Source organism: Brevundimonas sp. (genome assembly GCF_030682035.1).
Taxonomy (GTDB): domain Bacteria; phylum Pseudomonadota; class Alphaproteobacteria; order Caulobacterales; family Caulobacteraceae; genus Brevundimonas.
On the sequence record NZ_JAUXQZ010000047.1, the window covers coordinates 1 to 54,898 of the forward strand.

Annotated in this window: 59 protein-coding genes, 2 tRNA genes and 1 pseudogene (1 of these 62 cut by a window edge); 21 read left to right on the forward strand and 41 right to left on the reverse strand. The window is 68.0% G+C overall.

Features of this window, described 5'->3' with window-relative positions; all coding sequences use genetic code 11:
• Both Q8K49_RS14315 and Q8K49_RS14320 read left to right on the forward strand, forming a co-directional pair.
• A pseudogene (locus Q8K49_RS14315) lies at window positions 1-458 on the forward strand (NAD regulator); the annotation flags it as partial.
• Window positions 459-543: 85 nt separating this feature from the next.
• A tRNA-Ser gene (locus tag Q8K49_RS14320) sits at window positions 544-633 on the forward strand.
• Between the two features lie 42 nt (window positions 634-675).
• Here the strand turns inward: Q8K49_RS14320 and Q8K49_RS14325 are convergent.
• A complete protein-coding gene (locus Q8K49_RS14325) occupies window positions 676-2,118 on the reverse strand; it encodes an aldehyde dehydrogenase family protein (protein WP_305306771.1) in 1,443 nt (480 codons plus the stop codon).
• Between the two features lie 123 nt (window positions 2,119-2,241).
• On the opposite strand from Q8K49_RS14325, the gene Q8K49_RS14330 reads away from it, so the two are divergent.
• The 5 genes from Q8K49_RS14330 to Q8K49_RS14350 all read left to right on the forward strand — a co-directional run bounded on the left by Q8K49_RS14330 (window position 2,242) and on the right by Q8K49_RS14350 (window position 8,762).
• Window positions 2,242-5,883 carry a hydantoinase B/oxoprolinase family protein gene (locus tag Q8K49_RS14330; protein ID WP_305306772.1) on the forward strand — a complete coding sequence of 1,214 codons (3,642 nt, stop codon included), beginning with the start codon at window positions 2,242-2,244 and terminating at the stop codon, window positions 5,881-5,883.
• Window positions 5,884-5,925: 42 nt separating this feature from the next.
• Window positions 5,926-6,651, forward strand: a complete 726-nt coding sequence (locus tag Q8K49_RS14335; protein WP_305306773.1) for a DUF969 domain-containing protein — start codon at window positions 5,926-5,928, stop codon at window positions 6,649-6,651.
• The gene (locus Q8K49_RS14340) at window positions 6,648-7,613 is read left to right on the forward strand and encodes a DUF979 domain-containing protein (RefSeq protein ID WP_305306774.1); all 966 of its coding nucleotides are present in this window, start codon (window positions 6,648-6,650) and stop codon (window positions 7,611-7,613) included. Before Q8K49_RS14335 ends, Q8K49_RS14340 begins: the two co-directional genes overlap by 4 nt.
• A 2-nt stretch (window positions 7,614-7,615) precedes the next feature.
• Complete coding sequence (locus tag Q8K49_RS14345; RefSeq protein WP_305306775.1) at window positions 7,616-8,647, forward strand: DUF2891 domain-containing protein; 1,032 nt, start codon at window positions 7,616-7,618, stop codon at window positions 8,645-8,647.
• Between the two features lie 39 nt (window positions 8,648-8,686).
• Window positions 8,687-8,762, forward strand: a tRNA-Thr gene (locus Q8K49_RS14350).
• A 93-nt stretch (window positions 8,763-8,855) separates the two neighbouring features.
• On the opposite strand, the gene Q8K49_RS14355 is transcribed toward Q8K49_RS14350, so the two are convergent.
• Complete coding sequence (locus tag Q8K49_RS14355) at window positions 8,856-10,727, reverse strand: ferrous iron transporter B (RefSeq protein WP_305306776.1); 1,872 nt, start codon at window positions 10,725-10,727, stop codon at window positions 8,856-8,858.
• A complete protein-coding gene (locus Q8K49_RS14360; RefSeq protein ID WP_305306777.1) occupies window positions 10,727-11,002 on the reverse strand; it encodes a FeoA family protein in 276 nt (91 codons plus the stop codon). The genes Q8K49_RS14355 and Q8K49_RS14360 overlap by 1 nt, the downstream gene beginning before the upstream one ends.
• A gap of 150 nt (window positions 11,003-11,152) precedes the next feature.
• Between Q8K49_RS14360 and Q8K49_RS14365 the strand changes: the two genes are divergently transcribed.
• Window positions 11,153-11,644, forward strand: coding sequence for a cytochrome c family protein (locus Q8K49_RS14365; protein ID WP_305306778.1), 492 nt, complete (start codon window positions 11,153-11,155; stop codon window positions 11,642-11,644).
• Window positions 11,645-11,647: 3 nt separating this feature from the next.
• On the opposite strand, the gene Q8K49_RS14370 is transcribed toward Q8K49_RS14365, so the two are convergent.
• The 4 genes from Q8K49_RS14370 to Q8K49_RS14385 all read right to left on the reverse strand — a co-directional run bounded on the left by Q8K49_RS14370 (window position 11,648) and on the right by Q8K49_RS14385 (window position 17,692).
• On the reverse strand, window positions 11,648-14,863 hold the full coding sequence (locus Q8K49_RS14370) for an efflux RND transporter permease subunit (RefSeq protein WP_305306840.1): 3,216 nt from the start codon (window positions 14,861-14,863) through the stop codon (window positions 11,648-11,650).
• A complete protein-coding gene (locus Q8K49_RS14375; protein ID WP_305306779.1) occupies window positions 14,863-16,017 on the reverse strand; it encodes an efflux RND transporter periplasmic adaptor subunit in 1,155 nt (384 codons plus the stop codon). The genes Q8K49_RS14370 and Q8K49_RS14375 overlap by 1 nt, the downstream gene beginning before the upstream one ends.
• A 122-nt stretch (window positions 16,018-16,139) precedes the next feature.
• Window positions 16,140-16,931 carry a hypothetical protein gene (locus Q8K49_RS14380; protein ID WP_305306780.1) on the reverse strand — a complete coding sequence of 264 codons (792 nt, stop codon included), beginning with the start codon at window positions 16,929-16,931 and terminating at the stop codon, window positions 16,140-16,142.
• Window positions 16,928-17,692: a class II aldolase/adducin family protein gene (locus tag Q8K49_RS14385; protein WP_305306781.1), complete on the reverse strand. Its 765-nt coding sequence runs from the start codon at window positions 17,690-17,692 to the stop codon at window positions 16,928-16,930. The genes Q8K49_RS14380 and Q8K49_RS14385 overlap by 4 nt, the downstream gene beginning before the upstream one ends.
• Window positions 17,693-17,835: 143 nt before the next feature.
• On the opposite strand from Q8K49_RS14385, the gene Q8K49_RS14390 reads away from it, so the two are divergent.
• The 3 genes from Q8K49_RS14390 to Q8K49_RS14400 all read left to right on the forward strand — a co-directional run bounded on the left by Q8K49_RS14390 (window position 17,836) and on the right by Q8K49_RS14400 (window position 20,336).
• The gene (locus Q8K49_RS14390) at window positions 17,836-18,978 is read left to right on the forward strand and encodes a DUF2336 domain-containing protein (RefSeq protein ID WP_305306782.1); all 1,143 of its coding nucleotides are present in this window, start codon (window positions 17,836-17,838) and stop codon (window positions 18,976-18,978) included.
• A 31-nt stretch (window positions 18,979-19,009) separates the two neighbouring features.
• Entirely contained in the window at window positions 19,010-19,792 is a 783-nt protein-coding gene (locus Q8K49_RS14395) for an NAD kinase (protein WP_305306783.1), read from the forward strand.
• Between the two features lie 67 nt (window positions 19,793-19,859).
• A complete protein-coding gene (locus tag Q8K49_RS14400) occupies window positions 19,860-20,336 on the forward strand; it encodes an Hpt domain-containing protein (RefSeq protein ID WP_305306784.1) in 477 nt (158 codons plus the stop codon).
• 55 nt (window positions 20,337-20,391) lie between these two features.
• On the opposite strand, the gene Q8K49_RS14405 is transcribed toward Q8K49_RS14400, so the two are convergent.
• A complete protein-coding gene (locus tag Q8K49_RS14405) occupies window positions 20,392-21,534 on the reverse strand; it encodes a DUF2336 domain-containing protein (RefSeq protein WP_305306785.1) in 1,143 nt (380 codons plus the stop codon).
• 75 nt (window positions 21,535-21,609) lie between these two features.
• Complete coding sequence (locus tag Q8K49_RS14410; protein WP_305306786.1) at window positions 21,610-22,404, reverse strand: transglycosylase SLT domain-containing protein; 795 nt, start codon at window positions 22,402-22,404, stop codon at window positions 21,610-21,612.
• 197 nt (window positions 22,405-22,601) lie between these two features.
• Between Q8K49_RS14410 and Q8K49_RS14415 the strand changes: the two genes are divergently transcribed.
• Window positions 22,602-23,333, forward strand: a complete 732-nt coding sequence (locus Q8K49_RS14415; RefSeq protein WP_305306787.1) for a TonB family protein — start codon at window positions 22,602-22,604, stop codon at window positions 23,331-23,333.
• Here Q8K49_RS14415 and Q8K49_RS14420 read toward each other — a convergent pair whose 3' ends face one another.
• Both Q8K49_RS14420 and Q8K49_RS14425 read right to left on the reverse strand, forming a co-directional pair.
• Window positions 23,334-24,344 (reverse strand): FAD-binding oxidoreductase, encoded by a 1,011-nt coding sequence (locus Q8K49_RS14420; RefSeq protein ID WP_305306788.1) that lies wholly within the window; start codon window positions 24,342-24,344, stop codon window positions 23,334-23,336.
• A 95-nt stretch (window positions 24,345-24,439) separates the two neighbouring features.
• Window positions 24,440-26,293, reverse strand: coding sequence for a phosphoenolpyruvate carboxykinase (GTP) (locus Q8K49_RS14425; RefSeq protein WP_370867787.1), 1,854 nt, complete (start codon window positions 26,291-26,293; stop codon window positions 24,440-24,442).
• A gap of 217 nt (window positions 26,294-26,510) precedes the next feature.
• On the opposite strand from Q8K49_RS14425, the gene Q8K49_RS14430 reads away from it, so the two are divergent.
• From Q8K49_RS14430 to Q8K49_RS14445, 4 genes are all read left to right on the forward strand, one after another.
• On the forward strand, window positions 26,511-27,125 hold the full coding sequence (locus Q8K49_RS14430) for a DUF938 domain-containing protein (protein ID WP_305306790.1): 615 nt from the start codon (window positions 26,511-26,513) through the stop codon (window positions 27,123-27,125).
• Window positions 27,126-27,201: 76 nt separating this feature from the next.
• Window positions 27,202-27,705, forward strand: a complete 504-nt coding sequence (locus Q8K49_RS14435; RefSeq protein WP_305306791.1) for a heme-binding protein — start codon at window positions 27,202-27,204, stop codon at window positions 27,703-27,705.
• 31 nt (window positions 27,706-27,736) lie between these two features.
• Window positions 27,737-28,492, forward strand: a complete 756-nt coding sequence (locus Q8K49_RS14440) for a pseudouridine synthase (RefSeq protein WP_305306792.1) — start codon at window positions 27,737-27,739, stop codon at window positions 28,490-28,492.
• A gap of 367 nt (window positions 28,493-28,859) precedes the next feature.
• Window positions 28,860-29,852, forward strand: a complete 993-nt coding sequence (locus Q8K49_RS14445) for a PAS domain-containing sensor histidine kinase (protein ID WP_305306793.1) — start codon at window positions 28,860-28,862, stop codon at window positions 29,850-29,852.
• Between the two features lie 6 nt (window positions 29,853-29,858).
• Here Q8K49_RS14445 and Q8K49_RS14450 read toward each other — a convergent pair whose 3' ends face one another.
• The gene (locus Q8K49_RS14450; protein ID WP_305306794.1) at window positions 29,859-30,602 is read right to left on the reverse strand and encodes a MauE/DoxX family redox-associated membrane protein; all 744 of its coding nucleotides are present in this window, start codon (window positions 30,600-30,602) and stop codon (window positions 29,859-29,861) included.
• A 70-nt stretch (window positions 30,603-30,672) separates the two neighbouring features.
• Between Q8K49_RS14450 and Q8K49_RS14455 the strand changes: the two genes are divergently transcribed.
• A complete protein-coding gene (locus tag Q8K49_RS14455; RefSeq protein ID WP_305306795.1) occupies window positions 30,673-31,089 on the forward strand; it encodes a MerR family DNA-binding protein in 417 nt (138 codons plus the stop codon).
• 53 nt (window positions 31,090-31,142) lie between these two features.
• Here the strand turns inward: Q8K49_RS14455 and Q8K49_RS14460 are convergent, their stop codons facing one another.
• From Q8K49_RS14460 to crcB, 11 genes are all read right to left on the reverse strand, one after another.
• A complete protein-coding gene (locus Q8K49_RS14460; protein WP_305306796.1) occupies window positions 31,143-31,457 on the reverse strand; it encodes a GIY-YIG nuclease family protein in 315 nt (104 codons plus the stop codon).
• 321 nt (window positions 31,458-31,778) lie between these two features.
• The gene (locus tag Q8K49_RS14465; protein ID WP_305306797.1) at window positions 31,779-32,039 is read right to left on the reverse strand and encodes a low molecular weight protein tyrosine phosphatase family protein; all 261 of its coding nucleotides are present in this window, start codon (window positions 32,037-32,039) and stop codon (window positions 31,779-31,781) included.
• A gap of 66 nt (window positions 32,040-32,105) precedes the next feature.
• Window positions 32,106-32,885, reverse strand: a complete 780-nt coding sequence (locus Q8K49_RS14470) for an abortive infection family protein (RefSeq protein WP_305306841.1) — start codon at window positions 32,883-32,885, stop codon at window positions 32,106-32,108.
• A gap of 5 nt (window positions 32,886-32,890) precedes the next feature.
• Window positions 32,891-33,250, reverse strand: coding sequence for a hypothetical protein (locus Q8K49_RS14475; RefSeq protein WP_305306798.1), 360 nt, complete (start codon window positions 33,248-33,250; stop codon window positions 32,891-32,893).
• A 33-nt stretch (window positions 33,251-33,283) separates the two neighbouring features.
• Window positions 33,284-34,816 (reverse strand): acyl-CoA carboxylase subunit beta, encoded by a 1,533-nt coding sequence (locus tag Q8K49_RS14480; protein WP_305306799.1) that lies wholly within the window; start codon window positions 34,814-34,816, stop codon window positions 33,284-33,286.
• A gap of 164 nt (window positions 34,817-34,980) precedes the next feature.
• Window positions 34,981-35,307 carry a transcriptional regulator gene (locus Q8K49_RS14485; protein WP_305306800.1) on the reverse strand — a complete coding sequence of 109 codons (327 nt, stop codon included), beginning with the start codon at window positions 35,305-35,307 and terminating at the stop codon, window positions 34,981-34,983.
• On the reverse strand, window positions 35,304-35,762 hold the full coding sequence (locus Q8K49_RS14490; protein WP_305306801.1) for a hypothetical protein: 459 nt from the start codon (window positions 35,760-35,762) through the stop codon (window positions 35,304-35,306). The genes Q8K49_RS14485 and Q8K49_RS14490 overlap by 4 nt, the downstream gene beginning before the upstream one ends.
• 78 nt (window positions 35,763-35,840) lie before the next feature.
• Entirely contained in the window at window positions 35,841-36,605 is a 765-nt protein-coding gene (locus Q8K49_RS14495) for an ATP12 family chaperone protein (RefSeq protein ID WP_305306842.1), read from the reverse strand.
• A complete protein-coding gene (locus Q8K49_RS14500) occupies window positions 36,602-37,288 on the reverse strand; it encodes an HAD-IA family hydrolase (RefSeq protein WP_305306802.1) in 687 nt (228 codons plus the stop codon). The genes Q8K49_RS14495 and Q8K49_RS14500 overlap by 4 nt, the downstream gene beginning before the upstream one ends.
• 55 nt (window positions 37,289-37,343) lie before the next feature.
• Entirely contained in the window at window positions 37,344-38,378 is a 1,035-nt protein-coding gene (locus Q8K49_RS14505; RefSeq protein WP_305306803.1) for an RluA family pseudouridine synthase, read from the reverse strand.
• The gene (crcB, locus tag Q8K49_RS14510; protein ID WP_305306804.1) at window positions 38,375-38,758 is read right to left on the reverse strand and encodes a fluoride efflux transporter CrcB; all 384 of its coding nucleotides are present in this window, start codon (window positions 38,756-38,758) and stop codon (window positions 38,375-38,377) included. Before crcB ends, Q8K49_RS14505 begins: the two co-directional genes overlap by 4 nt.
• Window positions 38,759-38,956: 198 nt before the next feature.
• On the opposite strand from crcB, the gene Q8K49_RS14515 reads away from it, so the two are divergent.
• The gene (locus tag Q8K49_RS14515; RefSeq protein ID WP_305306805.1) at window positions 38,957-40,156 is read left to right on the forward strand and encodes a hypothetical protein; all 1,200 of its coding nucleotides are present in this window, start codon (window positions 38,957-38,959) and stop codon (window positions 40,154-40,156) included.
• Window positions 40,157-40,158: 2 nt separating this feature from the next.
• Here the strand turns inward: Q8K49_RS14515 and Q8K49_RS14520 are convergent, their stop codons facing one another.
• The 8 genes from Q8K49_RS14520 to Q8K49_RS14555 form a co-directional block, all read right to left on the reverse strand.
• Window positions 40,159-40,650 (reverse strand): GNAT family N-acetyltransferase, encoded by a 492-nt coding sequence (locus Q8K49_RS14520; protein ID WP_305306806.1) that lies wholly within the window; start codon window positions 40,648-40,650, stop codon window positions 40,159-40,161.
• A complete protein-coding gene (locus Q8K49_RS14525) occupies window positions 40,647-40,928 on the reverse strand; it encodes a DUF1778 domain-containing protein (RefSeq protein ID WP_305306807.1) in 282 nt (93 codons plus the stop codon). The genes Q8K49_RS14520 and Q8K49_RS14525 overlap by 4 nt, the downstream gene beginning before the upstream one ends.
• A gap of 59 nt (window positions 40,929-40,987) precedes the next feature.
• Window positions 40,988-41,488, reverse strand: coding sequence for a hypothetical protein (locus Q8K49_RS14530; protein ID WP_305306808.1), 501 nt, complete (start codon window positions 41,486-41,488; stop codon window positions 40,988-40,990).
• A gap of 73 nt (window positions 41,489-41,561) precedes the next feature.
• Window positions 41,562-41,960: an endonuclease domain-containing protein gene (locus Q8K49_RS14535; protein WP_305306809.1), complete on the reverse strand. Its 399-nt coding sequence runs from the start codon at window positions 41,958-41,960 to the stop codon at window positions 41,562-41,564.
• An 86-nt stretch (window positions 41,961-42,046) separates the two neighbouring features.
• A complete protein-coding gene (locus Q8K49_RS14540) occupies window positions 42,047-42,772 on the reverse strand; it encodes an RluA family pseudouridine synthase (RefSeq protein ID WP_305306810.1) in 726 nt (241 codons plus the stop codon).
• Window positions 42,773-42,818: 46 nt separating this feature from the next.
• Complete coding sequence (locus Q8K49_RS14545; protein WP_305306811.1) at window positions 42,819-43,259, reverse strand: hypothetical protein; 441 nt, start codon at window positions 43,257-43,259, stop codon at window positions 42,819-42,821.
• 58 nt (window positions 43,260-43,317) lie between these two features.
• Complete coding sequence (locus Q8K49_RS14550; protein WP_305306812.1) at window positions 43,318-43,692, reverse strand: VOC family protein; 375 nt, start codon at window positions 43,690-43,692, stop codon at window positions 43,318-43,320.
• Entirely contained in the window at window positions 43,689-45,011 is a 1,323-nt protein-coding gene (locus Q8K49_RS14555) for a replication-associated recombination protein A (RefSeq protein ID WP_305306813.1), read from the reverse strand. The genes Q8K49_RS14550 and Q8K49_RS14555 overlap by 4 nt, the downstream gene beginning before the upstream one ends.
• 73 nt (window positions 45,012-45,084) lie before the next feature.
• On the opposite strand from Q8K49_RS14555, the gene Q8K49_RS14560 reads away from it, so the two are divergent.
• The gene (locus Q8K49_RS14560) at window positions 45,085-45,501 is read left to right on the forward strand and encodes a VOC family protein (RefSeq protein ID WP_305306814.1); all 417 of its coding nucleotides are present in this window, start codon (window positions 45,085-45,087) and stop codon (window positions 45,499-45,501) included.
• Between the two features lie 4 nt (window positions 45,502-45,505).
• Here the strand turns inward: Q8K49_RS14560 and Q8K49_RS14565 are convergent, their stop codons facing one another.
• Window positions 45,506-46,894 carry a trypsin-like peptidase domain-containing protein gene (locus Q8K49_RS14565; protein ID WP_370867788.1) on the reverse strand — a complete coding sequence of 463 codons (1,389 nt, stop codon included), beginning with the start codon at window positions 46,892-46,894 and terminating at the stop codon, window positions 45,506-45,508.
• A gap of 115 nt (window positions 46,895-47,009) precedes the next feature.
• Window positions 47,010-48,242 carry an ectonucleotide pyrophosphatase/phosphodiesterase gene (locus Q8K49_RS14570; RefSeq protein ID WP_305306816.1) on the reverse strand — a complete coding sequence of 411 codons (1,233 nt, stop codon included), beginning with the start codon at window positions 48,240-48,242 and terminating at the stop codon, window positions 47,010-47,012.
• A 95-nt stretch (window positions 48,243-48,337) separates the two neighbouring features.
• Between Q8K49_RS14570 and Q8K49_RS14575 the strand changes: the two genes are divergently transcribed.
• Window positions 48,338-49,249, forward strand: coding sequence for an ABC transporter ATP-binding protein (locus tag Q8K49_RS14575; RefSeq protein WP_305306817.1), 912 nt, complete (start codon window positions 48,338-48,340; stop codon window positions 49,247-49,249).
• A complete protein-coding gene (locus Q8K49_RS14580; protein WP_305306818.1) occupies window positions 49,239-50,105 on the forward strand; it encodes a hypothetical protein in 867 nt (288 codons plus the stop codon). Before Q8K49_RS14575 ends, Q8K49_RS14580 begins: the two co-directional genes overlap by 11 nt.
• Before the next feature lie 3 nt (window positions 50,106-50,108).
• Here the strand turns inward: Q8K49_RS14580 and Q8K49_RS14585 are convergent, their stop codons facing one another.
• The 8 genes from Q8K49_RS14585 to secY form a co-directional block, all read right to left on the reverse strand.
• Entirely contained in the window at window positions 50,109-50,570 is a 462-nt protein-coding gene (locus Q8K49_RS14585) for a GNAT family N-acetyltransferase (protein ID WP_305306819.1), read from the reverse strand.
• Between the two features lie 195 nt (window positions 50,571-50,765).
• Window positions 50,766-51,185, reverse strand: coding sequence for a 50S ribosomal protein L17 (rplQ, locus tag Q8K49_RS14590; RefSeq protein ID WP_305306820.1), 420 nt, complete (start codon window positions 51,183-51,185; stop codon window positions 50,766-50,768).
• Between the two features lie 132 nt (window positions 51,186-51,317).
• Complete coding sequence (locus Q8K49_RS14595; RefSeq protein ID WP_284223072.1) at window positions 51,318-52,337, reverse strand: DNA-directed RNA polymerase subunit alpha; 1,020 nt, start codon at window positions 52,335-52,337, stop codon at window positions 51,318-51,320.
• A gap of 104 nt (window positions 52,338-52,441) precedes the next feature.
• A complete protein-coding gene (gene rpsK, locus Q8K49_RS14600; protein WP_013268944.1) occupies window positions 52,442-52,831 on the reverse strand; it encodes a 30S ribosomal protein S11 in 390 nt (129 codons plus the stop codon).
• Window positions 52,832-52,840: 9 nt separating this feature from the next.
• On the reverse strand, window positions 52,841-53,209 hold the full coding sequence (rpsM, locus tag Q8K49_RS14605) for a 30S ribosomal protein S13 (protein WP_305306821.1): 369 nt from the start codon (window positions 53,207-53,209) through the stop codon (window positions 52,841-52,843).
• Window positions 53,210-53,348: 139 nt separating this feature from the next.
• Complete coding sequence (locus Q8K49_RS14610) at window positions 53,349-54,080, reverse strand: energy transducer TonB (protein ID WP_305306822.1); 732 nt, start codon at window positions 54,078-54,080, stop codon at window positions 53,349-53,351.
• A 58-nt stretch (window positions 54,081-54,138) separates the two neighbouring features.
• Window positions 54,139-54,711, reverse strand: coding sequence for an adenylate kinase (locus Q8K49_RS14615; protein ID WP_305306823.1), 573 nt, complete (start codon window positions 54,709-54,711; stop codon window positions 54,139-54,141).
• A 21-nt stretch (window positions 54,712-54,732) separates the two neighbouring features.
• A protein-coding gene (gene secY, locus Q8K49_RS14620) for a preprotein translocase subunit SecY (RefSeq protein WP_305306824.1) crosses the window boundary here: on the reverse strand, window positions 54,733-54,898 show its end. 1,223 nt of this gene lie beyond the right edge of the window; only the last 166 of its 1,389 coding nucleotides appear in the window; its start codon lies beyond the right edge, outside the window; the stop codon is at window positions 54,733-54,735.

Below are 54,898 nucleotides of genomic sequence, written 5' to 3' on the forward strand. Positions count from 1 at the left end.
TGTTCGCCTCGGCCCCTTCCCATCGCTGGAATGAAGGCCGCGTCCTCGACCGCTATGAGTTGCTCTACGAGGCCGGACTGGTCGCGGAGGCCGCTCGCGACCAGGACCGACCGCCGCTCCGAACGGCACCCGGCCGCGCCATGGCCTCGGACCACCGCCGCATCCTTGCCACCGGCCTCGGCCGGTTGCGCAGCAAGCTGAAATATCGCCCGGTACTCTTCGACCTGATGCCCGCGACCTTCACCCTGTCCGACCTCCAGATCGCCGCCGAGGCCGTGACGGGCCTGTCGCTGCACAAACAGAATTTCCGCCGCGGCGTCGAACGCACCGGCCTGGTCGAGCCGACGGGCCGTCTCTCCGCCGCCACCGGTGGCCGCCCTGCCGAGCTTTTCCGCGTCATCGACGGCGACCTGGCGACCGGCGAGGCCCTTGGACTTCCCCTGCCCGCGCAGCGTTGAAGCGATTTCTGGACAGGCCGCTTGCGGCGCAGGCCGTCGCCCATTAGAGAAGCCGCTCGCTCGACCAAGCGTCCTACGGCACCGCGGAGAGGTGGCAGAGTGGTCGAATGTACCGCACTCGAAATGCGGCGTGCCTTTGCGGGCACCGTGGGTTCGAATCCCACCCTCTCCGCCATCGTCCTGCTGGGCAAGTACGGCCCGGCAAGCTCGTCTTTCCTCAGCCGGCAGAATAACTCGTCTTCGTCTGGGTGAAGAATTCCACCGCCGCGAATCCCTGCTCGCGGGCGCCGTAGCTGGACGATTTCGATCCGCCGAACGGGACATGATAGTCGACGCCGGCGGTCGGCAGATTGACCATGGTCATCCCCGCCCTGGCGCGACGCTGGAAATCGCGGGCGTATTTCAGCGAACTGGTGACGATGCCCGCCGACAGGCCGAACTCGACGCCGTTGGCGATCTCCAGGGCCTGTTCGTAGTCCTTGACGCGGATGGTCGAGGCGACGGGGCCGAACACTTCCTCATTGTTGATCCGCATTCCGGCGTTGGTGTCGGCGATCAGGGTCGGCTGGACGTACCAGCCCGGCTTCTCCATTTGCAATCTCTCGCCACCGGTGACCACCCGACCGCCCTCGCCCCGCGCCACCTCGATGTAGCGGTAGGAGGTCTCCATCTGATCCTCGGACACGGCGGGCCCCATCTGGGTGTCCGGGTCCAGCGCATCGCCGACACGCAGCGCGGCGACGCGTTCGGCCAGAACCGCGACGAAGCGGTCGTGGATCCCGTCCTGCACGATCAGCCGGCTGGAGGCCGTGCAGCGTTGGCCGGTGGCGAAGAAAGAGCCGTCGAGAGCAATCTGGACCGCCCGGTCAAGATCGGCGTCGTCGAGCACGATCAGGGGATTCTTGCCGCCCATCTCCAGCTGGACCCGGGCCTGACGCCGCACGGCGCCCGCCGCCACGCCCGCGCCGACGCCTTGCGAACCCGTGAAGCTCAGGCCGTCCACGTCGGGATGGTCGACAATCGCCTGTCCCACCCGACCGCGCCCGATGACGAGGTTCAGCACGCCCTTGGGCAGGCCCGCCTCATGCAGGATGGCGACCAGCGCCTCGGCCGTCGCGGGCGTCGGGCCGGCGGGTTTCATCACCACCGTATTGCCGAACGCAAGGGCCGGGGCGGCCTTCCAGGCCGGAATGGCGATGGGGAAATTCCACGGCGTGATCAGGCCATAGACGCCGACCGCCTGACGATAGGTCTGGATCTCCACGCCAGGCCGGACCGAGGCGAGGTTCTGGCCGTGAACCCTCAGGGCCTCGCCCGCGAAATATTTCAGCACCCGCCCGGCGCGGACGGTCTCGCCTATCCCCTCGGCCAGGGTCTTGCCCTCTTCGCGCGACAGCAGCCGGCCCAGCGCCTCGCGCCGCTCCATCACCAGTGTTCCGGCGCGATCGAGAATGTCCGAGCGCAGTTCGGGCGAGGCCTCGGACCACGCCGGGAAGGCCGCCTTGGCCGCCGCCACCGCCGCATTGACCTCAGCCTCGCCGCCGTCAGGGGTGCGGGCGACCACCTCGCGGGTATCCGATGGATTGAGGCTCTCGCCCGGACGCTCGGCCGCGACCGCTTCACCGTTGATCCAGTGGTTCAGTGCGATCGTGTCGGTCATTGTGCGTCCCCGGTCTGGTACGGTCGATCTAGCAACCGAAGACGCCTCGCGACAGGCCTCAGGTCCAACAGAGGCGGCGAAGTCTGCGATAAGCAGACGGGAATGAGCGAGTCGGAGCGGATCATGAGTGGCGCACAGACCGGAACGGCGGCGGGCTGGCGCTTCTGGATCGACCGGGGCGGCACCTTCACCGACATCGTCGCCCGCGCGCCGGACGGGTCTCTGCAGACCCGCAAGCTGCTGTCAGACAATCCGGAACAGTATGCCGACGCAGCGGTCGAAGGCGTTCGGCGAGTTCTGGACGTCCGAGGCGGCCCCCTCCCCATCGGGCTGGTCGCCGAAGTCCGCATGGGCACAACCGTGGCGACCAACGCCCTGCTGGAACGCAAGGGCGAGCCGGTAGCCTTGGCCATCACCCGCGGCTTCGGCGACGCCCTGCGCATCGGCTGGCAGAGCCGGCCCGACCTCTTCGCCCGCCATATCGTGCTGAACGACCAGCTCTATGACCGGGTCATCGAGATCGACGAACGGGTGCGGGCTGATGGCGGCGTCGACCGGACGCTGAATGAGCGCAAGGCGCGGTCGGATCTGACAGCGGCTCGCGCGGCCGGGTTCCGGGCCGTCGCCATCGTGCTGGTGCACGGCTGGCGCTTCAGCGACCACGAGCGGCGGCTGGCGGAGATCGCCCGCGAGATCGGCTTCGAGCAGATCTCGGTCAGCCACGAGGTGGGGGCGTTGATCAAGCTGATCGGGCGCGGCGACACCACGGTGGCGGACGCCTATCTGTCGCCGATCCTCAGGGCCTATGTGGACCGCGTCAGCGCCGATCTCGGTTCCTCAACCCGGCTGCTATTCATGCAGTCCAGCGGCGGACTGACGGCGGCCGAGGCTTTTCGCGGCAAGGACGCCATCCTCTCCGGACCGGCGGGCGGGGTGGTCGGCATGGCCGAGACCGCGCGGGCGGCGGCCTTCGACCGGGTCATCGGCTTCGACATGGGCGGCACCTCGACCGACGTTTCGCATTTCGCCGGCGACTATGAGCGGACCTCCGACGCCGTGGTGGCCGGGGTGCGACTGCGCGCGCCTATGCTCAGTATCCATACGGTGGCGGCCGGCGGCGGCTCGATCTGCCGGTTCGACGGATCGCGACTGAGGGTCGGGCCGCAGTCGGCGGGCGCCGTGCCCGGACCGGCGGCCTACCGCCGCGGCGGGCCGCTGACGGTCACCGACTGCAATGTCATGCTGGGCAAGCTGCGGCCCGACCAGTTCCCGGCGGTGTTCGGCCTCGACGGCGACGAGCCGCTCGACGCAGAGGCGGTGCGCGGCCGGTTCGAAGCGCTGGCTGCCGAGGTCACGCGCGCCACCGGCCGGACTGCCACGCCCGAGACCCTCGCCGAGGGCTTCATCACCATTGCGGTGCAGAACATGGCCGAGGCGATCAAGTCGGTCTCAATCCAGCGGGGCTATGACGTCACCCGCTATGTGCTCAACTGTTTCGGCGGGGCCGGCGGACAGCACGCCTGCCTCGTCGCCGACGCCCTCGGCATGACCCGCGTCATGCTGCATCCATTCGCAGGCGTCCTGTCAGCCTTCGGCATGGGTCTGGCCGAGGTCCGCGCCATCCGCCAGACCACCGTGGCGGCCCCGCTGGAGGCGGTCGGCGACACGGCCCTCGTCGCCCTGGTCGCCGATCTCGAGGCCCGGGCGCGCGGCGACCTGACGGCCCAGGGCTTCCCCGACTCCGCCCAGACCGCCCTGGTCCGTGCCGAGATCAAATTCGCCGGGTCGGACACGCCGCTTTCCGTGCCCTTTGACTCCGCAGACCGGATGCGCGCCGCCTTCGAGGCCCTGCACCGGCTGCGCTTCGGGTTCTTCGCCGAGGACAGGGCCCTGATGGTCGAAACGCTGGAGGTCGAGGCGGTCGCCGCCTCGGGCCAGACCCCGGCGACGGTCGTCGGCGGCCCATCGGGTCGGGTCCCGACCGCCGTCACGCGAGTCCCGGTACGCATGGCGGGCGCAGGCCATGATGCGCCCGTCTATCGCCGCAGCGACTTCGGACCCGAGGCCGCCGTCGATGGGCCAGCCATCATTCTGGAGGACACCGGCACCACCGTCGTCGAGCCGGGCTGGCGCGCCTCGGCTGACGCCGCCCTGAACCTGATCCTGGAGCGCACCACCCCCCTGCCCGCCCGGACCGCGATCGGAACGGACGACGATCCGATCATGCTCGAGGTTTTCAACAGCCGCTTCATGGCCTGCGCCGAACAGATGGGCGAGGCGCTGCGGGCCACGGCCTATTCGGTCAACATCAAGGAGCGGCTGGACTTCTCTTGCGCCATCTTCGACGCGACCGGCGCCCTGATCGCCAACGCCCCGCATATCCCCGTCCACCTCGGCTCGATGGGCGAGAGCATCCGCACCGTCATCGGCTCACGCGGCAGCGGCGCGGACGGCCGGGGCATGATCCGTGGCGACGTCTATATGCTGAACGCGCCCTACAATGGCGGCACCCACCTGCCCGACATCACCGTCATCATGCCGGTCTTCCTCGAAGACGACGAAACCCCCGGCTTCTTCGTCGCGGCGCGGGGCCACCACGCCGACGTTGGCGGGATCACCCCGGGATCAATGCCGCCCTCGTCGCGATCGGTCGAGGAGGAGGGCGTCCTGATCGATGACTTCCTGCTGATCGACGCGGGCCGGCTGAGGGATGCCGAAACCCGCGCCCTGTTCGCCTCTGGCCGGTATCCGTCGCGCAATGTCGATCAGAACATGGCCGACCTGAAGGCCCAGGTCGCCTCCTGCGCCCGCGGCGGCGGCGAACTGACACGCATGGTCGCCGAGTTCGGACGGCCGGTGGTCGCCGCCTATATGGGCCACGTCCAGGACAATGCCGAAGAAGCCGTGCGGCGGGCCATCGCGGCGCTGAAGCCGGGCTCGTTCGCGCTGGAGATGGACGACGGGGCGGTCATCCGTGTGCGGATCGACGTAGACCCGGCCGCCCGCAGCGCTGTGGTCGACTTCACCGGGACCAGCGGCCAGCGGCTCAACAACTTCAACGCCCCGCTGTCGATCACGCGGGCAGCAACCCTTTATGTCTTCCGCACGCTTGTGGACGACGCCATTCCGCTGAACGAGGGCTGTCTGAAGCCGATCCGGCTGATCGTGCCCGAACACTCGATGCTCAACCCCCGCTATCCCGCCGCGGTGGTGGCGGGCAATGTCGAGACCAGCCAGGCGGTGGTCGATTGCCTCTACGGAGCCCTTGGCGTGCTGGCCGCCAGCCAGGGAACCATGAACAATTTCACCTTCGGCGACGACGCCCGCCAGTACTATGAAACCATCGCCGGCGGCTCCGGCGCGGGACCCGGCTTCGGCGGCGCCTCTGCGGTTCAGACACACATGACCAACAGCCGGCTGACCGACCCGGAGGTCCTGGAGACCCGCTTTCCCGTCCTGCTGGAGGAATTCTCCATCCGCCGGGGCTCGGGCGGCGACGGCGCGAACCGGGGCGGAGACGGCGCCGTCCGGCGGGTGCGCTTTCTTGAACCCTTGACCGCGGCCATCCTGTCCAATCACAGGCGCACAGCGCCTTTCGGGGCGGCAGGCGGCAACGACGGGGCGATCGGCGTGAACCGGGTCGAACGGGCCGATGGCTCGGTCGAACAGTTGGGCGCAACGGCCGAGGTCGGTATGGCCGCGGGCGATGTCTTCGTCATCGAAACCCCCGGCGGCGGCGGCTTCGGCGCCAAAAAGGCTTCCTGAACCGGCCGTTCGGGGCAACCATCCGTGCAAGGGGAGAATCCGATGCTGGTGCTTCTGGGAATAGCGGTCGTGGTCGGGGGCTTCGTCGCCCGGATCAATCCGCTGCTGGTCATACTGATTGCCGCCATCGTCACCGGGGTGACGGCCGCGGTGGCGCCCGGCGTCGACCTCCGGGCGCTGGCGAAGGCCGGGGTCGATACGCTGGCGGCCTTCGGGGAGGCCTTCAACGACAACCGCTATTTCCACATCACATGGCTGATCCTGCCGGTCATTGGCCTGCTCGAGCGGGCCGGCCTGCAGGAGCGGGCGCGGATGCTGGTCGCCAAGGTCAAGGCGGCCACCGCCGGGCGGCTGCTGCTTACCTATCTGCTGGTGCGCCAGGCGACTTCGGCGCTGGGCCTGACCTCTCTGGGCGGACATCCGCAGATGGTCCGGCCGCTGGTCGCGCCGATGGCCGAAGGCGCAGCGGAGATCCAGGCGGGCGGCGACCTGCCCGACAAGGTCCGCTTCCGCATCCGCGGCATGGCCGCCGCCACCGACAACATCGGCCTGTTCTTCGGCGAGGACATCTTCATCGCCATCGGCTCGATCGTCCTGATGGTCGGCTTCCTCGAACAGGCGGGGATCATCGTCGAGCCGCTGCAGATGTCGGTCTGGGCCATTCCAACGGCCATCGCGGCCTTCGCCGTCCACGGGGTCCGGCTGCTGCTGTTCGACCGCGAGATAAGCCGCGACCTCGCCGCGCGTGACGCGGAGGCGGGCCAATGATCACACTTGAGCACGCCTATATCCTCGTCGGGCTGATGTTCCTGGCCTTCGCCATCCTGACCCTGCGCGACGCTGAACACCCGACCCGTATCCGCAGCGCCGTCTTCTGGGGCCTGATCGCCGTCTCGATGTTGTTCGGCTCGTGGCTGGGCGGTCTCGGCAATGGTCTACTGGTGCTGGCGCTCGTCGCCGTCGGCGGGTTGAAGAAGCTGGGGGTCGGTCATCCGTCCGGGACCACGCTGGAGGAACGGCGCGAGAGCGCGGCCCGCCGGCGCGACGCCCTGTTCATTCCGGCCCTGATCGTGCCCCTGATCGCCGTCGGCGGCACGCTGGCGGCCAAGCACACCAGCTTCGGCGCCTGGCTGATCTCCCCGACCCAGACCACCTTGATCGCCCTCGGCCTCGGCTGTGTCGTCGCCCTCGCCGTCGCCATGGTCTGGCTGCGTCCGCCAGTCATGGCCCCGGTACAGGAAGGGCGGCGGTTGATGGATTCGATCGGCTGGGCGGCCCTGCTGCCGCAGATGCTGGCCTCGCTGGGCGCCGTCTTTCTCGCCGCGGATGTCGGCGGCGTGGTCGGAGAACTCGTCACCCAAGCTGTGCCGATGAGTTCGCCGCTCCTGGCCGTGGCGGCCTACTGTCTGGGCATGGCCCTGTTCACCATCATCATGGGCAACGCCTTCGCCGCCTTCCCCGTGATGACCGCCGCCATTGGCCTGCCCTTCGTGGTCGGCCAGTTCGGGGGTGATCCCGCCATCGTCTGCGCCATCGGCATGCTGGCCGGCTTCTGCGGCACGCTGATGACGCCGATGGCGGCCAATTTCAACGTGGTGCCGGCCAATCTTCTGGAACTTCCGGATCGCAACCTGCCCCTGAACGGCGTCATTCGCGCCCAGCTCCCCACGGCCCTGATCCTGCTCGGCGTCAATATGGCGCTGATGTACTTCCTGGCCTTCCGGTTCTGAGTATGACCCACCGCCTGGACGCCGCCACCGCCTCTCGCTTCGCCGCCGCCGCCCTCGGCCATGTGACCCGCGAATATCCGAACAAGATGGACCACGTCCTCGCAGGGCCAGCGGATGTCCAGGGCCCGCGCGCCCTGCACCCGATCTTCTTCGGCAGCTTCGACTGGCATTCATGCGTGCACGGCTGGTGGACGCTGTTCACCCTCCTGCGGCTTTATCCGGACATGCCCGAGGCCGGGCGCATCCGGACGCTTGCGGACGAGATGTTCACGCCGCAGAACGTCACTGCCGAAACCGTCTATCTGGACCGCCCCGGCAGCAGGGGCTTCGAGCGGCCCTACGGCTGGGCATGGCTGTTGATGCTGGCGGCGGAGCTGGAGCGGCACGGCGACGGCCACGCCGGGACCTTGCGCCCCCTGACGCTGGCCTTCGCCAAACGGTTCACCGACTTCCTGCCGCTGGCGGATTATCCGGTCCGGGTCGGCACCCACTACAACACCGCATTCGCCCTGAGGCTGGCGCTCGACTACGCCGAGGCTGTGGGAGACGCCGACCTCGCGGCCCTGTGCCGGGACCGCGCACTGTGCTGGCATTCGACCGATCGCGACTGTCAGGCTTGGGAACCGTCGCAGGATGAGTTCCTGTCGCCGGCCCTGATGGAGGCCGTGCTGATGCGGCGGGTGATGGCTCCGTCAGCGTTCGCCGAATGGTTCGACGCATTCCTGCCACGCCTCGAACGACCCGAACCCGCGACCCTGTTCCTGCCGGTCGACGTCAGCGACCGGTCCGACGGCAAGATCGCGCATCTGGACGGGCTGAACCTGAGCCGGGCCTGGTGTTGGCGGGAAATCGCTTCAGCGCTGGCCGCCGACGATCCTGGACAGACCATCGCCCTCCAGGCGGCGGAGCGTCACCTCGACGCCGCCCTGCCCCACGTCACTGGCGACTATATGGGCGAGCACTGGCTGGCCAGTTTCGCCCTGTTGGCCCTGCTCGCGGCGAATGACCGTGTCCAGACCACGACTTGCGCCTGAGGCTCCGCGCCAGCATAAGGGCCGCCCGTCGAGACGGCGGCCGGCTTAGCTCAGTTGGTAGAGCGCCAGTTTTGTAAACTGGATGTCGCGGGTTCGATTCCTGCAGCCGGCACCATCCTGTCTTCGCCCCAAGGGGCTTCGCAGGATAATTCCGAGCGGATGGGGCGAAGCAGGATGCCCTGCGAAGCTTCAGCGAAGCAGGGCGCTCCTACCCCCCGCCCAGCGCCACCGCGATCCGATAGGTCACGAAGGCCGCCAGATACGCCAGGCCGAACATGTAGGCGACCATGACCCACATCCATTTCCACGAGTTCAGCTCACGCTTGACCACACCCAGAGTGGCCACGCATTGGGGGGCAAAGACGTACCAGGCGAGGAAGGCCAAGCCCGTCGCCAGCGACCACTGTGCCGCCAGGGTCGCGCCCAGCAGGCTGGTGGCGCTTTCCGGATCGGCGACCGCATAGACCGTGCCGAGGGCCGCGACGGCGACCTCGCGGGCGGCCATGCCCGGCACAAGGGCGATGACCATCTGCCAGTTGAAGCCGATGGGGGCGAAGATCGGCTCCAGCGAATGGCCGATCATACCGGCGAAGCTGTAGTCGATCGCCGGCTGGGTCGCGCCGTCGGGGGGATAGGGGAAGGTCGCCAGCGCCCAGACGATGACCATCAGCGGCAGGATGATCCGCCCGGCTCGCTCCAGGAAGATGCGGGCCCGGAGCCAGAGATTGAACAACACGCTCTTCAAATCCGGAGTCTTGTAGGCCGGAAGCTCCATCATGAAGGGCTCGACCGCGCCCCTCCAGAACACCTTGCGGATGACGAAGGACACGGCAAGGGCGCTGATGATGCCGGCGGCGTAGAGGCCGAACATCACCAGACCCTGCAGGTTGGCGAAGCCCCAGACGGTCTGGTTCGGAATGAAGGCGGCGATGATCAGGGTGTAGACCGGGATGCGCGCCGAACAGGTCATCAGCGGAGCCACCATGATGGTGGTCAGCCGGTCCCGTTTGCTGTCGATCACCCGCGCCGCCATCACGCCGGGAATGGCGCAGGCGAAACTGCTGAGCAGGGGAATGAAAGCCCGCCCGTGCAGGCCGGCGCCGCCCATGATCCGGTCCATCAGGAAGGCGGCCCGGGCCATGTAGCCGAAGTCCTCAAGCATGATGATGAACAGGAACAGGATCAGGATCTGCGGCAGGAAGACCAGCACGCTGCCGACGCCGGAGATCACGCCATCGACGATCAGGCTCTGCCAGATGCCATTGGGCATGACCGCCGCCACCCAGCCGCCCAGCATGGCCAGGGTCGCTTCGATGCCGTCCATCAGCGGCGTGGCCCAGGTGAAGACGGCCTGGAACATCACGAACAGCAGCGCTCCCAGGATCAGCAGCCCGGCGACCGGATGCAACAAGACGGAATCGATCCTGCCGGTCAGGGTGTCGGGCCGTTCCGGCGGATGGACGCAGGCCTTCATGATCCGCTCCGCCTCACGCGCCGCGCCGCGCAGGGCGTCGGCGTCCGGCACCGTCCAGGCGCTTTCCGTCGAGGGCGGCAGAGCGTTGGCGGCGACTACGATCGCGGCGATCAGCTCGTCGATGCCGCGCTTTCGCGTCGCTGTCGTCGGCATGACCGGCAGTCCCAGCTCGGACGACAGCCGTTCGAGGTCGATGCGCAGGCCCTGACGCTGGGCGATGTCATACATGTTGAGCGCCAGCACCATCGGCCGCCCCACCGCCTTGAGCTCGAGCACCAGGCGCAGCACCAGCCGCAGGTTGGTCGCATCGGCCACCGCGACGATCACGTCCGGCGTCTCCTCCCCGGCCAGCCGGCCCAGCACCGCGTCGCGGGTGACCTCCTCGTCAGGGCTGCGGGCGCGCAGGGAATAGGTGCCGGGCAAGTCCAGCACCGCCATGGTCCACCCGTCCTGCGAGCGGATCAGGCCTTCCTTCCGCTCCACGGTGACGCCCGCATAGTTGGCGACCTTCTGGTGGGCGCCGGTGAGGGCGTTGAACAGAGCCGTCTTGCCACTGTTCGGATTGCCGACGAGCGCGACCCGCGCGCTGCGTACCGCCCTGTCCATCAAGCCGCCGCCGAATCGAGGCGAACGGTCAGGCTGCCAGCTTCGTGACGGCGCAGCGCCACGCGCATGTCATCGACCTTGAGTGCGATGGGGTCACGACCGAACAGGCCCTCGTACAGAAGCTCGATGCGCGCGCCCTCGACAAAACCCAATTCCAGAAGGCGACGCTCCAGCTCGAGCGCATGGCCGTCGTCATGATGGCAGTGATCCCCGACCTTGACGATGACGCCGCGCGCGCCCTTGCGGGCCTGGCTGAGTTTCAGGGTGTCGGACATCGGACTCATGGATCATCGGCGCGGTTGTCCGCGTCTGTTGACACTGATTATCAGGTGCGACTGGCTTTCGTCCAGCCCGTCCTCTCGCCCTAGCCGGTTGCTCGCCGTCAGGGTTGGGCTATCACGGGCGCACGCCACCGGAGACCGCCGATGCACCGCCCTGCCCTGATCGCCCTCGTCGCGCTCGCGCTGACCGGCTGCGGCCAAGGCCAGGGTGAGGACGCGAGCGCGCCCGCCGCCCCGGTCCGGCCCGCGCCGTCGGCCGCAGAAAAAGCCGCGCTGTTGGCCACCCTGCCGGCGCCCTTTAGCGCGGCCGATCTGGACAACGGCCGCCGCGCCTTCGCCCGCTGCCGCTCGTGCCACACCATCACCGAGGGCGGGCCCAACATGACCGGACCCAATCTCTACGGCGTGTTCGGGCGTCAGGCAGGCGTCCATCCCGGCTTCAACTATTCGGCGGCGATGCAGGAGGCGGACTTCGTCTGGGACGCCGGTCGGCTGGATGACTGGCTTGAGAATCCCCGCACCTTCCTGAAGGGCACGAAGATGAGCTTCGCCGGCATCCCCGACGCCACAGATCGCCGCGACGTCATCGCCTTTCTGAAGATCGAGACCGGCTACACTCCGCCGCCGCAGCCCTGACGCCTATTCCGCCGCTGCAGGGACCGGGTCGTTGGCCGTGGTCTCCTGGGCTTCCCACTCTTTGATCTTGCGAGCGGTGTATTCGGGCGACCTGGTGAAGCGCGCCAGCGCACCATAGATCACCGGCACCACGAACAGGGTCAGCAGGGTCGCGAACATGGCCCCCGAGAAGATCACCACACCGATGGTCTGGCGGCTGCCCGCGCCCGCGCCCTGCCACAGCACCAGCGGCAAGGCACCGAAGGCGGTGGCGATCGAGGTCATGATGATGGGGCGAAGCCGCAGTGTCGCCGATTCGATGATCGCCTCCTGGATCGACCGCCCCTGATCACGCAGCTGGTTGGCGAACTCAACGATCAGGATGCCGTTCTTGGCCGCCACGCCGATCAGGATGATCAGGCCGATCTGGCTGTAGATGTTGAGGCTGGAACCCGCCATGACCAGGCCGAACAGGCCGCCGGCGGCGGCCAGCGGCACAGTCAGCATGATGACTGCGGGCGTGATCCAGCTTTCGAACTGAGCCGCCAGCACCAGGAAGACCAGTAGCAAGGCCAGGCCGAAGGCCGCGGCGACTGCCCCGCCTGCCTCCTGTTGATCCCGCGCCGCGCCGCCCCACTGGGTGGTGACGACACCCTGCGGCTGTTCCCGTGCGATGCGGGTCATGAACTCGGTCGCATCCACCAGGGTCGTGCCGGGGTTGAGGTCCGCCGAGATCGAAATGGCCCGTTGGCGATCCAGTCGCCGGCGGTCCGGCGTATCGCCGGAGGTCTCGGTGGTGACCACCGCCGACAAGGGCACCAGTTGCCCCGAGCCCGTTGCAACGTATAGAGCCTCCAGGTCGGCGACACTGCGGCGCGCGGCGCGTTCGGTCTGCAGGATGACGTCATACTCCTGACCACCGCGCAGATAGGTGGTGGCGCGCCGCGAGCCAAACATCGTCTCCAGTGTCCGGCCGATGGCCTGTGACGAAACACCGAGGGCCGCCGCCTTCTCGGGATCGACTTCCACCAGCAGGCGCGGGGCGTTCGGCTCATAGTTCAGGCGCGGTCGTGAGAATCCGGGGTTCTCCAGCGACGCGGCCAGCACCGGCTGCAGCCAGTTGTAGATGTCCTCGTATTCAGCGCCCGTCACGACCATCTCGATGGAGTTGGAGTTGCCGCCACCGCGCTGGAAGGCGCCTGGGACCGAAGCGTTGACCTGGGCATCGGTCTGGCCGCGCAGCTTGCCGTTCAGTTCCTGGGCGATCTCGTCCGCCGAACGATCGCGTTCAGACCAGTCGCTGAGGATCAGGCTGCCGCTGCCCGAGTTGAAGCCGCTGCCGCCGAAGCCGGGCGCGGAGATCAGGAAACTGTTCGCCTCGCCGCTGGCCTTGTACCCGGCGAGGAGCGGCTCGATCCCCATCATGATGTTGCGGGTGTAGTCGAAGCCCGCGCCTTCCGGCCCCTGGACCCGGATCTGCACCCGGCCGCGATCTTCCGCCGGCACCAGTTCATTGGGCAGGGTCAGGAACATGGCCGCTGCCCCGCCGGCGACGGCGAGGATCAGCACCGATACGCCGACGACGGCGATCCGCTTGCCCAGCAGGGCCTGAAGCGAATTCCGGTACGAGTTGCGCAGCGCCTCCATGGCGCGATCGACCTTGCGGGCGACCCATCCGCTGCTGCTTGCGGGCCGCAGGATGCGCGATGCCAGCATGGGAGAGAGCGTAAGCGCCAGAAAGGCCGAGAACGCCACGGCGGCCGCGATCGCAGCCGCCAGTTCCACAAACAGTCGGCCGACATAGCCAGGCAGGAACAACAGGGGGGCGAACACAGCCAACAGCACCACGGTCGTCGCCACAACGGCGAAGAACACCTGCCGCGCGCCGCGTTCGGCCGCGACCAGCGGCGGTTCGCCGTGATCGAGACGGCGCTGGATGTTCTCGGTCACCACGATGGCGTCATCGACCACCAGACCGATGGCCAGCACCATCGCCAGCAGGGTCAACAGATTCAGGGAGAAGCCCAGAGGGGCCAGAATGATGAAGGTCGACAGAAGGCAGATCGGAGCCACGATCGAGGGAATAAACGCCGCCCGCATACTGCCCAGGAAGATGAAATTCACCAGGGCCACCAGGGCCAGCGAGATGCCTATGGTGATCCAGACTTCATCGATGGCGTGGGCTGTGAAGACGGAGTTGTCCAATCCGACGACCAGTTCGGTCCCCTCCGGCAGGCTGGGCCGCACCTGCTCAAGCATCGCCCCCACGCCTTCAGAGATGGCCAGGTCGTTGGACTGGGCCTGACGGGTGACGGCCAGGCCGATCTGGTCCTGCCCGTTGCCGCGGAACAGCCGGCGGTCCTCAGCCGGCGCCTCGACGACACGCGCGATGTCCCCCAGCCGGGTGACATAGCCGGACTGTCCCTGGATGGCGCTGGACGCGCCGCTGGGCAGAGCGGTGGCGCCGCCAGTCAGGGCGGCGGCGGCTGTTCCCGAGCCGCGGATGCCGATGGGCAGCTGGCGGAAGTCCTCGGCCCTCGCATAGGTGCGCGCGACCCGGACGGTATAGTCCTTCTGTCCCGACTCCAGCTGCCCGGCGGGGAGTTCCACATTCTGCGCGGTCAGCGCGGATTCGACGTCGGTGACGGTCAGACCCCGGGCGGCGAGCGCGGCGGCGTCCAGCCAGATGCGCATGGCGTAGCGCTGCTCGCCGTAGATCTGCACCTGGGCCACGCCCGGCACGGTCGCCAGCCGGTCAATCAGATAGCGGTCGGCGTAGTCGGTCAGCTCCAGCCGGTTCATCGCCGTCGAGCGGAGGAACAGGATCATAATGGGCTGGCTGTCGGAGTCTGCCTTGGACACTTCCGGTGGCTGGGCCTGATCCGGAAGGCGACCGACGACGCGTGACACGCGATCACGCACATCGTTGGCGGCGTCATCGATGTTGCGGTCCAGCGAGAATTCGATGGAGACGTTCGAGCGGCCGTCGCGGCTGGAGGAGCTGATCCGCTCGACGCCCTGGATTCCCGCGATCTGTTGTTCGACCGGCTCGGTGATCCGGCTCTCGATGACTTCGGCCGAAGCCCCGGCGTAGCTGGTGCTGACCGAAACGATCGGCGGGTCTACATCGGGTAGTTCCCGCACCGGCAGGAAGAAGAAGGCGGCCGCGCCGATAACGCAAAGAACGATGGCCGCGACCGCCGCAAATACCGGTCGACGGACAGCGAGATCGGACAGCATCATTGGGCGGCGCCCCGCGCTGGAGCCGCCGCCCCGGCGGGGCGACGTCCGCCCTGCCCCCCGCCCCGCCCGGCCACCCGAACGGGCGCTCCGGGCTGGATGCGGTTCAGGCCCGAACCGACGATGCGATCACCGACGTTCAGTCCGGACAGGATTTCGACGAACCCGCCTTCGACCGAACCGGTCTCGACCTCGACCCGTTGGGCGGTCGAGCCGCGGTCGCCACGCGCGATGCGATAGACGAAGGCCCCGTCGCCCTCATACTGGACGGCCGCTTCCGGGGCCGCGGGCGCGGTACGCTGGCCCTGCTGGACGGCGACCCGCACGGCCATGCCGGGCCGGATGCGGGCGCCCGGGTTCGGAATTTCGGCGCGGGCGGTGACCGCCCGGGTCTGTTCGTTGATGCGGGTGTCGATCAGGGCGATCCGCCCCCCGAAGGCCTCATCGCCATAGGCGTCGATCGTCGCCCGGATCGGCGTCCCCGCGCGCAGCACCCCCAAGTAGCGTTCCGGCACGGGGAAATCGACCCGAACGACGTCGATGTCGTCCAGGGTCGTGATGACGCCGCCCGGATTGACCAGGGTGCCGGCCGTCACGGAGCTGAGCCCCAGGACGCCCGCGAACGGGGCGCGGATCAGGCGGTCGCCCCGCCGGGCCTGGGCTGCCGTCAAGGAGGCCCGCGCCGTCGCCAGCGCCGTTTCAGCGTCCTCGGCGGTCACCCGCGGCGCGATGCCCCGGTCCGCCAGTGTCTTGTAGCGATCAAACTGGCGCTGGGCCTGGGCGACCTGGGCCCGTGCCTCGATGATGCCGGCGTCTTCCTCACGCGCCTGAAGTTCGACCAAAGGCGTTCCCGCCGAGACCCTCTGGCCGTCCGTGAACAGGACGCGGGTGATCAGCTCGCTGGTCGAGGAGGTGATGTTGACCGACCGGCGGCCCCGCGCCACCCCCAGCACCCGAATCTCATCGGTGAAGGACCGTGCGCCGATGACCGCTTCGGAGACCGTCTGACCGCGCCCGCCGCCGGGGCCGCCCCGTCCGCCCGGACCGCCGCCCGCCTTCTCCTCGCCGGCGAAGGCCATTCTCAGGACGACGGCCACGATCATCAGACCCAGCAGGACGGCGGCGGCGACGAGGAAGAAGTGGCGTTTGATCACGCGGAGGCTCTCTGGTGAATGAACGAGCCGGCTGAGCGGCCCACGCCGTCGGCGCAACTAAAGTCCTTGTAACGGAAGCTGTTCCGGTTTCCGTCGCCAAAACGCGCGCCTCAATGCCGCGCTCAGAACCGCCGCCAGAGGGCGATGACCGGGCCGCCGCTTTCGGGGATCTCGCGGCCCGCGACGGCCTGCCGCCAGCCTGCCTGGAGACTCCAGTCGCCGAAGTCGCGAACAACCGATGCCTCGACGGACAGCCAGCGCGGCCCGTCATCGTCGGCTTGCCCGGCGAAAGCCTGGGCCAGCACCATCCAGTCCTCGGTAAGGTGCGCTCCCGCGGTGGCGTCGATCCGGGTCTCGTCCGGCAGCCCCTCCCGCATCCGCCGCGCGGCCTGTAGATCGATGAAGGAGCCGCTGGGACCCCAGCGGCCCAATCCACCGGACGATGGGCCGCCGAACGAGCGACCGAAGGAGGCCCGCACCTCCCAGTCGCTGTCGCCGAGGCCGGGAGCCGCGTAGCCGGCGTTGCGCCCCTCTCCGCCGTCGGCATAGCCGGCGTACAGGCTGGCTGCCGCGCGCCCGTCGCGCCACACCTGCCAGGTCACGCCGATCTCAATCGGTCCCCGCCCCTCGTACTCGACAAAGGCATCCTCGCCCGACTGCCAGTCGCCCTTGAATTGAACGGTCAGCCGGTCGGTCACGCCATACTCAGCGAACACCCCGGCGACCATGTCGCGGCGTTCGGCCGGCAGGTCGGCGAGCAAGCCGTCTGGATCAAAGCCACGGTCGGCCCGCATATCCTCGTATTTGACGATCCATTGCCCTTGCCCCCTCGGCTGGGTCCAGGGGCCGGCGACGGCGGGCCCGGCGACCGCTCCCAAGGCCATCGCGGCCAGAAGTCCGCCGGCCAGTCTCACACGTCGTAGCCCGGTGATTTCCGGTCGAGCATCCGCAGGGCGCCCGGCCAGGCCAGGGAGGAGATAAAGCCGATACCCCTGCCCTGCTCCTTCGTTTCCGCCTGGGCTGTGTCCGGCGCGAACAGCACATGCTCACGCCCTCCCGACAAGGCCGCCACCTGCTGGGCGCATGCCCGCTCAAGGAAGAACATCCCGATCCAGGCCTGGGCCGCGGTCTGACCCACCGCCAGGGTCCCGTGGTTGCGCAGCAGCATCAGCGGCTTGTCGCCCAGATCGGCTACCAGCCGTTCGCGCTCGTCGTGGTTCAGCGCCAGCCCCTCATAGCCGTGATAGGCGACCTGATGCTGAAGCAGGCAGGCGTTCTGGCCGATGGGCAGCAGGCCTTCGGTCTGCGCCGCCACGCCGACACCGGCCACAGTGTGCAGGTGGATGACGAAATGGGCGTCTTCACGCGCAGCGTGGATCGCCGAATGGATGGTAAATCCCGCCGGATTGATGAAGCTGGTCGTCTCCTGGACGACATTTCCCTCCAGATCGACCTTGACGAGGCAGGACGCCGTCATCTCCTCGAAATACCAGCCGTAGGGGTTGATCAGGAAATGATGCTCTGGTCCCGGCACGCGCGCCGAGATGTGGGTGAAGATCATATCGTCCCACCCTTGCAGCGCCACGAGGCGGTACAGCGCCGCCAACTCGACGCGTGCGGTCCATTCCGTCTCGGACACCCTGGATTTCAGGGAAACAGCGGCGCCGTCGGCCATGATCTCAATCCTCATTCTGATCAGCCATACACGCTCGCGCTGTGTGAAGCCGTCGTCAAGATTCAGCTTCCGTTAACCGCGTCTTAGTGGCCCCGGCCTAGCTTCGCCTGAGCTGACCCATTGTCGGCGCGCCGGAGACGCCAGTGGTTCTCGTCCAACTCGTGCCCGCCAGCCGCACCGCCGGCGCCGCTCCGCGGCCCTGTGACCTGGTGGCCTTGGCGCACAATCGCAGCACGGAAGCTCGCCAGCGTCTGTTGCTGGGCGTCGTGGCTCTTTGCGACGCCTGTCCGCCATCAGGAGAACTGTCTCCGGTACTCAGCGAAATATTCCTGACCCTGGCCCGCCAGGCCGAGCGCGAAGTGCGCAAGGCCTTGTCAGAGAAACTGGCCCACGCTGAATGGGCCCCCGCCGCCCTGGTGAATGTCCTGGCGTTGGACGAGATCGAGATCGCTCGGCCGATCCTCGAGTCCAGTCCCATCCTGCAAGACGAAGACCTGTTGCGCGTGCTGATCGAGGCGTCGCTGGAACACCAGATCGCTGTCGCGCGCCGCCCTCAGATCAGCGGACGGGTGGCGGACGCCGTGATAGAACAGGCTGAACCGGCTGTGCTCATGGCCCTCACCACCAACCGCACCGCCGAGATCAGCACCGAGGGCGTGCGGCGGCTGGTCGAACATTCCCGTCGCATCGCCGCGCTCCGGGGCCCGCTCACCCGACATCCGCTGCTGACCGAGGCCTTGGCCGAACAGTTGTACCAGTGGGTCGGAACCGCATTGCGCCAATCGATCGCCGCCCGCTTCACCGTCGATGAACAGGCGTTGGGGGCCGCAGTCCATGACGCGGTGGAAGGTGTCATCCGCCCCTCCAGTCCTGAAGAGAGCCCGCTGGATCAGGGTGACCGCGATGAGATGGAACGGCGACTGATCGACAAGTTGCAGTCCGCCGGGCAGTTGCGCGCGGGTCTGCTGATCCGCGCGATACGCGAAAAGCGGCTGAGCCTGTTCGAGCACGGCCTGTCCGCGCTGGGCGGGTTCACCGTCGGACAGGTGCGCACGGCTCTATCGGCGCCGACGCCGGAAGCCCTCTACTATGCCTGCGCCGCGGTCGGAATCGACCGGGCCGTGTTCCCGTCCCTGCTCGTTGAACTGCGCAAGCTCAACGAAGCCCTGCCCGGCGATCGGGGCGAGGCTGTCTGGCTGAGAGGAGCCCTGTCGCGGGGTTCTGCGGCGCGCGCTTTCAAGGTTCTGATCGGCGCCGATCACGGCGAGCTGCAAACCGCCGTTTGACTTCGCCGCCGGGCTCGGCTTGCGTACATTCGTGACCGAACCAGCGCCGGCCCCCATCCGCATCACCTTCGCCGCCTCGGATCGGCCCGAGGCGCAAGCAGCCCGTGAACGACTGACGGCACGCTACGGCTCGGTCGAACCCGTCGACGCCCAGGTCATTGTCGCGCTCGGCGGCGATGGCTTCATGCTGGAGACGCTCCACACGGTCATGGATCAGCGAACCCCCGTGTTCGGCATGAACCGCGGCTCGGTCGGCTTCCTGATGAACGATTTCGAGGAGGAGGGTTTGCTCGAGCGGCTGGCGGGCGCCGGACGCGCGGTGATCCACCCCCTGCAGATGGACGCCTGGACCGAGGCCGGACAGGCGCACAGCGGCGTTGCCATCAACGAGGTCTCGCTGCTACGCCAGACGCGCCAGAGCGCCAAGCTGCGGATCACCGTCGACGGCCGGGTCCGGCTGGAGGAACTATCGTGCGACGGGTGCATGCTGGCCACGGCCGCAGGATCCACCGCCTATAACCTGTCCGCGCACGGACCCATCATTCCGCTCGACTCGCGGGTGCTGGCGCTGACGCCGATCAGCGCCTTCCGGCCACGGCGCTGGCGCGGAGCCCTGTTGCCGCATCAGTCGAAGGTCTGTTTCGAGGTGCTGGAGCCGGACAAGCGGCCTGTCAGCGCCACGGCTGACGATCTCGAGATTCGGCGGGTAGCCCGCGTCGAGGTCCGTGAACGCCGCGACATCGCGCTGACCATGCTGTTCGATGCCGGCCGGTCGTTCGAGGAGCGGGTTCTGGCCGAGCAATTCGCAACCTGACGAACGTGCACCGCTTTTTAATGACGTGAATGCGAGGTTTGCTTCAGATCGTTCGCAGGAGTCAGCCGTGAGCAACCCGGCCCAGGTCATTCGCCCTCCCAACACCCTTCGCATGAAGGTCGGCGGAGGCTTCGGCGGCATCGACGCCAACGCCATTGCCAAGGCTGAGCAAGCCTTGCAGGCGATGTCGTCGCAGTTTGGACAATGGCTGCAGGATGAGATCGTCAAGCTGGACAAGGCTCAGGCCGACATCCGCGCTTCCGGCTACAACGCCGCGACAGCCGAGGCCCTCTATTTCCGCGCCCACGACCTGAAGGGCCTGGGCACCACCTACCAATATCCGCTGGTGACTCGCCTCGCGGGTTCGCTTTGCAAGATGATGGACGATCCCGCCAAGCGCATGGCGGCGCCGATCGTGCTGCTAGACGCCCATATCGACGCCATCAAGGCCGTCGTCCGCGACGAAATCCAGACCGACGATCATCCGGTCGGCAAGATCCTGGCCGAAACGCTGGAAGCGCGGGTCGCAGACCACCGGAGCTGAGCCGGTCACCGTCACCCATCGACGCTGACGCCCGCCTCCGGCGGGCGTTTTGCTGTCAGGCGGCGGCGCTGACCTGGGCCTTTGCCGGCAGCGGATCGTGATCCAGCCGCTCCATCAGATAGGCCAGATCCTCACGTGGCGCGTTGGGGCGCTGGGTCAGGAAGCGCTCCAGCATCTGCTGGCGGAAGGCGTCGCCGGACGTATCCACGCCCTCGGCCTGAAGCGTGCGCCATGTATCTACTCCAGCGCGATAGGCTTGAAACAGGCGCGGCGGCAGGCCCGCCCGATCATAAATGGCCTTCAACCCCAAAGGCCCGGCGTCATGGATCATCAGCCAGGCTCGCGCGTGCGGCGTCCCGGCCAGTTCAGCCACCCCGTGTTCAAACAGGGCCATCTGTCCCCGCGCCAGCGCCCTCAGCAACAGCGAGGCGGTCAAAACCCGGCGTGCGTTCAGCTTGGCGACGAACTGCGGCAAGTCGGCCTGGCTTGACGCCTGGTCGACCAGATCCACCGTGGCGCGTTCGCGGGCGAAGGCGGCGAGGCGGATCGCGGTCTCCGGGGCCACCGCATGGCGGGTGACCAGATGCTCGCGGACAGCTTCGGAGGCCAGCTCAACCAGCCGCTCCGTCACGGACAACGGCAAAACCTGACGGTAGGCTATGGCGGCGACAATCTCGGGCGAGGTCCCGAAGCGGTCGATGCAGCGGCCCAGCGCCGCCTCGGCGATATCGGCGTTGTCGTTGGCGGACAGGGTGCGCACAGCCTGTTCGCAGCCCACCTCGGCCAGCTCGGTCGCCACGTCCCGGCCGACATCAGGTCGGCCGGCCACGGCGACCTGACGCAGCGGCGATCCAGCCTGAACGATCTCGATCAGATCCTCATCAGTGAAGGCCGGTGAGAAATTGATCAGCGGCAAGGCGACGCTGTCGACATCGGCCGCCAGCTTGCGCGCGACATCCCGGGGAATCAGGTCCGAGGCTTTCAACGTCACCGCCATCGCGCGCCGCACCAGTTCGGCCGCGTCCTGGGCCAGCATGCGCAAGATTTTCCGTGCCGCCTCGCGGTCCTCGTCATGGAGTTCCGCCTTCTCCATGCTGCGGCACAGCTTGTGGGCCGCAGCGGCGCGCTCGTCCTCGTCCGTCGCCTTGATCAGGCGGCGGATGTCGATCTCGGTCAGGCGGGCTCGGTAGGCGGTCATGGGCGGGTCCAGGCTTTGTCGCTCAGCATCGGCCCTGCATCCTTAACGGGCGGTTCACCATCGCCGGATTCGGGATCAGAGGCTCTTGCTTGCTTCCGGAGCGAAAGCGCCGCCGAAGCCGCCGCTCTTGCCATCTCCGTCCTGTCCTATCAGCAAGGCCAGCAGGCTCTGATCCTGTTTCAGCCGGTCCAGCCGGGCCGCCAGCATCCGGTCCCGCTCGGTCAGGTCCGGCGCGGCCGGCGTAGCGCTCGCCGGGGCGGGCGCTCCATCGCCGGCGCTGCGTTGCAGATTGGCGTGCACCTCGGCCACCGTCGCGGGCCGACCGTCGCGGTAGAAGATGGACCGATTGGCGGCGGCTGCTTCGGGGAAGAGCGTCACAGCGCTGGCGCCCGGCCGCCGGTCCACGGCGTCCATCAACTGCGCCGCCCCTGCTGGTCCAAGGAAATGCGCGGCGTAGAGGTCGCCCGCGCCCGGTTCGCGCCCGGACCTGCCTCGCAGATAGGCGGCGTTCGACGCCGTCAGCTCCGCCGCCATGGTCGAGGCCGCCTGCGGGTCGAACCGCAGATCCAGCACGACGTTGCGCGCCGAACCCTCGACCCGCCAGCGTCCGTCCCCGCCGCGATAGATCAGGTCCGCGTACTGGCCGTAGCCGTGCTTGGCCCCATGCGCTTTCACGGTTCCGAGCCAGGTCTGTTCGATGAACTGGAACAGGCCCGCCGCCGATGAGGTTCGAGCCCGAGCCGAGGGGTTCATCGCGCTTTCGCGACGTGCCGTCCGAACGAGGAAATCAGCGTCCACGCCCGTGGCGTTCGAGGCGCGCCGAATGGCTGCCTCAACCCCGCCGACGGATGGAATCGCTCCGATATTCATGAGTCATGACGCTGAGGGTTCGTGGTTAACCAAATCCTAATAACCGCCGGAGCGTCCACAGCCACTTAACTTTCATCCAGCCGCGCCGCCACGGTGGCGCTTTCAAGGCGAAGCTTGCCCCAAACTTGCCGCCAGGTCAGCGCTCACCTTGTCCGTGGGACGCTGTGGGGACGGCGATAGACAGGGATGAGACGGCCATGATGATCGAGACAGCAGGCGGCCCCGGACTGGTGAGCCCCATCGACTTCCACGAACGCAAGACTCCGCGGTTCTCGAAAGCGACCTGGGTCGCGGTCGGTATCGTCGTCGCGGCCCATGTCGGCCTCGGCGCGGCGATGTACTATCAACGGTTCGAGATGCCGCAAGTGGAGGCGCCGCCACAGCAAAATCCGTTCGACGTCACCATGGTCCGGCCGGAGCCCAAACCCCTCCCCGAGCCCAGGCCCATCGACCCCGCTCCGCCCAACACCCGGGTCAACGAACCGACGACCCCGGCGCGCGATGTCGAGACCGTGGTCGTGACCCAAGGCGAGACAGTCGCCGACAGCACCACCATCACCACAACGACCCGGTCGCCCGACCCCGTGGACGACGCCGCGCCGGTCGAGACGGTTCGCCCGACGCCGTCGGCGGTCATCACCAACCCCAGTTGGTCGCGCCAGCCGTCGGCCGATCAGATGATGCGGGCCTATCCGGAACGGGCGATCGCGGCGGGGGTGGCGGGTTCGGCGTCGCTGAACTGCCTGGTGCTGCCCACGGGTGCGGTGACTGACTGTAACGTCACGCGGGAGACGCCCGGCGGCTATGGTTTCGGTAGGGCGGCGCAGAGCCTGTCGCGCCAGTTCCGGGTTAATCCGCGCACCGTTAACGGCGCCGCGGAGGGGTCGCGGGTGAGCGTCAACCTGCGCTTCAACCCGCCGGTGGACTGATCAGGCGAACCTGAGCGGATCGAGGGCGGCGGCGTCCGCCATGGGCGTCCTGCCCTCGATTCCGTCCGCTGTAATCCGGGCGACGAGCGGCCCCATCAGCCAGCCGTTGCGTCGCGGCGCCAAGGCCAGGTGCAGGCCCGGCTCGCCCGAGGGGCCGGCCAGCGGCAGGCCGTCGGCGGTCGCGCCGCGAATGCCGACCCTGGTCGGCCCGGCGTCGCCCGTCACCTCCAGCAAGGCCAGACCGGCCTCGACCTGCCGCACGGCCTCGTCCGGATCGGGCTCGAGATCGCGGCGGCCGGGCTCCATGGTGGCGCCGATGACCACGCCGCCCTCGCAGGGCGCGGCATAGACGCCGGGGTCTCTGACCACCCGGCGCGGGGTCGCTGTGGCGACGAATGTCAGTTGGCCGCGGATCGGCGTGATGGCCGATACACAGGCGGCGACGGAGCTCGGCAGGCCGGGAACAGGCTCCCCGGCGCCGGTAGCCAGCACCACCGTGGCGCTGAACCAGACACGGCCGTCGCCCAATTCGACCCGCCAACGGCGGGCGTCGCCGGCCAGGCGTGCGACCTGGCCCCGCACCATCGCGAGACCCGACGTCCGCGCCAGCGCCTTCAAGGCCGGAGCGACCTCGACGCGCCAGTCTTCGGGGGTGGTCAGGCCGTCTGGGTTCAGTTGGGCGTCAAAGCCGAGCAAGCAGAGGCGGGCAACCGCAGCCTCGGCCTCTGGTCCACGCCAATCCGCGCCCTCGCGCAGCAGCTTCAGCCCTTGGGACTCTGCGAAGACGGGCCAAAGGTCGCGGGCGCGCTTCAGCAGGGCGGCGCGCGAGGCGGTCAAGTCCTCCGACAGACTCTCCAGCGCCGGGGCGATCATGCCGGCGGCGATGGAGGAAGCGTTCGGGCCGCCTGGGTCGATGACGGTCACGGCGTGGCCGCGCGCGGCCAGTTCGGCCGCTGTGCAGAGGCCGAGCACACCGGCGCCGATGACGATCACATCAGGGGAGGAAGCCACGGGCGATCAGATCGACCGCCCGGGCTCGGAATGCAAGGCGCTATCGCGAACGACACGGTCGTTCGCTGCTTGAGCCCGGTTGCAAGGCGCTATCGCTACTCCGCCGCGATGGCTGCCGCGCGGGCGCCCCCGATGCGCGCGACAAGCGCCGCGTGCTGCTCCCACAGCGCCGCGGGCAGGCGATCGCCGAACTGGGCGTAAAAGTCCGGGATCAGCGACGCCTCCTCGGCCCAGACGGCGGCGTCAACGTCCAGCAGGGTCGACAGGTCGGCGTCCGACAGGGTCAGGCCCGACAGGTCCAACGCCCCGCGGGTCGGTACGCGCCCGACCGGCGTGTCGACGGCCTCGGCCTCGCCGTCCAGACGTTCCGAAATCCACTTGAGGACGCGGGCGTTGTCGCCAAAGCCCGGCCAGACGAACTTGCCTTCGTCGTTCTTGCGGAACCAGTTGACGAAATAGAGGCGCGGCAGCCTGGCCGCCTCGGTGCGCCCGTCCATCGACAGCCAGTGGGCGAAATAGTCGCCCATGTTGTAGCCGCAGAAGGGCAGCATGGCGAAGGGATCGCGGCGCAGGGTCCCGATGGCGTTCTCGGCGGCGGCGGTGCCTTCCGAGGCCACGGTCGAACCCATGAACACGCCATGTTCCCAGTCAAAGGCCTCCGTCACCAGCGGCACGGCCGAGGCGCGGCGGCCGCCGAACAGGATGGCGTCGATCGGCACGCCCATCGGATCCTCCCATTCCGGCGCGATGGTCGGGCATTGCGAGGCCGGAGCGGCGAAGCGGGCGTTGGGGTGGGCGGCGGGCTCGCCGGATGCCGGGTCATGGGCGGCGCCCTTCCAGTTGGTCAGGCCTTCGGGGGCCACCTTGGTCAGACCTTCCCACCACACGTCATTGTCGGCGGTCAGGGCCGTGTTGGTGAAAACGGTGTTGGAACCCATCGTGGCCAAGGCGTTCTGGTTGGTGTTGCGGCTCGTGCCCGGGGCGACTCCGAAGAAACCGGCTTCCGGATTGACGGCATACAGGCGGCCGTCGTCGCCGAAGCGCATCCAGGCTATGTCGTCGCCGATGGTCTCGGCGGTCCAGCCGGGAATGGTCGGCTGGAGCATGGCCAGGTTGGTCTTGCCGCAGGCCGAAGGGAAGGCGGCGGCGACGTATTTGGCGCGGCCCTTTGGATCGGTCAGCTTGAGGATCAGCATGTGCTCGGCCAGCCAGCCCTCATCGCGGGCCATGACCGAGGCGATGCGCAGGGCATAGCATTTCTTGCCCAGCAGGGCGTTGCCGCCATAGCCAGAGCCATAGGACCAGATCTCGCGGGTTTCGGGATAGTGGACGATCCACTTGTCCTCGTTGCACGGCCAGGACACATCGGCCTGGCCCTCAGCCAGCGGCGCGCCGAGGGTGTGAACGGCGGGCACGAAGACACCGTCGTCGCCCAGCACGTCCAGCGCGGGCTGGCCCATGCGGGTCATGACGCCCATCGAGACGGCGACATAGCCGCTGTCGGTGATCTCGACGCCGAGGGCGCTGATCTTCGAGCCCAGCGGGCCCATCGAGAACGGCACGACATACATGGTCCGGCCCGCCATGCAGCCGTCGAACAGGCCGTTCAGGCGGGCGCGCATCCCGACCGGATCGGCCCAGTTGTTGGTCGGGCCGGCGTCGATCTCATTGGCCGAACAGATGAAGGTGCGGCTCTCGACGCGGGCGACATCCTTGGGATCCGAGGCGGCGTAGTAGCAGCCGGGCCTTTTCGTCTGGTCCAGTTCGCGCAGCGTGCCCCTGCCGATCAGGTCGGCGACGATGACGGCCTTTTCGGCCTCCGAACCGTCGCACCAGTGGACGCGGGCAGGCTTGGTCAGGTCGGCGATCTGCTCGACCCAGGCGACGAGACCGGCGTGGCTGGTCGGGGCCGGGTGAAGGCCCTGTATGGCGGATGCGGTCACAATCACTCTCCTGAACGTCGCCCGGCGATCTGCGCCGCCATGGCTCTCCCTTGCGTGATATCACGCAATGTTTCAGGGGCGGAATGACATCTAAGGCGACGCGGCGTCAACCAATGCACGTTTCAACCTCTCGCGAGCGGGTCGCCCGGCGGGGCCTGCATATTTCCGGTCGCGGAGAGGGGCGACGCGGGGTATCGGGACGGTCATGCAGACGTTGGACCCGATGACCGCGACTCCCTCGGGCGCCCTCGCCTCGCCCGCCGTGGCGCGGAATACGCGGCCGATCCTCGAGGTGCTCAAGGCCCATATGCCGGGGCGGGGGCGGGTGCTGGAGATCGCCGCCGGCTCGGGCGAGCACGCCGTGGCCTTCGCAGCCGCCCTGCCGGGGCTCGACTGGACGCCCAGCGATCCCGGCGTCGAGGCTCGGGCCAGCATCACGGCCTGGGCGACGGCGGCGAGCCTGCCGAACCTGCGCCCACCGCTGGCCTTGGACGTGCTGGACCCGGCGACCTGGCCCAAGGAGCCGCTGCAGGCCGTGGTCTGCATCAACATGATCCATATCAGCCCGTGGGCGGCGACCGAGGGGCTGATGGCGCTGGCGGGGAGCCGGCTGGCGACCGGCGGCCTGCTGGTCCTGTACGGGCCGTATCGCGAGGCCGACGTTCCGCTGGCGGCCTCCAACGCGGCCTTTGACGAAAGCCTGAAGGCCCGCGATCCGGACTGGGGGCTGAGGGATCTGGACGCCGTGGTGGCGGCGGCGAAGGCCGAGGGGCTGGCGCTGACGCGGCGGGTCGAAATGCCGGCGAACAATCTGATGCTGTTGTTCCGACGGGTCTGACCGGCCCCTTGTGCTTCCGGCGGGGATGTGGCGGCATTCCCGGCGAAGCTGGCTGAACCTTATCGAAAGCGCCGACATGAAACGTCTCCTCCTGGCTCTGGCTGTTCTGGCCGTCGCGGCTCCGGCTTGGGGACAGACGCCACCGACGCCCGCGCCGGTCCCGGCTCCGGCTCCGCCCTATGGCGCGCCGATTGGGCTGGAGGCGGCGCAGGCGCTGATCGACCGGGCCATGGAGGCCGCCCGCGCCCGCGGCTTCCGCCTCGCGGTCGCCGTGGTCGAGCCGTCGGGGGAACTGGTCGCCTTCGGGCGGATGGACGACGTCCAGTATGGCTCGATCAATGTCGCCCAGGCCAAGGCCCGGTCCGCGGCCCGGTTCCGCAGCGCCACCGCCGCGGCGGAAGAGCGGCTGGCGGGCGGTCGCATGGCCCTGCTGGCCATCGACGGGCTGATGCCTGTCGCCGGCGGCGTGCCCATTGTCGTCGACGACCGGGTGGTCGGGGCCATCGGCGTGTCGGGCGCATCGTCGGCGCAGGACGACGAGGTGGCGCGGGCGGCCATCGCGGCAGTGACGGGCGGCTAGACCCGGCTGCGCCTGACCGGTAGGACCCGGCATGGCGTTTTCCCGAACCTATGACGGCGATGAGCCGGTCCGGATCAACAAATGGCTGGGCCAGACCGGCGTCTGTTCGCGGCGCGAGGCGGACGCCCTGATCGCCGACGGCCTGGTCTCGGTCGAGGGCGAGGTGGTGACCGACGCGGGCCGCAAGCTGGAGCCCGGGCAGACCCTGACGCTGAGCGACCGAGCCACGGCGGCGCTGGCCGAGGGCGTGACCATCGTCATGCACAAGCCGCTGGGCTTCGTCTCGGGCCAGCCGGAGCCGGACAAGATCCCGGCGGTGCGGCTGATCACCGAGGCTAACCGGGTCGGACCCGGCGCAGTTCCGGCCGAGGACGCCTCCCTGCCCCCGATCGGGCGGCTGGACGAGGATTCGCGGGGCCTGTTGCTGCTGTCGTCGGACGGGGTGGTGGCCAAGGCGGTGATCGGGCCGCAGTCCGATCTGGACAAGGAGTATCTGGTCCGCGTGAGCGGCGACATCACCGAGAACAAGCTCAAATTGCTGCGTTTCGGCCTGATGCTGGACGGGCGCCAGTTGAAGGCCGCGCGGGTGAGCCGGATGGAGTCCTTCCGGCTGAAATTCATCCTGCGCGAGGGCCGCAACCGCCAGATACGGCGGATGTGCGAGATGGTCGATCTCGAAGTTGTCGATTTGATCCGTGTACGGATCGGGCCGCTGAAGCTCGACAACCTGCCCGAGGGCCGGTGGCGGATGCTGACGCCTGAGGAGCGTACGGCGCTGGTCGGCTGAAGGGGCGAAAGGGTACGATCCTGCTCTGAAAATTGCGGATCGAATTTCAGGAAGCGGACCCCCGGGGGTCGAAGGGCGGGCGCCGGATCCTGCGCGGACGCGGCGGGGGTTTGGAAGACTGTCAAAGACCGGCCCGGCGGGCATTTGACCAGTATGCACACACCTGCGTCAAAATTGGTCGCAGGCGCCTGCGGGCCGTCGTCCGCAGGGTCGGGACGGCGCCTTCGGGGCCGCAAAGGGCGAGATTATACGGGGCGGGAAGACACTGTTTCGGCGGCGGGAAACGGTTTGGCTTGTCCGGCGTTTGGCCCCTGCCCGACGGAAACACCGGCTGGCCCTCCGACCAGCAACCCCGTACAGGCCATCCATGTCCTCCGACGACGAAATCATCGACGCTGCCTTCGTGCGCACGGTGCTGGCCGCCTCCAACGACTGTATCAAGGTGTTGAACCTCGACGGCGACCTGGCTTTCATGAGCGAGGGTGGGCAGCGTGTGATGGAGGTCAGCGACTTCAATCAGTTGCGCGGTTGCCCCTGGCCGTCGTTATGGGAGGGTCAGAGCAACGCCGAGGCGAAGAAGGCCGTCGCAGAGGCGCGGGCGGGGCGCAACTACCGCTTCCAGGGGCCGGCTGACACCCTCGCGGGCAATCCACGATGGTGGGATGTGCAGGTCACGCCCATCCCCGGCCCGGACGGCCAGCCCGCGCGCCTGCTGTCGGTGTCGCGCGACATCACCGGGCTGAAGCGGTCTGAGGATCAGCACCGGCTGCTGGCGCTGGAGCTGAACCACCGGATCAAGAACGTCCTGGCCATGGTGCAGGCGATCGCCAGCCAGACCTTCCGCGCCACCTCGGACCCGACTGAAGCCAAGGCGGCTTTCCTCGACCGGCTGGGGGCGCTGGGGGCGGCCCAGGATCTGCTGACCGAGACGACCCTGACGGGCGCGCGCATGGCCGACATCGTCGCCGACGCCTTCCGCCCGCATGGGCGCGAGGGTCAGGTGACGGCCTCGGGACCGGAGGTCGACCTGTCGCCGCGCTGCGCCCTGGCCATGTCGCTGGCGCTGCACGAGCTGACCACCAATGCGATCAAATACGGCGCCCTGTCGGCCGACGGCGGACGGGTGATGGTCAGCTGGACGGTGACCCCGGGCAAGGACGAGACGGCCTTCGTCCTGACCTGGGCCGAAAGTGGCGGCCCGCCGGTCGCCCGGCCGACCCGCACGGGCTTCGGCTCCGGCATGATCCAGCGGGCCCTGTCCGGCTATGTCGGCGGGGCGACGACGCTGGCCTATAACGCGGCGGGGGTGGTGTTCACGCTGACGACGACGCTGGAGGCTTTGACGGCGGAGGTGAAGTGAGCGGCCCTACATCGCCCACGCCAGCATCCACATCGCCATGCCGACCATCATCACATTCTCCGTCAGGGAGACAAACCCCAGCGGGACGTTCGATGTGCCGCCGACGCAGGCGCATTTGAGCTCGCGCTTGTCGACATAGACAGCCTTGAACACCGAGACCGCGCCTATTCCGCCGATGAACAGGGCGACCGGGGCGGACAGCCAGGTCAGGGCCCCGGCCAGCATCAGCACGCCCGCGCCCAGTTCGGCGAAGGGGTAGACATAGCCGTAAGGCACCCAGCGCCGGGCCAGAAGGTCGTAGTTCAGGAACATGGTCGAGAAGCGCTCGACGTCCTGCAGCTTGAGCATGGCCAGCAGACACATGGACACGGCGATGAAGTTCGGCAGGACCATCGCCGTGATCGTCCGCATCGACAGCCAGTCGATGGCCAGGGCGATCAGGGCGGCGACGGCGAAGACCGCGATCACCGGGGTGTAGCTGGTCGCGCCCGGCTCCGGGACCTTCTGGCCAAAGAAGCGGCGCAGGTCGTCGTAGCCGCCGATGCGGACGCCGTCGATGAAGGTCTGGGGCGTGGTCGGCACGCCGTGCTCGGCCTTGAAGGCGTCGGTCTCGGCGCGGGTCTTCAGGTGATGGTCCTCGATCCTGTAGCCCTTGCGGCTCAGCAGCCAGCGGGCCTTCTGGCCCGAGGGGCAGAGGTGGTCGGGCATGACCATTCGGTAGAGGACGGCGGTCTTTTGTGGTGCGGACATCGGGTTTCTCCAGTTGCCGATAACGGTCCGCGCCCCATGTAGGGTCCGTACCATGGTCCGGAGTCAAGAGATGCCCCCTGCCCGGTCTGCGATGACCATCGCGCGGTTGGCCGCGTCCGCCGGCGTGGGCGTTGAGACGGTGCGTTACTACCAGCGCCGGGGGCTGCTGGAGACACCGCCGCGGCCGGACGGAAGCGGCTCGGGCGGGGGGGCGCGGCGCTACGGGGTCGAGGATGTGCGACGGCTGCGGTTCATTCGCTCGGCCCAGGCGGCGGGCTTCACCCTCGAGCAGATCGGCGAACTGCTGGCGCTGGACGCGGGGACGGACCGGGCCCGGGCGAGGGTGTTGGCGGGGGCGCGGCTGGGGGAGCTGGATGCGAAGATCGCGGAGCTGGAGGCGGCGCGAGCGGCGTTGCGGCGGCTGGCGACGGCGTGCGCGGACGGCGGGACCGGGCCGTGCCCGATCCTGGAGGCGTTTGAGGGGTAGCGCGACCCGCGACTGCGAGTACTCGCCTTGTCATCCCGGAGGCGCCGCGGGCGTCATCGGGGACGGCCCGATGACGCAATCAAATCGCCGTACAGATCGGCCCAGTGAGGATTCGTCTCTTCGATCAGGGCGAATTTCCACGGCCGCAGCCAGCGTTTGATGCGCTTTTCTCGTAGGATCGCCTGATCGACGTAGCGGTGGTGTTCGTACCAGACCAGCCGGTCCGTTCCCCGCTCCCGGCTGTAGCCGTCGATCTGCCCATGCTTGTGCTCGCCGATCCGCCGGATCAGATCGTTGGTCATGCCGACGTACAGCCAGCCACAGGGACCGCTCGCGACGATGTAGACCCAATAGCTGTGGTTGTTCACGGCCGCTCCCTTTGAACAATCTATCCGCGCTCTTGCGAAGGCGTCAAAGTAGAACCGCTCCCTTGTCATCCCGGCCGAAGCGAAGCGGAGAGCCGGGACGGGACCCAGCAAGAAATCCATCCCTTCCGGACAGCCCGATTGGGCTGAGCCGGAAGAAGGGCTGCCGCCGACGGTCTGTTGAAGGGGGGCGCCGCCGGGGGGTCACCCCAACCTGTCTCCCGGCTCAGCCCAAGCGGGCTGTCCGGGAGGGGACAGGGGGGATGGCGCGTCCCGTCCCGGCTCTCCGCTTCGCTGCGGCCGGGATGACAAGGAGGGCCCCGTTCAGAGAAACGGCCCCACCTTCTCCTCCAACAGCGCCACCAGCTCGGGCTGCATGAAGGCGTAGTCGTCAGGGATGTCGAGGCAGATGACGCGGGCGCGCTTCAGCTGTGGCTTGAAGCGGCGCTGGAGTTTGGCGCGGTGGGCGCGCTCCATGACGAAGATGATGTCGGCCCATTCCACCAGCTCGGCGGAGCATTGTTCCTCCGCATCGGGCGCCAGGCCGGCGGAGGCGGTCTCGACGCCGGGCCATGAGGCGAACACCTGCTCGGCCGTGGGGGAACGGAGGCGGTTGCGGGCGCAGAGGAAGAGGAGGTGGGTCAGGGGTACTCACCCACCGGGGCTCTTCCGCGCAACCCACGTCTCAACGATGAAAGTCGCCATTGCTCCAGCCAAGTTGACGGCGAGTTGGGCGTGGCGCGGCGCGGGCTTTATCGGCAGCCTTCCTTGCCCGTGAGAGTCGCTGATGCGGTTTCTGAGGGTGCCGAGACCCTGAACTACGCTGGCACAGCCCCCAAGCACCTGCTTGAAGACCTCTTCCGTGTGTTGGGACGGCGCGATATTGAGCGCCGATGATGCCTTGCTGTAGAGCTTGGGCAGATCGTCCCTGTCGGCATAGGCTACCCCTGCGTCGTCGAGGACGTGCTTGCAGACGGTTTCAAGCAGCGTTCTCGCGGCAGTGATCGCCCCTTCTGGATCGTTCTGCCGACGCGTTAGCGCTTTTTCCCAAACCGCGTGGACCCCTTCAACATCGAACGACGCCAGCACCTCCGACGCACTCGCATCAAGCGGCGCGCTACCTTTGCCTTCAAGGTGATCGAGTAGCGGAACGAAGGCCTCACGAATGATCGTTCTGCGCCCGGCATAGCTGCCCGCCTGCTCGCTAATCCAACCCCAGAAGCCGCTTAGGTCTCGACATGTTCGGACGAAGGAGGGCAGCAAGACTTTCGTCTCAGTCCCTTCCATGAAGTGACGCCGGAGCGCGACGTAGGTGCCATTGTCCGGCGTCGTGCCCGTGGCGCGAGCAATCATCATGTTCTGGAGGAACAGGGCCCGCTCCGCCTCATCAGTCGGGACGTCCTCCGGCAGGTTTGGATCAGCCCATGTCATACCAGTCAAAGGTATCGCTTCTTCGCTTGGTCCGCGACATGACAGGCATGGTGGACGAGGCGGGTGTTTTCCATCGTGTAGCCATCGCAAGCGTTGAAGCGGTCAAGTTCCGCATATTTGTCCGGCAACTCCTCGCCACACAGCGGGCATAGGCCATTCTGCTCGATGCGCTTGGCGGCCTTGATCTTGTTCCGCTCGGCTGGAGTGCTGCGTTCATCATAGCTCAGGCGAACAACTAGCCGCCGCCGAGCCGCAAACAGAAGCTCGCGATCACCGCCAGCGAGATCAGCGAGCTTGCCCCTGATTTCGTCGAGCAATGCGTTGACGTGCGAAAGCTCGTCTGGGGTCAGCCGCCTGTTCGCCATGCTGCTTGAGTTCACCTTCCCTGAGACAGGCCTCTAAAGCGGAATATTATCGTGCTTCTTCCACGGATTGCTCTGCTGCTTGTTCTTCAGCGTCCGTAGCGCCCGGATGAGCCTTCTCCGCGTTCCGTGCGGCATGATTACGTCGTCGATATAGCCGAGCCCCGCCGCCACGAAGGGGTTGGCGAAGCGCTCCTTGTATTCGGCCTCGCGCGCGGCCAGCGCCTCGGGGTCGCCGGCTTCCTTGCGGAAGATGATCTCGACGGCGCCCTTGGCGCCCATCACGGCGATCTCGGCCGAGGGCCAGGCGTAGTTGACGTCGCCGCGCAGGTGTTTGGAGCTCATCACGTCATAGGCGCCGCCATAGGCCTTGCGGGTGATGACGGTCAGCTTGGGCACCGTGGCCTCGGCATAGGCGAACAGCAGCTTGGCGCCGTGTTTGATCAGGCCGCCGTATTCCTGACGCGTGCCGGGCATGAAGCCGGGCACGTCGACGAAGGTCACCAGCGGGATGTCGAAGGCGTCACAGAAGCGCACGAAACGGGCGGCCTTGCGGCTGGAGTCGATGTCGAGCACGCCGGCCAGGACCTGGGGCTGGTTGGCGACGACGCCGACCGTTTGCCCGTCGAGGCGGCCGAAGCCGGTGACGATGTTCCTGGCGAAGTCCGGGCCGATCTCGAAGAATTCGGCCTCGTCGACCGTCTTGAGGATCAGCTCCTTGATGTCATAGGGCTGGTTCGGATTGGCCGGGACCAGGGTGTCCAGGCTGGCCTCGTCGCGCTCGGGGTCGTCATAGCTGTCGCGGACGGGGGGCTTTTCGCGGTTCGACAATGGCAAAAAGCCGATCAGGCGGCGGACCTCGCTGAGGGCCTCCAGATCGTTCTCGAAGGCGCCGTCGGCGACGCCGGATTTCTGGGAGTGGACGCGGGCGCCGCCCAGGTCCTCGTGGGTGACCACCTCATTGGTGACGGTCTTCACCACGTCCGGGCCGGTCACATACATATAGGACGTGTCCTTCACCATGAAGATGAAGTCGGTGATGGCCGGGGAATACACGTCCCCGCCGGCGCAGGGACCCATGATGACGCTGATCTGGGGGATGACGCCGCTGGCAAGCGTGTTCTGGAGGAAGATGTCGGCATAGCCGGCGAGGGATTCCACGCCTTCCTGAATGCGGGCGCCGCCGGCGTCGAACAGGCCGATGATGGGCGCGCCGTTGGTCATGGCCATGGTCTGGATCTTGACGATCTTGGCCGCGTGGGCGCCCGAGAGCGAACCGCCGAAGACGGTGAAATCCTTGGAGAAGACATAGACCAGACGGCCGCCGATGGCGCCGCGGCCGGTGACGACGCCGTCGCCGGGGATGCGCTGGGTCTCCATGCCGAAGTCGTGCGAGCGGTGCTCCACGAACATGTCGGTCTCCTCGAAGGAGCCCTCGTCCAGCAACACCTCGATCCGCTCGCGCGCGGTCAGCTTGCCCTTGGCGTGCTGGCTGGCGATCCGGGCTTCGCCGCCGCCGAGCTTGGCGCCCGCGCGGCGCGCTTCCAGCTGTTCGAGGATGGTGTTCATGCGGCGTCTCCTTGAGCGGGAGGCTTAAGGACGGCCGGGGGCGGAGGCAAGCGCCCCTCCACCATGCTTCGCATGGTCCCCCTCCCCCGTCGGGGGAGGAATGGCGCGCCGTCAAGTCCCCCCCATCGGGGGAGGGGGACCGCCGGAACGGCGGTGGAGGGGCTTTACCCAGAGAACCCCTCCCCCAGCCGGGCTGGTTCGATCATCCCGGCCAGCCGGGTCAGTTCGGCGACATGGGCGGCGAAGGCCTTGCGGCCGACGGCGGTCAGTGCCAACCACGTACGCTGACGCCCGGCGTGGGCCTGTTTGCGCAGCTTGATGTAGCCCGCCTCCTCCAGTTGTTTCAGGTGTTTGGAGAGGACGGAATCCGACACCGCGATCGCGTCGCGCACCATGGCGAACTCGGCTTCGTCGGCGGCCGACAGGATGGCGCAGATCTGCAGTCGGCCGGGGGCGTGGATGACGGGATCGAACTGCGGGACGGCGCTCATACGTCCCCCCGCATTTCGGCGCGATAGACCCGCCGCCACAGGCGCGAGCCGAACAGGGCGATGACGAAGGCCACCGCCATCACCCCCGCCACGACGAGCGGCAACCGGTCCGGATCGACCAGCCGGCGGACCATGACCATGCCCAGCATGGCGCCGGCGAAGACCGCGCCGAGGACGATGGCGACCCAGCGGGCGTTGCGCGGCGAGACGCCGGTCACCTTGACCCCGCTCCGGCGCGCCTCGGCCTGGAACATCAGCACCAGGGCCAGGACGCCGAGGGTCATGCCCGTGACATTGAACGGGCCGTCGAGCGCCTGGGCGCCGACCATCCCGGCCGAAATGGCGGAATAGGCCAAATCATATCGCCAGCCATGGGCGCCGACACGGTCATGCACCGTCTTGCGGGAGGCCGCGATGGCGGCGAGGGCCTCGGCGGGGGTGGGGTCATCGGTCATGGCGTGATCTCACTTTCTGGATTGGAAAGTGACTCTGACTTTCCACTTCGTCAAGTGATTATTTTCCAGACTGGAAAGTTAGACTTCCAACGCCCGGAACCACCGGTCCAGCAGCACGGCCTCGGCACGGCGGGCGGCGGTGCGTTCGGCGGCCTCGGCGTCTTCGCCCCACTGACGTTCCTGAAAGGCTTCGTCGAGCCGGCTGAGGTCGAAGGCGGCCTCGCCCGACAGCACACCGCGCTGGAGCGCCAGCGCCAGAACGGCCGAGCCCAGCAGGGGGGTGGCCATGGCCAGCCCGGTCAGGGCGAAATCATCGAGCCGCAGGGCCAGTTCGCGGACGCGGGCGATGGCGGCGGGGTCTTGGACCCGATGGCGGATGCCCTCGGCCGGTTCCAGGACGACGCCCAGCTCCAGCGCGGCCCAGTCGCGCCAAGGCGTCCACTCGCGGGCCTGTTCGGCGGCCAGCGAAGTCGGATGGTCGGCGAGGTAGCAGAGCAGGTCCGATCCGGCGAAGGCGGCGATCTCGTCGGCCACGGCCTCGCGGACCTGAGAGACCCGGTCGATGGCGGTGGAGGCCAGACGGGTGGCGGGCATGGTCGCCGGGTCGATGAACTCGCCCTGGGCGGCCCATTCCCCGGCCGCCAGACGCGCGGCGGCCGCGGTCGGCAGGCGCAGCGGGGCGTGGGCGGGCGTCTTGGGCGTGCGGCCGTCGAGGGTGACAGCCCAACCGCCCTCGCCTTCCGCCACGTCCACGGCCTTCCAGAAGCGTTTGAGCCGCTCCTCGGACTCGCGAAAGCCCTTGCGGGCGGCGACGTTGGGGTCGAGGGGCGGGATGTGCATCAGGCGGTTTCCCCGGCCATGGCGGCGAAACCGTCCAGGACCACGGCCAGTTCACCGAAGCTGGTCGTGACGTGGCGGGCGCCGGCGGTGCGCTGTTCCTCGATGGTGTGGAAGCCCCAGCTCACGCCGAGGGGCAGGACGCCGGCGTTGACGGCCATGGTGGCGTCGTGGGCCGTGTCGCCGATCATGACCGTCGTGGCCGGACAGGCGTCGCAAGCGGCCATGGCGGCGTGGAGCATGGCCGGATGCGGCTTGCCGGGTCCGTCGTCGACGCAGTGGCTGGACAGGAACAGGTCGGACCAGCCCTCGCGGGCCAGGTTGCGGGTCACGCCGCGGCGCGACTGCCCGGTCGCCAGCGCGAGACGCCAGCCGTCCCGGTGCAGGCGGCGCAGCAGGTCCATCGCACCGTCGTAGAGCGGCTCGTGGAAGTCCGGGTCGGCGTTCATGCGCTGGAAGGCCGCCTTGAAGCCATCGACGTAACGATCCAGCGTCGGCGCGTCGATCCGGGGCGCGATCAGGCGCAGGGCGTCGTGCAGCGGCAGGCCGATGCCGATCCGCACCGTCTCATAGTCCGGCTCGGGCAGGCCGACGTCGCGCGACGCCTCGACGGCCGCGCGCAGGATCGACGCCCGGCTGTCCACCAGGGTGCCGTCGATGTCGAAGACCGCGAGGGGACGGGCCCTCATTCCTCCCCCATCGGGGGAGGGGGACCATCCGAAGGATGGTGGGGGGGGTTGCTCCTCATCGCTGCCGTTTCACCCCTTCGAACGGATCGCTCTCGTTGCCCTCGGCTTCCTCGAAGCCGAAATGAACGAAGCCGGCGCGCATCTCGGGGCTAAGCGGCGCCTCGACCACCAGCATGCCGCCGGACGGGTGTTCCAGCTCGATGCGACGGGCGTGGAGCTGTAGCTTCAGGCCGCTCGACAGCTCCTTCGACGCCTCGTCGCCGTATTTCGGATCACCGAGGATCGGATGGCCGATCCCCGCCATGTGGGCGCGCAGCTGGTGCGTCCGGCCGGTGAAGGGCCGCAGGGCCATCCACGAGGCGCGGTGGGCCGCGCGGCTGATGGTGGCGAAGGCGGTCTCGGCCGGTTCGGCGCGCGGGTCCTTGCGGTCCGCGGGGCGCATCATCTCGAAGTCGTTGATGCCGGTCTTCTTCAGCGGCATGTCGATCTGGCCGGCGGCGGGCTTGGGATTGCCGATGACGATGGCCCAGTAGGTCTTCCTGGCCTGACGCCGGGCGAAGGCGCCCGCCAGCCGCTTGGCCGCCTCGGGACCCTTGCCGAGCAGCAGAACGCCCGAGGTGTCGCGGTCGAGGCGGTGGACCAGACGCGGACGGTCCATACCCTCCCCCCAGGCCGAGAGCAGGCGGTCGACGTGGCGGCTGGTCTTGGTGCCGCCCTGGACGGCGAGGCCGTGGGGCTTGTTGATGGCGATGACCATGTCGTCCTCGTAGAGCACGAGGGATTTGGCGAACTTGATGTCCTGCGGGCTGAGGGTGTGGACGTCGCCGGCCTGACGCGAGGTGTCATCAGGGATCGGCGGCACGCGCACGGCGGCGCCGGCGGTCAGCCGGCCTTCGGGCTTGATACGGGCGCCGTCGACGCGGATCTGGCCGCTGCGGGCCATCTTCTGCACCTGGATGTTGGACAGGTGCGGCCAGCGCCGGCGGAACCAGCGGTCGAGGCGGATGCCGTCCTCGGCCTCGCCGACATAGAGGGTCTGGACCTCGCGTTTGGGGGCGTCAGGGGCTTCCCGGATGGGTTCGTCGGTCAAGAAGCGGCTCCGAAGGCGCGGCGGGCGACCATCAGGCCGATGAACAGGGCGAGCACCGAAAGCGCCACCGAGGCGGCGACGTATCCGCCCGCCATGGCCAATTGACGGCGCTCGATCATCAACGCCGTCTCCATCGAGAAGGCGCTGAAGGTGGTGAAGCCGCCCAGCACGCCGACGGCGGCGAACAGGCGCAGGCTTTCGCCATGCGCCCCGCCTCTGAACGCCAGCCACCCCGCCAGCAACCCCATCAGCAGGCCGCCGACGACATTGACCGTCAGGGTGGCCCACGGCCAGCCCGTCGCGGGCAGCAGGCGGCCGATGCCGTAGCGGGCGACGGCGCCGAGAGCGCCCCCGGCTGCGACGATGAGAAGACGTGTCATGATGCGGGGCTTATACTGGACTTCGCGACAAAGCGAAGGCGAGCGACCCTGACCGAAACTTCACTTGCCCTGCCACGCGGTTAACGCCGATATCTAGCCCAGCGGCGCCGCTTCGCGCCCAGGGGGAACGCCGTCGGCCCGACGGCGTCGATCCGCCATACTGACGGGCTGACGATTTAAGGGACCGCCGCACGCGCCATGTCGCAAGACGATCACAGCCACGGACACGGCGCACCGCTCGACGGGGGCCACGGCGGCCATGGCGAGGACGCCCGGCTGCACGCCGCGCCGAATCCACCCCCGCCCGGGGCCGAGGACAGTCCCCACCGGGCCGTGCCGTCGCCGACGCCGAGCCACGGCCGCGCGCCTCTGCGGGGAGGCGACGGCATCCTGCGTCCGATTTCCGAGAGCGAGTATTTCTCCGCCACGCCCGAGGCCGAGGCGATCGTCGGCTCGCATATCGACGAGTATTTCAACCAGCCGCTCGACATCTTTCCGTTCTGGGAGACCGACGGAAAGCCGGACCGGTTCCACGTCCTGTTCAGCCGCCAGATCGAGGAGCGGTTCCCGGTCGACACCGACATCCGCAGCCGCATCCACGGCTATGGCCGACGGGTGTTCAAGGCGCTGGTGACACACGTCACGGTCAAGCGGCTGAGCCAGGCCGGGGCGCTGGCCGCCTTCGCCGCCCTCGCCATCCTCGGCCCGGGCTGGTTCACGAGCTGGACCGGATCCGCTGCGATGGGCCTGGGACTGGCCGCCGGCGCGATGATCGCGGCGCTCGGCCTCTACTGGGGCCTGCAAGCGGTGCTGTTCATTCAGTACCGGTTCCAGCTGGAGAATGACTCCTACGAGCTGTCGCGCGAGATTGTGCAGCGGACGCGCGAGCTACAGAACCTGTTCACCAGCGCTCGCGCCATGGCCGATCAGGCTGAGACCCAGTTCCAGCAGGACGGCAAGGGCTGGGGCCAGCGGGCGCAGTATCTGACCCGGCTGACCATGTGGCTGGGCGCGCGGATGGAATATCTGGAAAAGCACGTCCAGATGGAGCTGTGGCGCGTGCGCCGCGAGCGCTACTGGATGCGCTGGGCCCAGCGGATCATGACACCGCTGGTGCTGGTCATCGGTCTGGCGGTGTTGGCCCTCGAGCCCGCGCCGGCGACAGGCGAGGCGGGTTTCCGCGCCCTCCAGGGACTTGCCGCCGTGCTGGGGGGTTTGGTCAGCTGGTTATCCTTTTTCCGCTGGCGCACGCCCGTGGCGGCGATCCAGGACAAGCTGGGTGTCGAGGGCTGGGTCCGCTACGCCTCGCTGGACGTCGACAACGCCGTGTCCGATCAGGTCCGGCGCGACAAGGAGCGGCTGGTCGAATACCGGGCGCTGACGCGGGGTGGGCGGTAGCGTCAGGACAACGCGTCCCTCATGTCAGCGAGCGTGATCATCAAGGTTCTCGGCGTGACGGGAGAGGGTTCGAATCCCAGCGCGCGGTAGAAATCGCTCGCTTCGGCCGAGATGGCATGAACGACCATTCCGCGAACACCAACCGTTTCCGCGACGGCGCTCACGCGTTGGGCCGCGTCGCGGAAAAGGGCTCGCCCCCACCCCTGTCCCTGCAGACGCCGGTCCACCGCCAATCGCGCCAGCAGCATCACTGGAACGGGGTCCGGCATGTTGCGACGAAAGCGCCCCAAGGCCTCGACGACCGAGATGGAGCCGGAAGCCAACGCGTACCAGGCAATGACGTCGCCATTGTCAGAGGCCACAAAGGTTCGTGAGCCGCCATGGGCCTGATTATATCTCGCGCGACGCCGCAGCCAGACATCCAAGGCCGGAACGCCGCTGTCGAACGCCTCAAGCCGGTGATGATCCGCAAGAGGCTCAGGCCCCGAGATCAATCGTTCTTATCCCAAGGCGCGGGGGTCTGGAGGGCTCGCCGCAAGCGCTCATTCGGCCGCGGCGGTTCATCGAGACGGGCGATGAACTTGTCGTAGGCGTCGGGCTTAAGCACGAACAGAGTGCGATCCAGAATCGCGTCCTCGGCCGCCCGGCGGGTGGCGTCGAGGATGAAGTCAGTCCGGGTCTTGCCGGTCAGTTCAGCAGCGTGATCAATCAGACCGCGATCGGCGGCCTTGATGCGGATATTCAGGGTTTCGCGCACGGGGGCGGGGGGCATGACAGGGCTCCTATTGGAAATACCCTAGCAGATCGTAACGTCCCTGTCATTACATTGGCTCACCGCCGCAAGCTGTCCTGCACCGCACGGGCATCATAGACGTTCGGCCGGTCGGGTCGCTCGCCGTCGCCCATCAGCACCTCCAGCGTGGTTGAGATCGCGGAGGGGCCGCTGAAGTTCAGGCCGACACCAAGGCCAACTCCGGACGACGAATAGCCGCCGTAGCGACCGCTGGAGCGACTGGAGCCGTAACCGACCCCGATGCTGGGGCGCATGCCCCCGGCGCTGTCGAGCCGGCCGTCTGTCCAGCGCTGGGTGACCTCGAACCAGTCATGGCCCTCGGCCGTGGTCAGCTCGGCCGCGCGGAGCAGGGCCATGTCCATGACCGGACCCGGCGCGCCGACACCGTTGTAGGTGACGCGGAAGCGGTTGGACTCGATCCGTTGCTCGGCATAGCCCTGCCCGCCCGGCCCCATCTGGGCGCCATAGGGCGCGAGGCTGGCGCAGGCCGACAGGACGAGGCCGGCGGCGGCGATCAGGGGCAGGGTCAGGCGGGTCATGGCGGGTCTCCGGGCGTTCATTGAAGAAGCGTAGAGAAACAGCTGCGGTTCCAACCTGCGAAGGCCGGTGAACTCAGTCCTCCCCCACAGGGGGAGGGGGACCATGCGGAGCATGGTGGAGGGGGCCACCCGCGCGCTGGCGGATCACCAAGAGTACGCCATCAAGGTTCTCCAGGACGGCGCGTGCCGAGATCCGGAAGACCTCGACACCCCGCTCGTTCAGCCAATCCGTGCGGCGACGATCATGCCGCAAACTGTCGGGATGCTCGTGCACCCGGCCATCCACCTCAAGGGCAAGACGTAAGGCCGGACAGAAGAAGTCGACAATATAGGGTCCGATCGGATGCTGCCGACGGAACCGGAGCCCGCCGAGCCGGCGGCCCCTGAGCGCGGTCCACAGAACCACCTCCGGCAAGGTCAACCGGCGGCGGAGGTCGCGGGCGCGGCGGATGGTAAGCTTCGGTGCTTCCATGAAGACAACTTATCCGCGATTTACCCGGTTGTCAGCCCCCTCCACCGCCCTACGGGCGGTCCCCCTCCCCCTGTGGGGGAGGAATGCTAAAGCCCCGCCGCGGACTTCAACGCCTCGAAATCCTCGGGCGGCGGCGCTTCGACCGTGCGGTAGCCGCCTTCGGGGTGGGGAAACGTCAGTTTGGCCGCATGCAGCATCAGACGCGGCGCGGCGCGGCCGGCGAAGGTCAGGGCGCCGCCGTAGCGGGCGTCGCCGGCCAGTGGACGCCCGATCGAGGCCATATGGACACGCAGCTGGTGCATCCGCCCGGTGGCGGGGTCCAGCTCGACAAGAGCGCCGTCGTCTGTAGCCGAGAGCGTGCGATAGCGGCTGAGCGCCGCCTGGGCCCCCGGCGTGTCGGCCGTGACGGCGCGCATATAGCTCTCGCGGCCGATCTCCTGCCGCAGCAGCGGGGTTTCGATGGTCCCCGCCCTCGGCTCAGGCGCGGCGGAAAGCAGGGCCAGATAGGTCTTCTTGAACCGCCGCGCCTGCATCGCCTTGCCGAGGAAACCGGCAGCGGGCTTGGTTTTAGCAGCAAGGATCACGCCCGAGGTGTCGCGGTCCAGCCGGTGCACCAGATCGGGCCGCTTGCCGTTCGAACGCGCGAACGCCCACAGCAGATCGTCCAGCGTATGGGCCTGGATGCGGCCGCCCTGGCTGGACAGGCCGGCGGGTTTGTTGAACACGATCACCGACTCGTCTTCGTGGAGGATCCACGAGCGGACGGCCGCGATGTCGGCTTCGGACAGGGAAACGGGGGAACGGTCGGTCACCGCGCCTGCATAGGCGAAAGACCGACCGCCCGTCAGCCCCTCACCATCAGCGAAGCACGCCGCGTCCGGCCATCATCCGGCTGTACCAGAGGAGGAACAGGCAGCCCGCGAGGATGAAGGCATACATGATCATGCTGGACGCTCCCCCGAACTGGGCGCCGTCCGACATCCCGTACTGGTAGATCAGGCTGCCAATCAGGCCGAGGAGCGATACCAGGTAGACGTGAAAGGCCCATTTCATCCGCAACAGCAGCAACACCGATCCCAGCAGGCCGCCCCAGACACCGAATGCCCAGGCCGCGTTCGTCCAGGCCGGCATGGCGTTGACATAGGCAATGTGGGCCTCGGTCATCCCGGCGGCAGCCATAAAGGCGTCGCCCCCGGTATTGGTCATGTAGTAGCCGTAGGCGCCGTAGCCGTTCCACAGCAGGCCCGCCAGGCCGACCACCCACAGATGCCACGGCGTCTTCACTGTCATGTCCGTCATTTGCCCCTCCCAAGGTTGACGCCGGGGAGGCTACGCCGGGAACGATGTTACGGCAACGCTAACCGGCCGGGACCCGCCATGGCGGATTGATGCGGTTCTCGCCGGCGAAATACAGACACAGGCGATTGCCGTCGGGGTCGCGCAGGCGCGCCTCGCGCCAGAGCCAGCGCTGGTTCGCCGGATCGGTGTCAAAGACGACGCCAGCGGCCTTCAGGGCGGCGACCCGGTCATCGACATCGTCGCACTCGAAATAGACCATCGTCCCGCCGGGCGCGGGGGCCTCCGCGAGATGGATCGAGAAGGTCGCGCCGCCCGGGCAGAGGAAGCGGACGTAGTGGTCACTGGAGACGATCAGCTCCAGCCCGAGCCGCTGGTAGAAGGCGCGAGCGCGCGGGATGTCGCAGACGTCGACGGTGACCTGGTTCAGGTTCATTCGCCGTCGCCCTGTGTCTTCGCCCGCAGCGCCGCCCAGCGCTCCAGCCGCTCCTTCACCTTCGCCTCATGCCCCTCGCCCTTCGGGGCGTAGAAGGTGCGGCGCTCCATGCCTTCGGGGAAGAAGTTGGTGCCCGAGAATCCTTCGGGGGTGTCCGGATCGTACTGGTAGCCCTTGCCGTAGCCGAGCGACTTCATCAGCTTGGTGGGGGCGTTGCGGATGTGGGCCGGGGGCATCAGCGAGCCGGTCTCGGCGGCCGCCTTCTTCGCCGCCTTGAAGGCTTCGTACACCCCGACCGACTTGGGGGCGGTGGCGAGGTGGACGACGGCCTGGGCCAGGGCCAGTTCTCCCTCGGGAGAGCCCAGGAAGTCGTACGCATCCTTGGCCGCATTGGCGACCAGCAGGGACAACGGGTCCGCCTCGCCGACGTCCTCGACCGCCATGCGCACGATGCGACGGGCCAGAAACAGTGGATCCTCGCCGCCGTTCAGCATTCGTGCCAACCAGTAGAGGGCCGCGTCCGGGTCAGATCCTCGAACCGATTTATGCAGCGCAGATATAAGGTTATAGTGTTCTTCTCTGCTCTTGTCGTAAGCAGGCGCGCGGCGTTGCAGGGTAGCGGCCAGGCCCTGAACATCGAGGTCGCCGTCGGGCAGGGCGAACAGGGTCTCGGTCATGGTCAGCAGGTAGCGGCCGTCGCCGTCGGCCAGCGCCAGCAGCGCCTGACGGGCCTCGAGCGTCAGCGGCAGGGCCTTTTCCTCCTGCGTCTCGGCTCGGATCAACAGTTGATTCAGAGCCTCGTCATCGAGCCGTTTGAGCACGAACACCTGCGAGCGCGACAGTAGCGCCCCGTTCAGCTCGAATGACGGATTCTCGGTGGTGGCCCCGACGAGGGTGACGATCCCCTCCTCTACGAACGGCAGAAAGCCGTCCTGCTGGGCGCGGTTGAAGCGGTGGATTTCATCGACGAACAGCAGGGTCGACTGGCCGGCGGCGCGGCGCATGCGCGCAGCCTCGAACGCCTTTTTGAGGTCGGCGACGCCGGAAAAGACCGCGCTCAGCGACTGGAACTGATAGCCCGCGGCCTGGGCCAGCAGGCGGGCGATGGTGGTCTTGCCGGTGCCGGGCGGACCCCACAGGATCATCGAGCCCAGTCGCCCGGCCTCGACCATGCGCCGGATCGGCCCGCCCGGCCCCAGCAGATGGTCCTGACCGACCACCTCCTCAAGCGAGCGCGGCCGCAGCCGGTCGGCCAGCGGCGCCCCAACTTGCGATTCTGGGGGAGGATGGATGCCAGAGGCCTCGAACAGGTCAGTCATACGCGGTCATAGATAGGCGTTACGGGCGCGTATTTCACGCGTTAGTGTGGTCGCAAAGCGAGGAGAGCGTGACATGGCTGACGACCACAACGCCCAAGGCCCGACGACGGGCGTCACCCCCCACCTGACCATCCCCTCGCGCGGCGGCCAGGCGGCGATCGAATTCTACACCCGCGCCTTCGGGGCCACGGAAATCCGCCGTGTGCCGGCTGAGGACGGCGAGCGGCTGATGCACGCCCACCTCATGATCAACGGCGCCAGCGTGATGTTGAACGACGAATTCCCCGAGTTCGACGGCGAGCAGGACGTCGAGCCCAAGGGGGTGACGATCCACCTGCAGGTCGACGATGCCGACGAATGGTGGAACCGCGCGCTTCTGGCCGGCGGCGTGCCGCTGTTTCCGCTGGCCGACCAGTTCTGGGGCGACCGCTACGGCCAGCTGCGCGACCCGTTCGGCCACACCTGGTCAATCGGCGCGCCGGTCAAATAGGCGATCAGCGCACCACCAGAACGCCGCGCTGGCCGCGGCGCTCGACCATCAGCTGGGTTCCGCGCGGCAGGTTGGCCAGTTGCTGCGGCGAGGTCACGGTGCGGTCGTTGACGGCCATGATGACGTCGCCCGTCTGCAGACCGACGCCCCGCCGCGCATAGCTGTTGGACGCGACCCCGCCGACGACCACGCCGCTGGCGAAGGGATCGCCGCCGAGGCTGTCGGCGAGGGCAGGATTCAGGGCCAGAACCTGGGCGCCGGTCAGGCCGCCCGACTGGATCACCATCGCCCCCCGTACATCCGCGTCGCCGGGCAAGCGCTGCACACGTGCGTCCACGACCAGCGGCCGACCGTCGCGCAACACGGATACGCGAACGGTCTCATTGGGCTCGCGGGTGCCGATGCGGAAATTCAGGCCGCCCTGGTCATTGACCTCGGCCCCGTCGATGGCTGTGATGACGTCACCGAGGCGCAGGTCAGCGCGGTCTCCCGGACCGCCGGGCCAGATCTCGGTCACCACCAGACCCTGCGGCCGGTCGAGACCGAGGCTGCGGGCGATGTCGGCGCTGACGGAGTCGCCCTTGAGGCCCAGCCACGGACGGATTACGGCGGTGGCGCCGCCGACGGCGGAGTCCACCACCCGGCGCACGGCCGCCGCTGGTACGGCGAAGCCGACCCCCGAGGACGAGCCCGAACGCGAGAAGATGGCGGTGTTGATGCCGATCAGGTCACCGTCCATGTCGACCAGCGCCCCGCCCGAATTGCCCGGATTGATGGCCGCGTCGGTCTGGATGAAGGAGCCGCTGTCGGAAATGCCCGTCTCGGTCCGGTTCAGGGCGGAGATGATGCCGTTGGTCACCGTCTGGCCAACGCCGAAGGGGTTGCCGATGGCCAGCACCAGATCGCCGATCTGCTGTTCCTCGCGGTCGTCGATATTGAGGGTCGGAAGCCGCTCGTTGACGCCGTCAAGCTGCAACACGGCGATGTCGGATCGTTCGTCGGCCAGGATGATCCGGGCGTCGAATTCGCGGCGGTCGTTCAGCACGACCTTGATCTGCTGCATGCCGTTGATGACGTGATAGTTGGTCACCACCACTCCGTCGGCCCGGACGATGACGCCGGAGCCGACCGAGCCGACCTGCTGGGCGCGGGGGCCCTGCCCGAACATTGACCAGAACGGGTCCTGGACCTGCTGGACGCCGCGCGCGGAGACATTGACCACGGCGGGGGCGGCGGTGCGCACCACGGGGGCGAAGCTGGACTTCATCGCCATGGCGTCGCCGGGAACCACGCGGTTGTCGGCGAAGACCCCGTCCTGGGCCTTGGAATCGTTCGACTGGCCGCAGGCGGCGAGGGTCAGGGCGAGGGCTAGGGCGAGCGTGCGGGTCTTCATGGACATCCGGTCGTTCAGAGGGACGATGACAACGCCATTCCGCCCGGAATTCTGGACCGTATCAAGGCGCGCCCCGCGGCAAACGGCCCGGCCCGTCGCGTTCCGTCGGGGCCTTTCAGTCGATCAGGGCCGCCGCCGTGTCCCCGGCCCGCCCGTCGCCCGGAGGAACGGCCAGCCCCAGCAACCGCCCCAGCAAGGGCTGGACATCGACGCTGTCGAGGTCGCCCACTCGTATGCCCCGCGCCACGCCCGGCCCGTGGGCGATGAACAGCGCCCTCATCTCGGGCGCGGCGTTGTCATAGCCGTGAGCGCCGCCGGACCGGGTCACCGGCCGCGCCCGCGTGGCGATCAGCCAGCCGACCTCGGGCGAACAGACGATGGCGGCGACCCTCGGATTGGACCCCAGCACGAAGCGCGCCGGGATGTCGGCCTTGCGCCAGCACTCCGCATGGGGATGGCGCCCGACCAGCGCCGTCTCGACCTCGGCCTCGCGTCCCGGAACCGGATCGAGGAAGGTCACCGCGCCCGTGTAGACGATCCGCAGCGCCTCCGGATCCACCAGGTCGTCCAGCTGGATCACCCGCTCGGGCGAGGTCGCGGCCATGCCGTGGTCGGACACGATGACCAGTACGGCGTCGTCTTCCAGCCCCCGGGCCTTCAGCCCCGCGATCAGGCGGGCGATCGAGGCGTCCACCGAGGCCAGGGCCTCAACTGTTCCAGCGGCGTCCGGGCCGTTCTCGTGGCCGGCGGTGTCGACGATGTCGAAATAGAGCGTCGCCAAGGCGGGCCGCTCGGGCGGCGGCAGGTCCAGCCAGGCCAGCACCTGGTCCACCCGCGCATCGCCCGGCAGCGACTGGTCGAACCGGGTCCAGTAGGTCGGCCGCACGCCCCCGATCGCAGCCTCGGACCCGGGCCAGAACATTGTCCCGGTCACCAGGCCCGCCTTCTCCGCCGTGACCCAGATCGGCTCGGCCTGGTCCCACCAGCGGCGGTCCGTCACCGCCTCGGGTACGTCCAGGGCGAACCGGCCCAGTTCCGCATCGACCATGGCGTTGCTGACGATGCCGTGATGGTCGGGGTGCTTTCCGGTGACCAGCGTATAGTGGTTGGGGAAGGTGACGCTGGGGAAGGACGGCCGCATCGGGCCGCTCGCGCCCTCGGCCACGAGGGCGTTCAGGGTCGGGGTCACGCCGCGTTGCAGATAGTCCCACCGGAATCCGTCGATCGAGATCAGGATGACCGGCGGCCGGGCGGCCGGGGCGAAGGGTCCGGGCGTCGGCGTGCTCGCGCATCCAGCCACGATGAGGGCGCAGACAGCCGCGAAGGCGGTCGTCAGACGAGGCAGCATCGGAGACTCCATTGGCGCACCACATTGCCTATCCTTAATCCGCGACACCGATGCAACGCCTTGCTTCAGGTTGTCCGCCCGGCCAAGCTCGCCGCATGACAGCCGTGATTGAAACGCGTGGGCTCACCAAGACCTACGGAACCGTCCGCGCCCTTGACGGGCTGGACCTCTCCATTCCCCGGGGTGGGGTCTATGGCGTGCTGGGGCCGAACGGCGCCGGCAAGTCGACCCTGTTCCGCATCCTGCTGGGCCTGATCCGACCGACCGAGGGCACGGCGACCATCATGAACGGGCCGGTCGGCGACATCGCCCACATGCGCCTGACGGGCTCGATGATCGAGACCCCGCGCTATCCCCCCTATCTGACCGCACGGCAGGTGCTGCACTGGCTGGCGCTGGAGCACGGCATCGCCGGTACTGCGGACATTCCGTACTGGCTGGAACGGGTCGGGCTGTCCGAAGCGGCGGACCGCAAGGTGCGCGGCTTCTCAGTGGGCATGATGCAGCGCCTCGGCGTCGCCGCCGCCCTGATCAGCAAGCCCGAACTGATCATTCTGGATGAACCGACCAGCGGCATGGATCCTCCCGGCATCCAGGAGATGCGCGCCCTGATCCGCAGCCTGGCCAATGACGACGGCCTGACCGTCGTCCTGGCCAGCCACCAGCTGCTCGAGGTCCAGCGCGTCTGCGACCGCGTCGCCATCCTGAACAAGGGCAAACTGGTGCGTGAAGGCGCGGTCAGCGAGCTGACGGCTGTCGGCGAGCGCTTGCGCCTGTCGGCCGGACCGATCGACAAGGTTCTGTCCGTGCTGGGCGCCAAGGGCATCCGCGACGGCGAGGCCGTGCTGGCCGACGTCAGCCGCGCCGAGGGCCCGGCCCTGATCCGCGGCCTGGTCGAACAGGGCGTCGACATCCATGAGGCGCGCTGGGTCGGGACCGACCTGGAAAGCATCTTCTTCACCGAGACGGGCGCGGTGCATGCGCCGGAGACGATCCATGCTGTTTGATGCACTGGCCGCTGAAACCTATCGCATTCTGCGCAACCGGATGGCGGTCTTCTGGAGCGTGATCTTTGTTCCGGTGATCTTCGCCATCGGCGGCGTCGTCTTCCATGTCGTCAACAAGAACCAGGGCGATGCCGCCGCCGCGGCCGCCGGTCTGCCGGTCGAGGTCGCCGGGGCGCCGCTCAACCTAGCCGAATTCCTCGTCTTCGGCGCCCATCACGGGGCCAACGGCGTTCTCATGACCTTCATGCTGATCGGCGCGGCGACGGTCTATGCGACCGACTATCGCTGGGAGACCTGGCGGCTGATCAGCGCGCGGAACAACCGGACCTTCCTGATCCTGGGCAAGGTCGGGACGATGAAGCTGATGGCCATCGCGTCGACCCTCGCCATGTTGGTCGCCGGCTTCATCTACTTCCTGGCGCAGGCGATCATCTTCGACCGGCTGCCGACCTTCTCCGTGACGGCCGATATGGCGGGCGATGCGGCCCTCATCTGGTTCCTGTCCTATGTCCGGATCGTTCAGTACGGCCTGATGGCCCTGCTGACGGCGGTGGTGACGCGGTCGTTGCTGGCGTCCCTGTTCGTGCCCTGGGCGCTTGGCTTCGGCCAGTCGATCCTCGGCGCGCCGCCGGTCATGATGCTGCTGAAGCTGGATCCCGACGGCTGGCTCGCCCAACTGCTGATGCCGGGCCTGGCCTATGACACGCTGAAGAACCTCATCCAGCCGGGCATCGTGCGCGTGATGACCACCGAGGCCGCCCTCTGGCCCGCGATCGTCAGCCTGGCGGTCTGGTGCACCTTCCCGCTGCTCCTCGCCCTGGTCCTGTTCCGGCGTCAGGACCTGTCGAAGGAATAGCCGTCAAAGCGGCTTTTCCATCCAGACATTGCAGCGCGCATAGGGCGTCGGCTGGGCCGGCAGGTCGTGGAAGCCGAAGCGGCGGTACAGGGCGATAGCGTGGGTCTGGGCCGCATTGGTCTCCAGATACAGCCGCGGCGCGCCGCCGGCCCGCGCCGCCGCCTCGCAGGCCTCCAGCAGCCGCCAGCCGAGGTTGAGGCCCCGCGCACCCTCGGTCACGGCCATCTTGCCGACCTCATAACCGCCGTCGGCCATGGCCATCAGTGAACAGCAGCCGACGGGCTGTCCGTCTTGTTCGGCGATAAAGATGTGGCCGCCCTTGTCGAGAATGACGCCTTGCGGATCGGTGAGGACAAGCTCGTCCTTGGCCTCAAGCGCATAACCGCCGGCCAGCAGCCAGTCCTCGTTCAGCGACCGCCAGGCGGCGGCGTGGGCGGGTCCATAGGGAACGATGAGGAGGTCCATGACCTGTTCTCGCCGGAGCGGCTGCGGGCGGCAAGCGAGTGTCGCTTATGTCTTGCTTGTCGAGCTTGTGGCGGACGGATTGTCGAGATTGTCTCGCCCGAATTGTAGCGGGTCGCCAGGGCCGGTCCGGCGCCTGAAAAAAGGGGCGACCGGTTCGCACCGGCCGCCCCTTTGTCGTAGCCCCTACGTCGAAGCTTACGCTTCTTCGTCGCCCTCGATGGCGTAGACCGGACCCGAGTCCAGGCCCTTGGCGTCGGCGTCGCGATCGACGAACTCGATCACGGCCATGGCGGCGTTGTCGCCGTGGCGATAGCCGGCCTTCATGATGCGGATATAGCCGCCGTTGCGTTCGGCGTAACGCGGGCCGATCGTCTCGAACAGCTTGCCCACCTGCGGCACGTCACGGACCTGGCTGATGGCCTGACGGCGTGCGTGCAGGTCGCCCTTCTTGGCGAGGGTGACCAGCTTTTCGACGAAGGGACGCAATTCCTTCGCCTTGGGGAGCGTGGTCGTGATCTGCTCGTGCTTGATCAGCGACGCAGCCATGTTGGCGAACATGGCGGTCCGGTGGGCGCTCGTACGACCGAGCTTGCGATAGGCGGCGCCGTGGCGCATCGGGGTCTCTCCTACTCAACCCCGGTTTCCGCGCCCATCCTGAAAAGGATGGCCGGACCTTGGGCTAACTCATTCTAACCGCTCCGCGAACCCGCCAGAAATCTGGGATGGCTCTTGGGCGGAGGGTTGAAACTAGATCTGGTCGTCGAACTTCTTGGCCAGGTCTTCGATGTTTTCCGGCGGCCAGTTGGGCACATCCATCCCGAGGGACAGGCCCATGGTCGCCAGCACTTCCTTGATCTCGTTCAGCGACTTGCGACCGAAGTTCGGGGTGCGAAGCATTTCGCCCTCGGTCTTCTGGATCAGGTCGCCGATGTAGACGATGTTGTCGTTCTTCAGACAGTTAGCCGAACGCACCGACAGTTCCAGCTCGTCTACCTTCTTCAGCAGGGCCGGGTTGAAGGGCAGGTCCGGCTTGCCGTCGATGGCCTCAACGGCCTTCTTGGGCTCGTCGAAGGTGATGAAGATCTGCAGTTGGTCCTGGAGGATGCGCGAGGCGTAGGCCACGGCGTCCACCGGCGAGACGGCGCCGTTGGTCTCGACCTCGAGGATCAGCTTATCATAGTCCAGCGACTGGCCCTGACGGGTCGGCTCGACGCGATAGGCGACGCGCTTGACCGGCGAATACAGGGCGTCGACGGCGATCAGGCCGATCGGGGCGTCTTCCGGACGGTTCAGCTCGGAGGCGACATAGCCCTTGCCGTTCTGGACAGTCAGTTCCATGCGCACCGAAGCGCCCTCGTCCAGCGTGCAGATGACGTGGTCGGGGTTCAGCACCTCGATGTCCGCGGGGACGTCGATCTGGCCGGCCGTGACGGCGCCGGGGCCTGTGGCGCGCAGGGTCATGCGCTTGGGGCCTTCGGCGTGCATGCGCAGCGCCAGTTGCTTGATGTTGAGCACGATGTCGACCACGTCCTCGCGCACGCCTTCCAGCGACGAGAATTCATGGACCACGCCGTCGATCTGGATCGCGGTCACGGCGGCGCCTTGCAGCGACGACAGGAGAACGCGGCGCAGGGCGTTGCCGAGCGTCACGCCGAAACCGCGTTCCAGGGGCTCGGCGACCAGGCGCGACTTGCGCTGGGGGTCGGAGCTCGCCTCGATCTGCGGCTTCTCGGGACGGATCAGCTCTTGCCAGTTACGTTCGATCATGGGTGTCCCTCGAAAACGGAGTTCGCCGGTCCCAAACCTCTTGTGCAAGAGGGGCCTCGTCAGGCACGCCGGGACTGGCGGAGATAGATAGTCGGTCGGTTCGCTTAGACGCGGCGGCGCTTGGGCGGACGGCAACCGTTGTGCGGCATCGGCGTGACGTCGCGGATGGTGGTGATGGTCAGGCCGACCGACTGCAGGGCGCGCAGGGCCGACTCACGGCCGGAACCGGGACCCGAAACGTTGACTTCCAGCGTCTTGACGCCGTGTTCCTGGGCCTTCTTGCCCGCGTCTTCAGCGGCCATCTGGGCGGCGTAGGGCGTCGATTTGCGCGAACCCTTGAAGCCCATGTGTCCGGCCGACGACCACGAGATCGCGTTGCCCTGGGCATCGGTGATCGTGATCATGGTGTTGTTGAAAGACGCATTCACGTGGGCGACGCCCGAGGTGATGTTCTTGCGCTCGCGCTTCTTTACGCGACCCGGTTCCTTGGCCATGTCTATGTCTTACTTCTTCTTGCCGGCGATCGGCTTGGCGGGACCCTTGCGGGTGCGGGCGTTGGTGTGGGTGCGCTGACCGCGGACCGGCAGGCCCTTGCGGTGACGCAGGCCGCGATAGCAGGCCAGGTCCATCAGACGCTTGATGTTCATCGAGGTTTCGCGGCGCAGGTCGCCCTCGACGGTGTGATCCTTGTCGATCGTCTCCCGGATCTGCAGGACCTCGGCGTCGGTCAGTTGGTTCACGCGCCGGGCGGGCTCGATGCCGACCTTGGTCGTGATGTCCTTGGCGGCGTGGGCGCCGATGCCATGGATGTACTGCAGCGCGATCTCTACGCGCTTGTTGGTCGGGATGTTGACACCAGCGATACGGGCCACGAAGCTCTCCAGATACGCGTTGACGGACGCAACAAACGCTCCGGTCAACAGACCAGGAGCGCCGACGTCCTTCGCGGAAGCGCGCCTTATACAGGGGATTCCCTGCTCGTCAACGGCTGACGGGCGTCAGAAGCCCGTGTCAGCGCCCGATATTGACGAAGGTCGTGACCCGTTGGCCCTCTATCGGCCGGCCGGAGGCGGTCATGGGCGGACGATAGCGGAAGAACTCCGTCGCCCTCAGGGCCTGCTCTCCAAAACCGAAGCCGCGGGGATTTTCCTCGACGATGCGGCAATCGCCGAGCCGCTGATCGGTGCGGATGACGCAGTTGACGACAACCCGCCCCGGCGGGCGACGGACGCCGCGGACAGGCGGCGGGCCGACGGACTGGATCTCGGCAGATGACGCGGGGCGCAGGATCATCGGACCGGAGCCGCCCGATCCGGGGCCGTCGCCGTCGCCGTCGCCCGTGCCGGTCCCGTTCCCCGTGCCGCCCTGCCCCATGCCCGGGGTGGGGCTGGCCACCGGCGCTAAGCCGACGACCAGCGCCGGCTCGGGCGCGGGGACACGTGGCGCGACGAGTTCGGGCGGACGCTTCGGCGGCGGCTTGAGAGGGACATGGATGCGCGAGGGCGCTGCCGGTTTCCCGCCCCCCTGGGTCCGCGCCGGCTTCGCGGGCGGTGGAGGCGGCGGGGGCGGCGGGGGCGGGCGAAACAGAACCACATTGATCGCCGGCGGCTGTTCGGGCCAGGGCTCCGGCGCGTCCACACGGGCCATGATGCTGAAAACGCCAAGGTGCGCCATGGTGACACCCACGACGACGCCCAGCTTGCGCAGCCGGTCTTTGTTCAACAGCGGAGGTTCAGGTTTCACGGGCCAATCCTATCACGCACGACTGAACGCGCGGGACGCCGGATCGGTCAGCTGCCGTTCAGCTTGATGGGCCGTCCAGCACCGCGTCGATGGCGGCGGCGACGGTTGCGATGGCGCCCATGCCGTCAATCTCGCTCAGCAGGCCCTTGTCCGCATAGTAGGGCAACAGGGGCGCGGTGTTGCGGTTGTAGGCGTCCAGCCGGACCTTGAAGCTTTCCGGATTGTCGTCCGGACGGCCCTGGTCGGCGAAGCGGACGGCAACGCGGTCCAGCAGGGCGGCGTCATCAACCTTGAGCCGGACCACTCGATCAATTTGCTTGCCCAGCTTGGCCAGCATGGCGTCCAGCGCGACGGCCTGGGCCACAGTGCGGGGAAAGCCGTCGAAGATGGCCCCGCCGGCGTCCCCGGCCTCTTTAAGCCGGGCTTCGATCAGGGCGATGACGATGGCGTCGGACACCAGGTCGCCGCGCGACATGATGGCCTGGCACTCACGACCCAATTCGGACCCCGAAGCGATGGCCTCGCGCAGCATGTCGCCGGTCGACAGCTGGACCATGCCGCGGGCCTCGACCAGCCGCTTGGCCTGTGTGCCCTTGCCCGCCGCCGGTGGTCCGAACAGGATCAGGTTCATCGCCGCCCCTCCGGACCGGCTCTAGCGCCGGGCGGGGGCGGTGACGCCCTTGCCAGGAGTCTTGCCGCGACCGCGCAGTTTGGCTTTCTTGATCAGACCTTCGTACTGGTGAGCCAGCAGCTGGGACTGGATCTGCGCCACGGTGTCCATGGTCACCGAGACCACGATCAGGATCGAGGTGCCGCCG

Bases quoted from the DNA above. Each gene is read 5' to 3' on its own strand.
- Q8K49_RS14485 (WP_305306800.1), bottom strand. From the start codon at position 35,307: ATGAGCGCCGTCCCGCAGTTCGATCCCGTCATCCACGCCCCCGGCCGA.
- Q8K49_RS14340 (WP_305306774.1), top strand. From the start codon at position 6,648: ATGATCACACTTGAGCACGCCTATATCCTCGTCGGGCTGATGTTCCTG.
- Q8K49_RS14360 (WP_305306777.1), bottom strand. From the start codon at position 11,002: ATGTCCGACACCCTGAAACTCAGCCAGGCCCGCAAGGGCGCGCGCGGC.
- Q8K49_RS14410 (WP_305306786.1), bottom strand. From the start codon at position 22,404: ATGAATATCGGAGCGATTCCATCCGTCGGCGGGGTTGAGGCAGCCATT.
- Q8K49_RS14415 (WP_305306787.1), top strand. From the start codon at position 22,602: ATGATGATCGAGACAGCAGGCGGCCCCGGACTGGTGAGCCCCATCGAC.
- Q8K49_RS14575 (WP_305306817.1), top strand. From the start codon at position 48,338: ATGACAGCCGTGATTGAAACGCGTGGGCTCACCAAGACCTACGGAACC.
- Q8K49_RS14335 (WP_305306773.1), top strand. From the start codon at position 5,926: ATGCTGGTGCTTCTGGGAATAGCGGTCGTGGTCGGGGGCTTCGTCGCC.
- Q8K49_RS14475 (WP_305306798.1), bottom strand. From the start codon at position 33,250: ATGGCGAACAGGCGGCTGACCCCAGACGAGCTTTCGCACGTCAACGCA.
- Q8K49_RS14470 (WP_305306841.1), bottom strand. From the start codon at position 32,885: ATGACATGGGCTGATCCAAACCTGCCGGAGGACGTCCCGACTGATGAG.
- Q8K49_RS14500 (WP_305306802.1), bottom strand. From the start codon at position 37,288: ATGAGGGCCCGTCCCCTCGCGGTCTTCGACATCGACGGCACCCTGGTG.
- Q8K49_RS14555 (WP_305306813.1), bottom strand. From the start codon at position 45,011: ATGACTGACCTGTTCGAGGCCTCTGGCATCCATCCTCCCCCAGAATCG.
- Q8K49_RS14565 (WP_370867788.1), bottom strand. From the start codon at position 46,894: ATGAAGACCCGCACGCTCGCCCTAGCCCTCGCCCTGACCCTCGCCGCC.
- Q8K49_RS14550 (WP_305306812.1), bottom strand. From the start codon at position 43,692: ATGAACCTGAACCAGGTCACCGTCGACGTCTGCGACATCCCGCGCGCT.
- Q8K49_RS14405 (WP_305306785.1), bottom strand. From the start codon at position 21,534: ATGACCGCCTACCGAGCCCGCCTGACCGAGATCGACATCCGCCGCCTG.
- Q8K49_RS14615 (WP_305306823.1), bottom strand. From the start codon at position 54,711: ATGAACCTGATCCTGTTCGGACCACCGGCGGCGGGCAAGGGCACACAG.
- rpsK (WP_013268944.1), bottom strand. From the start codon at position 52,831: ATGGCCAAGGAACCGGGTCGCGTAAAGAAGCGCGAGCGCAAGAACATC.
- Q8K49_RS14365 (WP_305306778.1), top strand. From the start codon at position 11,153: ATGCACCGCCCTGCCCTGATCGCCCTCGTCGCGCTCGCGCTGACCGGC.
- Q8K49_RS14370 (WP_305306840.1), bottom strand. From the start codon at position 14,863: ATGCTGTCCGATCTCGCTGTCCGTCGACCGGTATTTGCGGCGGTCGCG.
- Q8K49_RS14515 (WP_305306805.1), top strand. From the start codon at position 38,957: ATGTCGCAAGACGATCACAGCCACGGACACGGCGCACCGCTCGACGGG.
- Q8K49_RS14595 (WP_284223072.1), bottom strand. From the start codon at position 52,337: ATGATCGAACGTAACTGGCAAGAGCTGATCCGTCCCGAGAAGCCGCAG.
- Q8K49_RS14580 (WP_305306818.1), top strand. From the start codon at position 49,239: ATGCTGTTTGATGCACTGGCCGCTGAAACCTATCGCATTCTGCGCAAC.
- Q8K49_RS14445 (WP_305306793.1), top strand. From the start codon at position 28,860: ATGTCCTCCGACGACGAAATCATCGACGCTGCCTTCGTGCGCACGGTG.
- Q8K49_RS14535 (WP_305306809.1), bottom strand. From the start codon at position 41,960: ATGGAAGCACCGAAGCTTACCATCCGCCGCGCCCGCGACCTCCGCCGC.
- Q8K49_RS14530 (WP_305306808.1), bottom strand. From the start codon at position 41,488: ATGACCCGCCTGACCCTGCCCCTGATCGCCGCCGCCGGCCTCGTCCTG.
- Q8K49_RS14450 (WP_305306794.1), bottom strand. From the start codon at position 30,602: ATGTCCGCACCACAAAAGACCGCCGTCCTCTACCGAATGGTCATGCCC.
- Q8K49_RS14355 (WP_305306776.1), bottom strand. From the start codon at position 10,727: ATGGACAGGGCGGTACGCAGCGCGCGGGTCGCGCTCGTCGGCAATCCG.
- Q8K49_RS14480 (WP_305306799.1), bottom strand. From the start codon at position 34,816: ATGAACACCATCCTCGAACAGCTGGAAGCGCGCCGCGCGGGCGCCAAG.
- Q8K49_RS14435 (WP_305306791.1), top strand. From the start codon at position 27,202: ATGAAACGTCTCCTCCTGGCTCTGGCTGTTCTGGCCGTCGCGGCTCCG.
- Q8K49_RS14490 (WP_305306801.1), bottom strand. From the start codon at position 35,762: ATGACCGATGACCCCACCCCCGCCGAGGCCCTCGCCGCCATCGCGGCC.
- Q8K49_RS14430 (WP_305306790.1), top strand. From the start codon at position 26,511: ATGACCGCGACTCCCTCGGGCGCCCTCGCCTCGCCCGCCGTGGCGCGG.
- Q8K49_RS14325 (WP_305306771.1), bottom strand. From the start codon at position 2,118: ATGACCGACACGATCGCACTGAACCACTGGATCAACGGTGAAGCGGTC.
- Q8K49_RS14545 (WP_305306811.1), bottom strand. From the start codon at position 43,259: ATGACGGACATGACAGTGAAGACGCCGTGGCATCTGTGGGTGGTCGGC.
- Q8K49_RS14385 (WP_305306781.1), bottom strand. From the start codon at position 17,692: ATGGCCGACGGCGCCGCTGTTTCCCTGAAATCCAGGGTGTCCGAGACG.
- Q8K49_RS14440 (WP_305306792.1), top strand. From the start codon at position 27,737: ATGGCGTTTTCCCGAACCTATGACGGCGATGAGCCGGTCCGGATCAAC.
- crcB (WP_305306804.1), bottom strand. From the start codon at position 38,758: ATGACACGTCTTCTCATCGTCGCAGCCGGGGGCGCTCTCGGCGCCGTC.
- Q8K49_RS14525 (WP_305306807.1), bottom strand. From the start codon at position 40,928: ATGCCCCCCGCCCCCGTGCGCGAAACCCTGAATATCCGCATCAAGGCC.
- Q8K49_RS14585 (WP_305306819.1), bottom strand. From the start codon at position 50,570: ATGGACCTCCTCATCGTTCCCTATGGACCCGCCCACGCCGCCGCCTGG.
- rplQ (WP_305306820.1), bottom strand. From the start codon at position 51,185: ATGCGCCACGGCGCCGCCTATCGCAAGCTCGGTCGTACGAGCGCCCAC.
- Q8K49_RS14560 (WP_305306814.1), top strand. From the start codon at position 45,085: ATGGCTGACGACCACAACGCCCAAGGCCCGACGACGGGCGTCACCCCC.
- Q8K49_RS14345 (WP_305306775.1), top strand. From the start codon at position 7,616: ATGACCCACCGCCTGGACGCCGCCACCGCCTCTCGCTTCGCCGCCGCC.
- Q8K49_RS14330 (WP_305306772.1), top strand. From the start codon at position 2,242: ATGAGTGGCGCACAGACCGGAACGGCGGCGGGCTGGCGCTTCTGGATC.
- Q8K49_RS14455 (WP_305306795.1), top strand. From the start codon at position 30,673: ATGCCCCCTGCCCGGTCTGCGATGACCATCGCGCGGTTGGCCGCGTCC.
- Q8K49_RS14570 (WP_305306816.1), bottom strand. From the start codon at position 48,242: ATGCTGCCTCGTCTGACGACCGCCTTCGCGGCTGTCTGCGCCCTCATC.